The organism is Burkholderia sp. L27(2015) (assembly GCF_009765705.1).
Classification (GTDB): Bacteria; Pseudomonadota; Gammaproteobacteria; order Burkholderiales; family Burkholderiaceae; genus LMUX01.
The window spans coordinates 184,837-241,280 of sequence record NZ_LMUX01000016.1; the positions used below are offsets into that span (position 1 = coordinate 184,837).

Genomic DNA, 56,444 nt, shown 5'->3' on the forward strand with positions numbered 1-56,444 from the left:
TGAGCTCTCGGCCTGAACTAGTGCGGCAAACGCCTGCCTAAGGTGTCGATACCCGGAATCGATAACCTGGCTCTTAACTTGGAGCTGCTGTCCAATTCTCTCCTAGGGCTATCATGAAATTCAAGGATTACTACCAGGCCCTGGGGGTGGAACGCACCGCCACGGCGGCTGAGATCAAAAAGGCTTATCGCAAGCTGGCTCACAAATTTCATCCGGACGTGACCAAGGATCCGGAGGGCGAGGAGAAATTCAAGGAAGCGCAGCAGGCTTACGCGGCCTTGAAAGATCCTGAAAAGCGTGCCGCCTACGATAGGTTGGGCAAGCATGCTCCCGGCGAGCAATTCACGCCGCCGCCCGACTGGGAACCACATGTCAACGCAGGCGGCCCCACCGGTTTCGAAGACATCGATTTATCGGATCTATTCGCCGGCTTTGGCCGGGCGAGGCGCGGTGCTCAGTCACGGGACGATTTTCCAATGCCAGGTCAGGATTACGAAGTCGCCGCATCGATTTCGCTCGAGCAGATTCATCGCGGCGGCGAAATCGAGGTGAGCGCCGAGCTGCCCGAGTACGACAAACATGGCCGGCCTCACCGGGTAGCGCGCACGTTTCGCATTACGATCCCGACCGGTGCCGCCGATGGCCAACGTCTGCGGCTCGCGGGCAAAGGCGGCGCGGGGCTCAACGGGGGGCGCAATGGCGACCTCTACGTCGCGTTGGCCTTGCATCCGCATCCGCTGTATCGGGTCGACGGCCGCGATCTTTACATCGATCTGCCGCTCACGCCATGGGAAGCGGTGCTTGGCGCGGCAGTCCAGCTTCCCACCTTGGGCGGCACCGTGGAGCTCAACGTCAAGCCTGGCACCACGGCCGGGCAAAGGCTGCGGCTGGCCAAACGAGGACTTGCGGCGGCAGACGGCACCCTGGGCGCACTCTACGCGGTGGTGAGCGTGGAAGTGCCCAAAACGGTTAGTACGCGCGAACACGAATTGTTCCAGCAACTCGCGGCGGCTTCCGGCTTTAATCCTCGTAAGCATTTTGCGTAAGGAACGAGTCCATGACTATGCAAATAACCGATACGGTGTGGTTGAACGACGCCGCTGTATGCCGGATCGAGCATTTGGTCGAAGTGTCCGGCTTGTCGATGGAAGAAATCGAGGATCTGATCGAAGCCGGTGTGATCGCGCCGCAGCAGCCGGAGGTACAGCCGCGCTCGTTCGAACTCAAGTACGTCATGACTGTGAAGACCGCGCGTCGCCTGCGCGATGATTTTCAGCTCGACCCTCATGGCGTGTCGCTTGCGCTGACGCTGTTGCGGCGTATCGGTGAGCTGGAAGCGCAATTGGCTGCGACGCGGGCCAAGCGCGGACGTTGACACGGATGGCGGATGCCCCGAATAGAGGGCTGCCCGGCGCAACCAAGACGATGTACGCCAAAAAATAGTCCGCGACAGCCGAGCGAATTACGTACACACTCTGAGCATGCGGTCGCGTTCCGCGACGGGCATATCGGAGAAATATGATGGCCAAAGGTCAATTACGCGGTAACCGCGAAACGAAAAAGCCTAAACAACCCAAGAAGCTTCCTTCCCCCACCGACGGGACGACCTGGGCTGCAGCCAAGCCCGCGACTTCGGGCGCTGCGGCAAAGAAGAAATAAAATCGCAATGATGGACGGCGGCAACGCCAGCGACCGTCCATCATGGCTATATCGATCCGATCCGGCTTGCTGCTCTGCACGCCGATCGGATTTTTCATTTCCAAGCGTGCGTACGTCTCGCGTATTCGGCGGTTCGCCCGTAGTGGGTTCGCCCGTTGTACCCAACCGCAATACGAGTGCCAACTAATGGGAGCCTGCGACGGCCGAGCCGACGCTCGCGTGCAGGCTTGCATCCGGCATACGCTTGAGCCGACGCCCGAGGATGTAGGCGACCACGGCAACCACCAGCAGCACGGCGATCACGATCGCGAAGCACGACGTGAGGTTGTGCGTTTTCTCCTGGATATGACCAACCAACGTGGTGATGCCGAAGCCCGCCAGGCTGGCGACGGTGCTGATGATGCCCAGGCCCGCGGCCGTCATATTCTTGGGCAGGAATGACTGGGGGATCGTCCAGAAAACCGCATTGGCTGAGTAAATGCCGATGTTGGCCAGCACGAAGCCCAGGATCGTGAGCGCGAGGCTGGTGGACAAGGCAATCGCGACATACCCGAGTGCCGCGAACAGCAACGCGCCGATCAGATGCCAGACACGTTCGCGATGCCGGTCCGAGTGACGGCTGGTCAGGAACATGCCGATTGCCCCTGCAAACGACGGCAGCGCGGCGAGCGGTCCGATCAGTTTGAGCGGCACGTCGTATCCTCGGATAATGAGCGGCAGCCAGGTGTTCAATGTCGCCAGGCCGCAGAAAATCCCCACCATGACGCTGGCCATCAACAGAACGTTGGGGTTGGCGAACACGCGCAGCGGATGAGCGCGTTGCTCGGACGCGGGCGCCTGCGCCTCGCGATCTAGCGTGCCCTGCAGCCAGAGCCGGTCGGCCGCGCTCAGCCAGTGGGCTTCAGTGGGCTTGTTGGTCAAATACCAAAGACCAAAAAGACCGAGCAGAATCGCCGGCAGGCCTTCGAGAAGAAACAGCCATTTCCAGCCGGGCAGGCCGAGCGCCCCGTCGAGCTGCATGATCCATCCGGAGACAACCGACGCGACCGCATACGCGACCGGCACGGCATAGATGAACACCGCGTTGTAACGTGCGCGGTAGGCCGTGGGAAACCAGTAGCTGATGAACAGGAATACCCCGGGCGCGATGCCGGCTTCCGCAGCGCCCAATAGCGCGCGCATGCCGTAGAAGCTATTGGGGCCGCTGACGAACGCCATCAGCATGGTCGCCAAACCCCACAGAATGGCGATGCGCGTGAGCGTGGCGCGTGCGCCGAAGCGCGCCAGCGCAAGATTGCTCGGGAGCTCGAACAGCGCGAACGTCAAAAAGAAGATCCCCACGCCGAAGCCGAACATTTCACGCGTGAGGTGGAGTTCGCTATTCATGGCCAAGGCCGCAAAGCCCAGATTGCCGCGATCGACGATAGACATGAAATAGAGCGCAAAGACGTATGGCATCAGACGACGCCCGACACGCTTGACGACCTGCGCGGGATCGACGCCGGCAGCGGGTGTTTCCAGCGGTGCGGTGCCTGCCTGGGTCGCGGCACTCTGCTTATCGGACACTGTGATCTCCCGGTTCAATTCGTCGCGCTCGCTCAATACGAGCCGCGTTCCAGATACGCCCAAGGCCGCTTTGCGCGATCGGTGGCGCGAAAACGCGCGATGCTGTCGTCGAGCTGCATGGTCAGATCGATTTCGTCAAGCCCGTTCAACAGCATGTCCCTGAGCTTTTTAGGTGTGACGAACGCAAACGTCAGCCCATCGGGCGCCGTGACACGCTCGTGTTCGAGGTCGACCTCGATCGGTGCGGTACCGTGCGAGCTTGCAACCTGTTGCACCAGAGCGTTGACGGTCTCGATCGGCAAGATCACGGGTAGCACCCCGTTTCGAAAGCAATTGCCGAAAAAGATGTCACCGAAACTCGGCGCGATCACCGCGCGAAAACCCGACTGTCGCAATGCCCTCGGTGCTGCCTCGCGGGATGAGCCGCAACCGAAGTTCCGGTCGGTGAGGATGATCTCGGCCCGGTCGTAAGGCGCTCGATTCAATATGAACTCTGGGTCCGGCGTGCCGTCGGCGAGGCTGCGCCAATTTGCGAACAAGCCCTCGTTGAGGCCTTCCTCCGACGTGCGCAATAGAAAACGTGTCGGGATGATTTGATCCGTGTCGATATTGATCCGCATCATCGGCGCGGCGGTCGCGCGAATACGAGTGAACGATTCCACTTTCTCTCCTTAATCGTACTAAGCGTACCTAAGCGTACCTAAGCGTACCTAAGCGTACCTAAGCGTACCTAAGCGTGCGTCGAAAAGGTTCGCGCGTCGGCGAAGTGTCCGAGTATGGCCGAGGCCGCCACGGTTGCCGGACTGGCGAGGTGGGTGCGTGTTTTCGGGCCTTGGCGGTTTTCGAAATTTCGATTGGTGGTGCTGATCACGCGGCGGTTGGCGAGTCGATCGGCACCGCCGGTGGCGCACATCGCGCAACCGGGCTCCAGCCATTCGAAACCCGCGTCGCGAAACACCTGGTCCAATCCCGCAGCTTCCGCCGCGCGCTTCACCTGCGTCGAGCCTGGAACGCAAATCGCGAGGACATTTGCGGCGACCTTGCGCCCTCTGAGCACATCGGCGGCAACGCGCAGATCCGACAAGCGAGCGTTCGTGCACGAGCCGATATAGGCGACGTCGATCGGGATTTGATCGACACGCGTACCGGGCGAAAGGCGTTGATAATCGAGCGCAGTACGCACCAGCTCCCGCGTGCCGGGATCGTCATAGTCGTCGGGCTCGGGTACCGTGCCATCGATGCCGACCGATTGCTGCGGGCTTGTTCCCCATGTCACTTGCGGTGCGATCGTGGTGCTGTCGATTTTGACTTCCCGGTCGAACTGCGCACCCTCATCGGAGGGCAGCGTGCGCCAGTAGGCCACCGCTGCATCCCATGCTGCGCCCTTGGGGACATATTCGCGATCTTTCAGGAACGCGTAGGTGAGTTCGTCCGGAGCGACGAATGCGTACCGCGCGGAGAATTCGATCCCCATATTGCATAAGGTGAGTCGCCCCTCGATGGGCAGCGAGCGCACGGTGGATCCCGCAAATTCGACCGCGTAGCCGATTCCGCCATTGGCCCCGATCGAGCCGATTAAGTGCAGTGCCATGTCCTTGGCTGACACGCCCGGACGCAGCGCCCCTTCAAACGAAATCCGCATGGTCTTGGGCTTGGCCTGGCGCAAGGTCTGGGTCGCCAGTACATGGACGCCCTCGCTGGATCCAACACCCCAGCCCAGCGTACCCAGCGCGCCCACCGTGCAGGTGTGGCTGTCGCCGCACACCAGTGTGGTGCCTGGCAATGTCAGGCCCAACTCCGGCGAGATCACATGGACGATGCCTTGGCGCGGATCGCCGATATTGAAGACCTGCAGCCCTTCTCGTGCCGAGGCGACCAGCGTTTCCTCGATCATCGCGGTGGCCGTTTCGTTGCGTCCTTCCCCTGGGCGGCGGTCGGGGCGGATACTGACCACATGGTCGATCGCCGTGAACACTTGACCCGGACTCGATGTTGCACGCCCAGCTTGCTTGAGTTCGCGCAGCGAGACCCCGCCTGTCACTTCATGCAGGAACAGGCGGTCGATCTGTAATAGCGCAGTGCGTTGAGTGGTGCCTTCTGTAGTGCCTTCCGTGGTGCACTCGGCTGGGTCTTCATCCAGCTCGGCAATGACGTGATCGCTCCAGACTTTTTCGAAGAAAGTGCGTGGTGCGTCCGTTTTGGTATCGGGCATACCTGTCTCCCGTTTTTATCTGTGCAAAAGAATATAGACTTGTTCTAATGTTAATACAAGAGCGCTAATCCGCCCGTCGATTGCGAACCGCTGATCCCCCGCGCGATCAAGCGCTCGCTTGCCCCGTAGCGCGAGGCCGCTCGATTACAATGCCTAGCGCGGGGCTAGATGGCATCAGCGAGTCAATGCGAGCTAGGGAGTAGGGATGAGTAAGGACGATGCCGGGGCGATTCAGCGCGGTGGCGGAACACCATTGCACCATCAGGTTTTTCTGGTGGTACGCAGCGCGATTTTGTCGGGCCGGTACGCTGAAGGACAGATGCTGCCGAGCGAAGACGATTTCGCGAAGACGTTCGGCGTTTCGCGCGTGACGGTACGAAATGCGCTCGCGACGCTGCGCGCGCAATCGCTGGTCGAAAAGCGTCGCGGTGTCGGAACCTTTGTCTGCACGGGCAGAATGCGGGAAAAGCTGCGCGTGCCTAATGCCGATCTGATGGAGCATGTGCGCTCGGTGGGCGCGAGTACCCAGGTGAAGGTGCTTGATGTGAGCCGGGTCGCGGCGCCTGCGCATTTACAGGAATTCTTTCAATGCGAACCGGACGCGCAATTGCACCGCATCGTGCGCTTGCGGTCGATCGGCGCGCGGCCTGTATTTCATGTCGTCACTTACTTGTCGGATGCCGTGGGCAGTTTGTCGCGTAGCGACTTCCACCGACAATCGCTGTACACGTTGCTGGCCGAGCGTGGTGTGGAACTGTCTTCGGGTCGACAGATCGTCAGCGCGGCACTTGCGGATCCGAGCCTGGCGCGGCATCTGCAAACCATGGTCGGTGCGGCGCTGCTTTATATTCGTCGCTTCCACTATGACCAACATGGCGCGCCGGCCGAATACATCGAATTTCATGCGACACCTCAGTCGTTCGAAATCGAAATGACGCTGGGTTCGGATGAGATAGGTACGCATCGCGCCGCTGGTTGACCAGAAGCCGAAGTACTCTGAAAAAACACAAAATTCGCCCTGCGTAATCAGCGGTGCTAAGATGCGTCGGCGTCTACGGATTTTATAGCGCATACGTTAATGATGACGGTTTTCATGGCAAATCGGACTGCCAAACCCGCAATTCAGGGGCTTGAGGCGGTCGCAACGGCGGAGACCCAGCGTGTTGCACTTTCCAGAACGAATTACCGTCGTCGACGTATCGGCGCGCGATGGTCTGCAGAGCTTTCATCGCTGGGTCGACACCGACACCAAGGTGAAGATGGTCGATCGGCTTTCCGATGCTGGTTTTCCCGTCGTCGAAGTGACCAATTTCGCCCATCCCCGCGTGATCCCGCATCTGAAGGATGCCGAAGAGGTGATGGCGCGCATCACGCGTCGCCCCGGCACGGTCTATCGTGCCCAAGCGCCAAATCCGCGCGGCGCCGAACGTGCAGTTGCCGCACGCGCCGACGAGATTCTCGGTCTGATTACGGCGAGCGAAATCTATAATCTGAAAAATCAGAATATGACGCTTGAGCAGGGTGTTGAAGCCGCGCTCAAAACGTTTCGCGTCGCCGATGCTGCGCATACGCCGTTCTTGATGGCGATCGGCACGGCTTGGTGGTGCGCGTACGAAGGACGCATCGCGCCCGAGCGTGTGCTTGGCCTGATGGATCAATTGCGCAACGGCGGTATCAAGCGCTTTTACCTGGCCGATTCGATGGGATTGGAAGATCCGCGTCGAATCAACCAGTTGATCCGGATGACGCTGGATCGGTTTCCCGATATCGACGTCGGCTTCCACGTCCACAATACCGGGGGCAACGGTGCGGCCAATATGGTCGCGGCGCTCGATGCCGGGGCGAGTTTTATCGAGGGCAGTATTTGCGGCATAGGCGGGGGCATCATGACGCCAACCAGTGTTGCCGCGGTGGGCAACCTAGCTACCGAGGACATCGTCCATATACTCAATGAGATGGAGGTGGAGACGGGGATATCGACCGAAGCTGCCGTCTCGGCCGCGCGCGATATCGCGGCCCTGCTCGATATACGATGTCTAAGCTACGTGAGCGCCGTGGGCACTCACAGCGAAGTGATGGCACAGGCTAAAACGCACGCGCGGTCTCACCCTGCATGAGGCTGCGGCCTCACCCCGTGAGGTGGCAAGCTCATTGCGCATGAGGCAGCGACATCATTCAATATGAGGCAGCGACCTCATCCTACATAAGGCAGTGGGAGTTCAAGGATCAGACGATGAAAACGACCAAGCCGCCGGTGGCACGGCGCAATAGCCGCATTGAAGAGATGCAGGCACCTGCTGCCGCTGCGGATTTCGCAGAGGTCGCTACGACCGTGAGTGCGGCCGCGAGCGCTGTGGGTGCCAACGCGGTAGTGCCCGAGCCGCCAAGTTGGACGGCGGCCAAACGCGTCTTGCCCACCAAGCGTGCCAACAACGCGACCGACGCGGCATACGAAATCCTGCGCCAGAAGATCATGGACAGTGAGCTGGCGCCGGGTTCCCAATTGCTGGAGCAGGAGATCGCGCTGCTGCTCGGACTGAGCCGTACGCCGATACGCGAGGCCTTGATACGTTTGCAGCTCGAAGGACTGGTGCAGGTGATTCCGCGTCACGGCATACGGATCGTGCCGACGTCGATTTCCGACATCAAGGAGATCTACGAAGTGCTGATCAGCCTTGAACCGACGGCCGCATCGCTGATTGCAAGCGCCCAGCCGCCGGTCGACGTCGCGCCGCTCGAATCCGCCTGCAATGACATGACCGAGGCGCTCGAACGAGGCGACATGCAAGCGTGGGCATTGGCCGATGAAGCATTTCATTTGCAACTGGTCGTGCTCAGCGGCAACAAGCGCTTGAGCGATATCGTGATGACGTGCTGGGATCAGGTGCATCGGGTCCGCCAATTCACGCAACGGCTACGCCCACATCCGCAGCCTCGCGAGTCTATCGCGGAGCACCGCGCGATCATCGAGGCAATTCGCGGCGGCGACGCCAAATTGGCCGCCGATCTGTATCGCCGCCACCGCGAACGCGGCTGGCGCGACCAGACCAGCGTGTTGAAGCAATACCGGATCCACCAAGCCTGAGGGAGAGTCTGGGGTCTGTGCCTGGGGGCGTACGTAGGGTTGGGGGGCAGGGGCCACGCTTAGGGCCCGCGTTTAGTCCGCCGCGTTTAGTCCGCGTTTGAGCTCGCGCTCAGGCCCGCGTATACCCACCCTCGAAAAGGTTAGACAACGCTCTTTTCTACGTATACATTAAATCATCGATTAATGAACGTCGAACAGGAGCTTGTCCCCATGACCTCCGAGCAGATCGAATCCGAGCAAGCATCGCATGTCCGCTTGCCCCTCGAAGGCGTACGGGTGATCGATATCGCGTCCTTTCTTGCGGCGCCGATCGGCGCCATGTTCATGGCGGATTTCGGCGCCGAGGTCATCAAGGTCGAGCGACCCGGCACGGGCGATGAATCGCGGTTCTGGGGCAACAACAAGAACGGCATAGGTTTGTACGCCAAGGTTCTCAACCGCAACAAGAAATCCGTCACAGCCGATCTGCGTACGCCGTTGGGTGCCGAGATCCTCAAGCGGCTGGTCAAGGACGCCGACGTGCTGGTGGAGAACTTCCGTCCGGGTACGCTGGAGCGTTGGGGCTTAGGCTGGGATGTCCTCTGCGCCATCAATCCACGGCTGGTGATGCTGCGCATTACGGGTTTCGGTCAAACCGGCCCGAACGCCGCGAGGCCCGGTTTCGGAACGCTGGCCGAAGCCTACAGCGGCTTCGCCCACATCAACGGCAATGCGGGCCAGCCGCCGATCCTGCCCGCGTTCGGGTTGGCGGATTCTACCGCGGGGCTGATGGGTGCGTTTCTCGCGATGGTCGCGCTCAAGGGGCGCGACGTTAACGGCGGCAAAGGTCAATTCATCGATCTCGCCTTGTACGAACCGCTGTTTATGCTGCTCGGCCCGCAAGCGATCGATTTTGATCAACTCGGACTGGTCCAGGAGCGTAACGGCAGCCTGCACTCCTTCACCGCGCCGCGCAATTGCTATTGCACCAAAGACGGCAAATATGTCGCGATCGCGGGTGCCTCGCAGTCGACCTTCGAGCGCATGTGCGTGGCGCTCGAAGTGCCCGATATACCGAACGATCCACGCTTTCGCGACAATCGGCTGCGCATGAAGAACAATCGCGAACTCGATCCGGCGCTCGGCGCGGCCGCGGCGCGCTTTACGCTGGACGAGCTGATGGAGCGCTTCATCGCGTGTGAAGCGGCCGCGGCGCCGGTCAACACGATAGCCCAGGTGTTCGAGGATCCACATTTCGCCGCGCGAGAAAATCTCGTGTCGATCTTCGACGAAGAAATCGGCGCTTCGCTGCGCTTTCAGAATATCGTCGGCAAGCTTTCAGCGACCCCGGGCCGCGTACGCCATACCGCGCAAAAATTGGGCGCCAGCAATCGCGCGATTTTGATCGATGAGTTGGGATTTACGGAAGAGCAGTTGGAAGCCGGCGAAGCACGCAGTGAAGCACGTAGCGAAACCCGCGGCAAAAATCTAGCTATTTAGCCTAGGCGGCGTATGCCGTGCGTGGGTGTAGGATCTGTATTGACGAGTTGCGACCATAACGTGACCGTAGGAGTGTGTAGGCCAACTTCGCTAACGATAAAAAAATCAGGAGACCGCACCATGAAAGCATTTCGTGCTGTAGCACGCATCGCCGGCGTCGCCGCCATTTCGGCCGCTGCCTCGTTGGCTCAGGCCAGCTCGCTAACCGTTACGCACTGGGCCGATGGCATGTACGGCGTGCCGTTCGCGGTGGCGTACGAGAAGGGCTATTTCAAGGAGGCCGGCATCGATGTGACTGGGTTCATTACTTCGGAAGGCGGCGGCACCACGGTGCGCAATGCGATGGCATCCGAAATACCCTATGGCGAAGTGGCGTTGCCCGCGGCAATTGCCGCGTCTCAGCAAGGCGTGCCGCTAACCATTGTGCATGGCGGCGTGCTGAGCCTGGCCGATCTGGTGTGGGTCGAACTCAAGGATTCGGATATCAACGGTATCGCCCAGATGAAGGGTAAGAAGCTGGGCTATAGCAGCCCGAAGTCCACCACCGACATGGTCTCCACGATAGGTCTGTCGAACGCGGGGCTGCTCGGCCAGGTTGAACGCAAGCCGGTGGGCTCGTCAAGCGGTGCAATGACTGCGCTGCAGCAGCATGCGGTCGACGCGGCGTACATGACGGAGCCCTCGTATAGCGAGAAAAAAGCAGCGCTGAAGATCGCCTTTCGCGCCGTCGATATCGTGCCCAAGGAGACCCAGACGGTCGGCGTGGTGCGCACCGATTACCTCAAGCAACACCCCGATGTGATCCGCGGCATCATCAATGCGCGCCGCAAAGGTGTCGAATTCATCAAGGCGCATCCCGATGAAGCGGGAAAAATTCTCGCTAAGGAATACAAAATGGACCCAGCGGTTGCGACCGCTGCGATCAAGAATGTCCTGGCGAGCGACCCCAACTATTGGAGCACCGGTGGGTTCGACTATAACGGCATGAACGAACTGCTCAAGGGTCTGGTGTTGGTCAAGGCAATCGAGCCGGGCCCGTTCGACTGGTCGAAGATCGTCGACGACTCGCTGCTGCCGGCGAGCGAACGCTCCAAATAAGGAGAAGGGTGATGGGCCCATTACGCAAACCCGGTACACCGCTGTCGGTGGTGTCGGCCAATCCGACTTCACCAGCGGGGCCGCAGATTCACGCAACGCTGACCGACGTGACGCGCATTTACGCGGGCAGTAAAGGCCGGCCGCCGTTTCATGCGTTGGGTCCGGTCAGCCTGAACTTGCGTGCCGGTGAATTTTTTTCGGTAGTCGGGCCTTCGGGATGCGGCAAATCGACCTTGCTCGATGTGATGGCCGGGCTTAATCCGGCCAGCAGCGGCAGCGTGATCTTTGAAGGCGCGCCGGTGCACGCCAAGGTGCCCGACGGTGTGGCGGTGGTGTTCCAGGAGGACGCTACCTTTCCCTGGCTGACGGTGTATGACAACGCCGCATTCGGGGCACGTCGCGCGGGGCTGCCCGAGCCGGAGATTCGTGAACGGGTCGAGCATGCTCTGGCGTTTATGGGCCTGAAGGCGTTTACGCAGGCGTACCCGGCACAGCTCTCGGGCGGCATGCGTCAGCGCGTGTGCATCGCGCGTGCGATGGTGGTGCGCCCGCGCCTGATGCTGCTCGACGAGCCGTTCGGAGCGCTGGATCAGCAAACGCGCCTGCTGATGGGCGACGAGATGCTCAAGCTATGGCGTGACACGGGCGCCACCGTGATGTTGATCACCCACTCGATCGACGAAGCCGTGCTGCTGTCGGATCGCATCGGTGTGATGTCGGCCTGCCCGGGGCGCTTTATCGAAACGATAGAGACCAACTGGCCGCGCGAGCGCGACAGCAATACCGCACTCGATGCGCGCTTTGGCGAGCTGACGGCGCGCGTCTGGGGCCTGTTGCGTGGCGAGGCCATGAAAGCGCTCGGGAGCCAGACATGAACCTTGCCGCGCGCTGGCGCGTCGCGCTTGTGGTCGCATTTGTCCTCACGCTGGAACTGGCGAGCCGACTCGCGTGGATCGACCCGGTCTCGTTCATCCCGCCCTCGCGCATGGTCGTGGGCGCGTGGCAACTGCTGCGCTCGGGCGACTACACCGATGACATCCTGCTTACGCTGAGCAGTGCCGCACTCGCGGTGGTGTTGGCGGTGGTCGCCGGGTTCGCTTTTGGCGTGGCGCTATATAAACTGCCGCGCGTACGTCGGGTGCTGGATCCCTTGCTGATGTCGTACTACGCCGTGCCGATCTTCGTGATCTATCCGATCTTGATCGTGTTGATGGGGCTGAACCGTTGGCCGTTGATCGCGTTGGGCGTGCTGTTCGCCGTCGTGGCGATGGCGGTCAACACCTTGAATGGCCTGGAGCGCGTGCCGCGCGTCATGTTGCGCACGGCACGGGCATTGCGCATGAGCCCGCTCGCCGAGATTCGCTTGATCACCTTGCCGGCCAGCCTGCCTTTTGTGTTCACGGGCATCAAGCTCTCGGTGGTGTATGCCTTTATTGCGATCGTTGCCGGAGAATTCGTGTTGTCGGGTTCGGGCTTTGGCTACCGGATCGCGTTCGCCTATAACAACTTCGACAATCCGAGCATGTATGGCTTGATGCTGTTGCTGCTGCTGTTTGTCGGCACGCTCAATATGCTGTTGCATATGGCCGAGGCTCGACTCTATCGGCGTATGAGCCGGGCGGCGACATGAGCACCGTCACCTCGACTACGGCGCGCGAACTCGGTACGCCGCGCGCGTCGCGCTCCTGGAGCGATGCCGTGATTCTGGTGCTGGCGTTGCTGGTGCTGTGGCAACTGTGCAGCTGGCTGGCCGGCCCGGAGATTTTGCCTACGCCCTGGCGCACCGCGGTGAAGGCGTTGAAGATCGTGCGTGACGAAGATTTCCCGCAAAGCCTGGAAGCGACGGGCATTGCATTCATCGCGGCCCTCGTCATCTCCGCAATCGGCGGCGTCTCGCTCGGCCTGGTGCTTGGTGCGCGCCGGCTCGCGGGCGACGTGATGGAGCCGCTGTTGATGGCGTTTTACGCGCTGCCCAAGATCACGCTGTATCCCGTGGTGTTGCTGATGTTCGGGCTCGGACTCTCGGCCAAGATCACCTTTGGCGTCATCCACGGGATTATTCCGATCACCGTCTTCACCATGGGCGCCGTGCGCAACATGCCTATCGTCTATGCACGCACCGCCTTGGCGTACCGGCTCACGCCACTCGATTTCGCGCGCTATGTGATGTTGCCGGCGGCGATTCCGGAGGTGGTGGCGGGCCTGCGCATCGGCTTTTCGCTGACCTTGCTCGGTACGCTGATCGGCGAGATGTTCGCCTCGCAAAGCGGCATCGGCCACATGCTGATGATCGCGATGGCCCGCAACGATACCGAGACCATCATGGCGCTCGCGCTCATGCTGTTCCTGTTCGCCACGGGGGTTAATTTACTGTTGCTGCGCTGGCATCACCGGCTTGCAAAAACGGGCTGACTGAGGTGGCTGACTGAGTGGGCCGACTGAGTGGGCCGACTGAGTGGGCCGATTCTGTGGGCCGACGCGGGGACTATCCTCGGGCTGACCTCAGGCCGGTGAGCTGTCAACTTGCATGGAGACATCATGGCTGCTGTTCGAAATCCTGTCGCGCCTGTGCCAGGCGTACATAGTTCAATGGCCTATTCGGGCCCACGCACGCTGTTCGAAAAACTCTGGGAGCCGCACACGATCGCGCAACTGCCAGGCAAGGTCGACCTGCTGCAAGTAGATCGGCATCTGATGCATGAGCTGACCGGTGTCGAGGCCGTGCGCGTTCTGGAGCGGCGCGGTTTGCCGGTGCGCAATCCGGATCTGACTTTCGCTACGCTCGATCACGTGATCTCGACCGAACCCGGTCGTACCGCCGGCGACGAGCCCTGGAGCAGCGAGATGGTCGACGCGATGCGCGCCCAGATGGGACGCCTGGGCATCCCCATATTCGATATCGGCGATGGGCGTCAGGGCATCGTGCACGTGATCGGCCCCGAGTTGGGACTCTCTTTGCCGGGGACGCTGATTGTCTGCGGCGACAGCCACACTTGTACGCACGGTGCGTTCGGCGCGCTGGCTTGGGGTATAGGCTCAAGCGAACTCGTGCACGTGCTGGGCACCCAGACGATCCGCCAAGTGCGGCCCAAGACAATGCGGGTGCGCTTCGAAGGGGCTGTGCCTCCCGGCGTCACCGCCAAGGACATGATCCTGTACTTGATCGGCCAGTTGGGGGCGGCTGCCGGTACCGGTTATGCGGTCGAATACGCCGGCCCGGCCGTCGAGGCGCTCTCGATGGAAGGGCGGATGACCTTATGCAATTTGACCATCGAGCTGGGCGCCAAATTCGGCCTGGTAGCGCCCGACGACACGACCTTCGCGTATTTGCGCGGGCGCGAGTACGCGCCGCAGGGCGCGGCATTCGATGCGGCGGTAGCGCAATGGCGTACGCTCTACAGCGACGCCGGCGCGAATTTCGACCGCGACGTGCAGATCGATGCGGCAGCCATTTCGCCTCAGGTGACGTGGGGCACCAGCCCGGAGCATGTGATTGCGCTGGATGCCGCCGTGCCGGACCCTGCCCGTGAACCCGATCTCGCGCGACGTGTGGCGCTGCAGACCGCGCTCGAATACATGGACGTGCACGCTGGGCAGCGGCTAGGTGAGCTTGATGTCGACCGGGTGTTCATCGGTTCGTGCACCAACAGCCGAATCGAAGACCTGCGCGCCGCGGCCGAAGTGGTCAACGGCTTGCACGTGGCGCAGGGCGTGAGAGCCTGGGTCGTGCCGGGCTCGTTGAGCGTGGCGCGGCAAGCGGCCGAGGAGGGCCTGGATCAGATATTTCGGGCCGCGGGGTTCGAATGGCGCGAGCCGGGCTGTTCGATGTGCGTGGGCGCCAATGGCGATGTGGTTGGTCCCGGCGAGCGCTGCGTCTCGACGTCGAACCGCAATTTTGCCGGCCGCCAGGGACCGGGCGCCCGGACGCATTTGGCCAGCCCGGCCGTCGCCGCCGCCAGCGCGTTGGCCGGTCACATTGCAGCGCCTTGCGTGCGCGGCGCGCGAGGTGTCGCATGAAACCGTTCACGATATGCCGCGGCCCCGCGGCCCCGCTGCTGCGCAACAACGTCGATACCGACCTGATCATCCGGATCGAACGCATATCGCAATTGCGACGCGGCCAATTTGCGACATGGACATTCGAAACCTTGCGCTATTTGGGCGAGGGACCGCAGAGTGGCGAGCGAGCCGATTTCATCCTCAACCAGCCGGCGTTTCGGCAGGCATGCATCCTCCTTGCGGGCGACAACTTCGGCTGCGGTAGCTCGCGCGAAATGGCGGTATGGGCGCTCGAGGAATTCGGCTTGCGTTGCGTGATCGCGCCGAGTTTTGGCGATATCTTCCGCAGCAATTGTCTGCAGAACGGACTGCTGCCGGTTGTTCTGCCGGCGCCGGCGATCGCTGCGCTTGCAGCAGTGGCGAGTGACGGCACGCCGCTCGAAGTGGATTTGACAGAACTGGAAGTGCGCGCGCCGGGGCTGGCGCCGATGCGATTCGAATTCGATTCGGTGCAACAGACCGCGTTGCTCGAAGGGCTGGATGAAATCGATCAGACGCTGCTGTTGATGAACGAGATCGAGGCGTTTCAGCGCACGGACCGGCAACAACGAAAGTGGATTTATGGGCAACCGCGCGGCTAACAGCGCGGCCAAGATCACGACGCGCCCCCCTCGGCGGGGTAGGGACGTGGCCTAGGGTGACTGGACTAGGTTACGAGACCAGGTCTGGGGGCTAGGTCAAGGCGCTAAGTCAAGGCGCTAAGGTCAGGGGTTTGCGTCCGCGCGCCGGCTCAGGTGAGTGACCAATAACTTCCCGGCTGCGGGCAAGGCGTCGAACGAGCGCACGCAGATTCTCAGTTCGCGTTGCGCCCAAGCGTCGCTGAGCGCCACAGTGTGCAGGTCCAGCCGCGTGGCATGCTGCGCCGCCACTGCGTGCGGCAGGATGCCGATGCCGAGTCCGGCCGCAACCATCAGGCATAGCGCGTCATAGCTGGTCACCTGGATGCGCAGATTCACCGCGCGCCCCTGTTCGTTAGCGGCCCGCGAGAGTTGTAAATTGATCGCGCTATCCGAATGCAGGCCGACGTAATCGTAGGCGAGTGTCTGGGCGAACGAAATCTCGCTTGGCGTGCCCAGCGGATGATCGCGCGGGGTAATCACCACCAGGCGATCGACGTGGTACGGGAAGGTCTCGAGTGGGTAGCCGTGCGGCACGACGGTGAAGATGCCGACGTCGGCTGAATTCTCGGCGACCGCCTTGGTGACCAGGGGGCTCACTTTCTCTTCGAGACGCACCTGTATATGAGGATGAGCGGACAGGAACGATTTGATTTCGGCGGGTAGGAATTGCACGATGGACGACACGTTGGCAACCACCCTGACCAGGCCGCTTGCGCCGGTTGCGTAGCGGGCCATTTGCACGCCAATGTCGTCGAGCTCATGCAGGGCGCGGCGTGCCAGCGCCAATAATGCGTCCCCTGCAGCGGTGGGTTCAACGCCTTTATTGGTGCGACGCAACAGCGGCACGCCCAGGCTCGCTTCCAGTTCACTGACGCGTTTGCTGATTGCTGCCGCCACGATGTGCTCGCGCTCGGCTGCTGCTGCAATCGTGCCTTCCTCGACAACGCGGATAAAAAGCTTAAGCGAGGTGGGGTCTAGCTGCGCCATGGGATGTCCCTTCCGATTCAATGTCGGCCATCTACGGACCGAGTGTAATGGAAGAAGACCCGGGCCGAATACCCAGGATACATAGGAATAGTACCCGTACTACCCGGCTGCCGATGCCCTCCATCATTTTCGGTGATGACGGCATCGCCAACCATTGCTTTGCATCTCCAGGCGCGAGCCGCAAGAATAGCGATGGAGTCAATACGAATACTCAAGGAGATCGAAATGGAGCAAGCGACCACTGGTGCACGCATCAAGGTGTTCTGGCAACCGGGATGTTCGTCGTGCCTGCGCACCAAAGAATTCCTCACCAAGCAAGGAGTCTCGTTCGAATCGATCGACGTGCATAACGACCCCGACGGGCGCGCGCAGTTGGACGCGCTGGGCGCACGCAGTGTGCCGGTCGTCTCGATCGGCGCGCGCTACACGTTCTGTCAATCGATCAACGATGTCATCAAGTTTCTCGACTTGAAGACCAAGGTGATGGAACCGTTACCCCCGGCGCAATTGGTGGAGAAGATCGATCTCGTGTTGACCGCTGCTGCGCGCTATGCACGCCAGTTCAAACCCGAGGAATTGCACGTGCCGTTTCGCGATCGTAACCGCACGCCCGCTGGCCTGTGCTTTCACGTGTTTCGCGTGGCCGAAATGGGCATGCAGGCGGCGCATCAGATCGAGCTTTTATTCGAAGGTTTCGACGAAGTGCCGCCGCCGACATGGACTGGCGAGGTTATCGCCGCGTGGGGCGAGGACGTACGCACACGGATTCTGGCCTGGTGGGAAACCGAGCCCGACCGGTCACTGAGCTACGATGTGCCAACCTACTACGGCAGACGTCCGATGGACGAAGTGTTGGAGCGTACGGCGTGGCATGCGGCGCAGCACACGCGTCAGGTCATGCTGATGCTGGAGTCTTATGGAACGCAGCCCAACGGGCCGCTGACGGCGGCGGATCTCGCTGGCTTGCCGTTGCCCGACGAAGTGTGGGATCGCTGAGGGTTGCATCCCGTCAGGGGCAGAGCTACCGCCAGGAGCCGACGCGCGCGACGCTACTGCGTCAGTGCGCCGGCCACCCGGCCGTATCTTCTCAACCCTCAGCCGACAAAAATCAGCGAGATATAAACGAAGAACACCATCAGGTGCATCGCGCCTTCGAGCAAGGTCGTGCGCGGTCCCGAGAACGTCAGCATGCTCAAGCTCAACGTAAGCACTAGCAACACCAAATTGGTGGGCGACAAGCCCAGCACCAGATTTTGCCCGGTGATCAGGCTGATGAATAATACGGCGGGCACGGTCAACCCGATGGTGGAGGCCGATGCGCCCAGGCATAGATTGACGGCGCGCTGCAACTGATTGGCCGACACCGCACGTATCGCCGAAATGGCCTCGGGCGCCAACACGATCACGGCGATCAGCAAACCGCCCAGCGCCGATGGGGCGCCCAGCCGAGCGAGTCCGACGTCCACGTATTTGGCGAGAAATTTCGACAGCAGCACCACCGGCCCGATCGCCACCAGCAGCCAGAATATTTGCCGCATCAGTGTGCCGCTGCCGTTTTGCGCGTCGGCGTGGTCATGGTGCACGTACGCGGGTTCCTCGACGGCAATAAAGAAGTCGCGATGGCGGCCGGTCTGGATTGCCAGGAATACCCCATAGAGGATCAGCGTGAAGATCGAGAATGCGACCGCCTGTACCGGATGCAGCGTGCCGACCGAGGTTGATACCGTGAAATCCGGCAGTACGAAGGAAATGACCGCCAACGGGATAATGACCGCCAGATAGGCGCTGGCGCCCTGCGTGTTGTAGCGCTGCTCGCCGTGCTTGAGGCCGCCGAGCAGCAAGCCCAGCCCGACCACCCCGTTGAGCACGATCATCAGCACCGCAAACATGGTGTCGCGGCCCAACGTGGGCTGATCCGAACTGAAGGTCGCGGCACTGATCAATGCCACTTCGATCAACACGATCGACAAGGTCAACACCAGCGTGCCTAGCGGCTCGCCCAGCGAAACGGCCAGATGATCGGCTTCTGCGACGACGCCGAACGCCGACCACAGAATGACGCCGAATAGCAGCGCGCTGGGTATGGCAAGCCAAGCGGAGGAGGTGGTGAGTGCCGTAATCTGCGAGCCGAAGGCGAAGAACACGGCAACCATGGCCCAGCCTGCGGCGAGTCGTAAAGTGCGCGATAGATTCATTGAGAGTCCCAAGCGTAAATGGAGGGTAGGCAGGTGCCCTGCAAGGAATGCATTGCTATCGAGCTCGGCGTTGGATAGCCAGATCGGTTCGCCACATTTAACCACGGAAATTGTGAACGGTCGCACCGTTGACTATTTTTATCCACGACGCAGCCCCGCCCACGATAGGTCGAATGGCGATATAATGTATATACCATAACGTATATACAGTGGGGCGAGCGATGGATCTGCAAATAGCTAAGTGGGGTAATAGTCTGGCACTGCGTATCCCGGTAGATTATGTACGTCGCATCGGCATCAAAGAGGGGGATCACGTGCAAGTGAATTTGACGGCAGACGGTGGTATCTATATTCGTCCGATCAAGCGGGACCGGAAAGCATTTGCGCTTGAATTGGAGAAATCCCGTCAGGCTATGCCGATGGGAGAGTCGGTGATCGACGAATTGAGGCAAGGGGCGCGGTACTGATGGTGTACGTCGATACCAGCGTATTGGTGGCGCTGTGCGTGAACGAACCCCACAGTGCGATCGTTGGGCGGTGGTACGCCGCGTGCCGCGACGAACTGATCTCCGCGGCGTGGTGCGTGACCGAATTTGCCAGTGCGCTGGGCATCAAGCGGCGCACCGCGCAAATCGACGGCGAACAAAGCGCTCGCGCATGGCAGTCTTTCGAACGCTTGTGCGCAGGGGATGTGCAGTTGCTGCCGATCGAGCAGAGCACATTTCACCGCGCGGCCGTACTCACCTTGGACGCTAAAATGGGCTTTCGTGCGGGCGACGCCCTGCATTTGGCCGCCGCGTTGAGTGCCAAGGCCAAGAGCATGGCGACGCTGGATGAAGTGCTGGCGTGCAACGCCAAGCAGATGAAAATGAAGCGGGTCTCGTTTTAGCGGGTGCGTCGCGCCAAGGTCCCGCGTTTGCCTCGGCCCGGGTTAGCCCGCGTTGGCCCCATTTGACGCGGAGTGGCGGCAAACGGGGCGGGGGAGGCAGCGGTCATTTCTTCCGTAGCGTGTTTCTTCAGCAGCCTATTTCTTGTTGAAACGCGCGGCTTCCTCGGAGCCTTTGGTCGCGTTGCCCGCGCTATATGAATGCGCGCCGACGCCCGCGAGCTTGCCGCTCTGAACGATCAGGTACTCATCGCGGATCGGGCGTTTTTCGAAGTAGCATTCGAGGATTTCGCGCGTGCCGGCAGCATAGCGAGCCTGTGCCGACAGGCTGGTGCCCGAGATATGCGGTGTCATGCCATGGTGTGGCATGGTGCGCCACGGGTGGTCGGCCGGCGCGGGCTGTGGGAACCACACATCGCCGCCGTAACCAGCGAGCTGGCCGCTCTCAAGCGCGGCGACGATCGCATCGCGGTCGCATAGCTTGCCGCGCGCCGTGTTGATCAGGTACGCACCGCGCTTGAAGTTGGCGAGCGTCTTTGCGTTGATCATATGCTCCGTCTCGGGGTGCAGCGGGCAATTCAGCGTGACCACGTCGCAGACCTTCGTCAGGCTTTCCAGGCTCGTGTGATGAGTCAGATTGAGCTCCTTCTCAACCGACGCGGACAAGCGGTGGCGATCCAGGTAGTGCAGCTTCACGTCGAAGGGCTTGAGCAGTCGCAGCACGCGCAGACCGATACGCCCGGCTGCAACGGTACCGACGTTCATCGATTCCAGGTCGTAGGAGCGCGAGACGCAGTCAGCGATGTTCCAGCCGCCGTTAATCACCTGTTTGTACGACGGTATGTAGTTACGCACCAGCGCCAACGTGGTCATCACGACATGCTCGGCCACGCTGTTGCTGTTGCAATAAGTGACTTCGGCCACGGTGACGTTGTGTTCCATCGCCGCTTGCAAATCGGTGTGGTCCGAGCCGATTCCGGCCGTGACGATCATTTTCAGCTTGCGCGCTTTCGCGATGCGCTCGGCTGTCATGTAAGCCGGCCAGAACGGTTGTGAAATCACGATTTCAGCGTCGTGCAGTTCGCGGTCCAGCACGCTATCGGCGCCGTCCTTGCTGGAGGTGACGATCAACTGATGGCCGTTCGCTTCGAGATATTTGCGCAGCCCCAATTCTCCCGAGACGCTGCCCAGCAACGTTCCAGGTTTGAAGTCGATGGCTTTGGGAGTGGGCAGCGTCTGGCCGTCCGGATAACGTTCGGGTTGGGGCAGGTCGTCGCGGGCATAAGTCTTGGGGTAGCCGCTTACCGGGTCGTCGTACAGTACGCAAATAATCTTGGCCATGATGTCTCTGGGTCTCCTAGGGGCGCTGGAGAGAGCGCCACTGTCGCGTCGGGCGGCGCGCTCGCTTGAGCAGTAGGCTTACTGCTTGAGCTAGAAGATAGACAGGTGGTCGTGCGCAGGCTAATCGTTTGTGCTGATCTGGCGATCAGCCGGACTTATCATGTCGTGCTTATCAGGATGCGGCCGCGCAATGTCGTGCCGCAGTTGTGCCTTGGTGTCGTGCCTTAATGTCGTCCATTAAGGCCTGCGCTCCACGTTCACCATCGGCTCGCCGCGTGCCGCTCACGTGAGCATTGATCGATGGGGATCCGTATTGTCTGAGATGCCGCCGTAGCGTCTGCACGAAGCTGGAAAACAAAAAGCCCAATCCGAAGATTGGGCTTATGCTTGATTCTTTTGGCTCCCCGACCTGGACTCGAACCAGGGACCTGCGGATTAACAGTCCGTCGCTCTACCAACTGAGCTATCAGGGAACAGCAGAGAACGTAATTTTAGGGTGGCCTGAGCATCTTGTCAACAGGCATGCACGAAGAGATTGCCTGTTACGTCCTGTCCACCCCTATATAAACACACGCCATTGAGAAAAAACGATGTAGATCAATGCTCAAGCAAATTGAGTTTTTCCTTCACGTCTTTCCACTCGTCAGCTTCGGGTAGCGGTGCTTTGGTTTTGGTGATGCTCGGCCATGCTTTCGCGAGATCGGCATTCAATGGAATGAAGGCTTGTTGATCGCTGGGCACGTCTTCTTCGGCATAAATTGCGTTGACCGGGCATTCAGCCACGCACACGGCGCAGTCGATACATTCGTCCGGGTCGATCGTCAGGAAATTCGGGCCTTCGCGGAAGCAATCCACCGGGCATACATCGACGCAATCGGTATAGCGGCATTTAATGCAGCTTTCGGTCACAACGTGGGTCATTCGGGCTCCTGCAAACGGTGAGCGGTAGTGCGTTCGGTTAAACCCGTATTGTAGCGTAATGTCGCTTTCAGATAGGGGCTGCGGCGTGGGTCTTTAGATCGAATCATGATTTGCATATGATATTTTTCCGTAGCCGGGAATCGCCCACGCAACTGTCCTCGATCGAGCATGGGTCCGAAAACACGAGTCCAGGCGCTATCCCACGGTGTTTTCGTTTAAGATTCCGACGCTGACCGTTCGTTTTTTGCGCTCGTTTTTTCGTGTCGGTTTCGTGTTTGTACTTTCGCATTGGGCGGCGCGCGGCATACAGAGGTTCGCGCGCGGCCCCGGCCCCCCCGTAACGTTAGGCCTCGCAGGCACATGACGATCATCCACTCGCTGCTCGATACCGACCTCTACAAATTCACGATGATGCAAGTGGTTCTGCATCATTTCCCAGCTGCACAGGTCGAATATCGGTTTCGTTGCCGAACGGCCGATGTCGATCTGGTGCCGTATGTCGATGAAATCAAGGCCGAAATCAAGGCGCTCTGTACCTTGCGATTTCGCACGGATGAACTCGACTATTTGCGCCGTCTGCGTTTTATCAAAAGCGATTTCGTCGATTTTCTTGACCTGTTTCACCTCAACGAGAAATACATCTCGGTGAGCCCTTCGCCCAAGGGCAACGGCGAAATCGATATCGTCATTACCGGGCCGTGGCTGCACACGATCTTGTTCGAAATTCCGGTGCTGGCCATCGTCAATGAAGTGTATTTCCGCAATACGCAGGCGTCGCCCGACTACGACGAAGGGCGCGAACGCTTGATCGAAAAAATCGCCCTGCTGGCGGTGCCACCCGATTACGCCGATTGCGCGATTGCCGATTACGGCACCCGGCGGCGTTTTTCCAAGCAATGGCATGAGGAAGTGATCCTCACGCTCAAGCAAAGTCTGGGCACGCAGTTCGCCGGCACCAGCAATGTCCACTACGCGATGAAACACGGGCTGCTGCCGCTGGGCACGATGGCTCATGAGTATCTACAGGCTTGCCAGGCGCTCGGCCCACGGCTGCGCGATTCGCAGGTCTACGGCTTCGAAGTCTGGGCCAAGGAGTATCGCGGCGATCTGGGTATTGCGCTGTCGGACGTGTACGGCATGAAGGCGTTCTTGCGCGACTACGACATGTATTTTTGCAAGCTGTTCGATGGGGCACGCCACGATTCCGGCGATCCGTTCGAATGGGGCGAGCAGTTGATCAGCCACTACCAGGCCAACCGCACCGATCCGCGTACCAAGGTGATGATATTCAGCGATGCGCTGGATATTCCTAAGGTCCTGCAGCTCTACGAGCGGTTTCACGGGCGCTCGCGGCTGGCCTTCGGCGTGGGCACCAACTTGACCAACGACCTGGGCTACACGCCGCTGCAGATCGTGATCAAGATGGTGCGCTGTAACGGGCAGCCCGTGGCCAAATTGTCAGATTCGCCGGGCAAGAACATGTGCGATGACGTGGCTTACCTTGCGTATCTGCGGCAGGTGTTCGAGATCGAACACGATGGCTAGGCGGCACGGAATTTTGGGCTTGTGTGATCGAGCGGCATGGTTCACAGGGTTGCTATCGTCCGCGTCGCCCCTATAATCGTCCATGCTAAAAAGATACGCATTGCTGGCCTTGCTGCTCCCCGCGGTGGCGCAGGCTGCCGACCTCGACGGCGGCTCTTTATCCGCGTGGTGGGGGCTGCCGTTTGCCGGTTTGCTGCTGTCGATCGCATTGTTGCCGCTATGCGCGCCGGCTTTCTGGCACGCGCATTTCGGCAAGGTTGCGGCGCTGTGGGCAGTGTTGCTGCTGGTGCCGCTTGCCGTGAACCTGGGCGCGGGCGTTGCATGGACCAGCTTCGTGCATGCGGTGATCGAGGAATACATCCCGTTCATTGTCTTGCTCACCGCGCTCTACACGGTTGCCGGCGGTATCTGCCTGCATGGCCACTTGCGCGCAACGCCGCGGCTGAACATCGGCATTCTGGCGCTGGGCACCTGTCTGGCTAGCGTGATGGGCACGACCGGCGCGGCAATGCTGCTGATCCGGCCATTGATCCGTGCGAACGAACACCGCCGCAGCGTGGTTCATATCGTGGTGTTTTTTATTTTTCTGGTGGCCAATGCGGGTGGGGCTTTGTCTCCGTTGGGTGACCCGCCGCTATTCCTGGGTTTCCTGCAAGGGGTCGATTTTTTCTGGACCACGCAACACCTGTTTTTACCGACCTTGTTTGTCTGCGGCGTGCTGTTGTTGCTGTTCTATGTGATAGACAGGCGCGAGTTTTCGCGCCATCCGCCGGCGGCTCGCGCGAAAGCGGTACCGCGAGTGCATTTGTCGCTAGACGGCCAAATCAACTTATTGTTGCTGGCGGCGATCGTGGCGATCGTGCTTGCCACCGGTATATGGCGATCCGGAGTGGCGTTCGCGATCGCGGGTTCGCAACTGCCGCTGGAACATGCGGTGCGCGACTTGCTGCTAGTTGCCGTGATTGCGCTTTCCCTTAAATACACGCCGCATTCGGCACGGTTGGGCAACGCATTCAATTGGGCGCCTATCGTCGAGGTGGCAAAATTATTTGCCGCGATCTTTATCACGATCGGCCCAGTGATTGCCATCCTGCGCGCGGGCGAGGCAGGCGCGTTTTCGGTTATTGTGAAGTTGGTTCAGGATCCCCACGGACAGCCCTTGGTGCCCATGTACTTCTGGGCGACCGGACTGCTTTCCTCGTTTTTGGACAATGCGCCGACTTATCTGGTGTTTTTCAATTCCGCAGGGGGCAACGCGGATCAATTGATGAGCGTCGGCGCCAGTACGCTGGCGGCGATTTCGGCCGGCGCCGTTTTTATGGGCGCCAACAGCTATATCGGCAATGCGCCGAATTTCATGGTCAAATCGATCGCTGAAGCGCGCGGCGTACCGATGCCCAGCTTCTTCGGTTATCTGCTGTGGTCGGCGGCCATCCTGGTGCCGTTATTTTTGCTGACCACAGTGCTTTTCTTTCGTGGCTAGGATTGCGCTAGCTATCTAAGTCACATATTTATTGGAGACTGGCAGTGAAACCTAAAATTCTGGTGACCCGCGCGATTTTTCCCGAAGTGGTCGAGCGGCTCAGGACCTATTTTGAGGTCGAAGATAATCCGGACGATGTGTTGTACAGCGCAGAGGAAATGGCGCGCAGGGTGTCTGATAAAGACGGCGTGATGGTGGTCGCCAGCCGCATCGGAGCGGATACGATAGCCGGCGCGCCCCGATTGCGTGTGGTCTCCAATATGGCGGTGGGCTACAACAACCTCGATATCGAGGCGATGACACGCGCGAAAATTCTTGCGACCAATACGCCCGATGTATTGAACGAAACCACCGCCGATTTTGGCTGGGCCCTGATGATGGCCACCGCGCGCCGGATCACCGAATCGGAGCACTATCTGCGCGCCGGCCAGTGGCGGTACTGGGGTTACACGCTTTTCGCGGGTTCCGACATCTATGGCTCGACCTTGGGCGTGATCGGCATGGGCCGTATCGGTCAAGCCATTGCGCGGCGCGCTCAGGGCTTCGGCATGCGCGTCGTGTACCACAACCGTTCGCGAGTAGCCGCCGACATCGAACGTGAACTGAACGCCGAATATCTGAGCCGCGAAGAGTTGATGAAACAGGCCGATCACGTGATGGTGGTGGTGCCCTATAGCCCGGCCACGCATGGCTTGATCGGCGCCGCCGAGATCGCGTTGATGAAACCGACGGCAACGCTCACCAATATCGCGCGCGGCGGTGTGGTCGACGAGATCGCATTGATCGCGGCCTTGCGCGATCACAGGATTGCAGCCGCAGGCATCGATGTCTTCGAGAACGAACCGGCATTCAAGCCTGAGTTCCTGGAGCTGAGCAACGTGGTACTCACGCCGCATATCGCCAGTGCCACGCTGGCGACGCGGTTGGCCATGGCCAACCTGGCGGCCGATAACTTGATCGCCGGGCTGGGTCTGGGGCCGCGCGCGGGCGATGCGCCCAATCCGATCAATCCGGAAGTGCTGGCGAAAAAGCAGGATAAGGGCGCTTGATGACGAACCTGGAACTGTTGTTCGGGGCCGTCGCTGTACTCGCGCTGCTGTTGGCGCTGGCCGTGTTGCTGCTTCGTGGCCAGAGCGGTGCGCGCGTGAGCGCGTTGTTGGCCGCACTGCCGGAATTGGCGAAGAGCCAGCACGACGAGCAGTTGCGCGCCGGCGAGCGGCTGGAGCGCGAGCTGCGCGGTGAAATGGCGGAAAGCGGGCGCGCGGCGCGGGCGGAAGCCACCAGCGGCCTCGCGCAATTTCAGCAGACGCTCGCGCATCAACTCACGGGCATCGCCACGCTGCAGAACGCCAAGATCGATGGCTTCGGCCACTCGCTGGGCAAGCTGACCGAAAGCAATACCACCCAGCTCGAAGCAATGCGCCACAACCTGCAACTTCAAGCCCAGACCGCGCGTGAAGAACAGGGCGGCGCGCTCAAGCGGTTTGGCGATACGCTGAACCAGCAGCTCTCGCAACTCTCCGAAAGTATCGATCGGCGCTTTAGCGAAGTGCGTGCCACGCTCGAACAAAAGCTCAAGGATATTGAAACCAACAACGCCACCAAGCTCGAAGAAATGCGGCGCACGGTCGACGAGAAGTTGCATGCGACGCTGGAGCAACGGCTGGGCGAATCTTTCAAGCTCGTGTCAGACCGGCTGGAGCAGGTGCATCGCGGCCTGGGCGAAATGCAGACGCTGGCCGCGGGTGTGGGCGATCTGAAAAAAGTGCTGACCAACGTGAAGACGCGCGGCACGTGGGGAGAGGTCCAGCTCGAAGCGCTGCTCGACCAGATGCTGACTGTCGATCAGTACGCGAAGAATGTGGCCACGGTGCCTGGCAGTAGCGAACGAGTCGAGTTCGCGATCCGTCTGCCAGGGCGGGGCAATGATCCGGTTTCGGGAGAAAGCCGGCCCGTGTGGCTACCGATCGACGCGAAATTTCCGCGTGAAGATTACGAGCGCCTGATCGTCGCGCAGGAGAACGCCGATCCCATCGCCGTTGAGGAAGCATCGCGTGCACTGGAGACGCGCATCAAGAACGAGGCGCGAACCATCCGCGACAAATATATCGCGCCACCCCATACGACCGATTTTGCGTTGCTGTACTTGCCTACCGAGGGGCTGTACGCCGAGGTGTTGCGTCGACCTGGCTTGACCGATATTTTGCAGCGCGATTACCGCGTGACGATCGCGGGACCGACCACGCTGAGCGCGTTGCTCAACAGTTTGCAGATGGGCTTCCGTACGCTCGCCATCGAACAACGTTCGAGCGAAGTATGGCAAGTGCTGGGCGCGGTTAAAACCGAATTCGGCAAGTTTGGCGATGTGCTGGCAAAAACCAAGGCCCAGCTTGAAACCGTAACGCGATCGATCGAGTTGGCGGAAACGCGTACTCGCGTGATGAATAAAAAACTGCGCGACGTGGAGGCGTTGCCCGACGAGCGAGCCACAGGCGTACTCGAGCAGCTGCTGCCAGGGGAGGAGGGCGAGTTACTGTAGCGCGAGCGCCGTGGATGCAAATTTGCTCAGCGCGTCGCCTGTCATGCGCACGATGCGCCAATCGGGCAACACGGTGGCGCCCATGCTTTGATAAAAATCGATGGCGGGCTGGTTCCAGTCGAGTACGGTCCATTCGAAACGCGCGCAGCCGCGTTCATGAGCCAGGCCTGCGAGCCGCTGTAGCAGTGCTTTGCCCACCCCCAGCCCGCGCTGGCTGGGCTGTACGTAAAGATCCTCCAGATACAGGCCGCGCTTGCCCAGGAAGGTCGAATAGTTGTGAAAAAACAGTGCATAACCCACGACCGTGCCCGAAGCGTTGTCGGCCACCAGGCATTCGGCAGCCGGGTGGGCACCGAATAAAGCCTCATGCAGGTCATGCGGGGTGGCAACAAACAGGTGGGTCAGCTTTTCGTATTCGGCCAGTTCGTGCATCAGTGCGTGAATTGCCGGCACGTCGGCGGCCGTCGCAGCGCGCAAACTGTGGGCCATCAGATTTCCTCGGGGATGTCGGACAGCGTGACCTCGATGCCGCCAAAGCGAGACGCGACCAGGTTGTAGACATGGCAAATAAACCAGAACAAGCCGAACCCCAACAGGGCATTGATCATCAGCGCACTGGGAAAGGTCAGCACGTCAACCCGGCCGTTGGCGAAATAGACGTACACGATGCCCGCCAGGATAATGGGCATGCTCACCGCCAGGTAAATCAGGATCAGTGCTTTGGCAGTCTGCAGCGGAGCGATATAGGAAATCTGTTTTTGCATAGTAGGCTCCGAAGAGCAGTGTATTGAATTCTCAAGCAGATATTGCATCGCCGATGCGATGGGGGCGTACCTGCTAGATCAGCCCGCTGAACAACATGATACTGACGGCCTCGCCGGCGGCGACGTCGCCTTGATCGTGGTCCATGACGATCAGGCAATTCGCGCGGCTCATCGAGCTGAGCATGCCTGAACCTTGGGCGCCGGTCGCATTCACCTGCCAGTGCCCCAGCGCATCGCACTGCGCGTGGGCACGCACAAATTCGCTGCGACCGGGCCGTTTGCGCAACGCTGTGACCATGCTGGCTCTCAGTAGCGGCGCGGGGTTGGGCGACGCTCCCGACATGGCGAGCAGCGCATCGCGTACGAATACGTAAAACGAAACCATGACCGCAACCGGGTTCCCGGGCAAACCAAAAAACAGCGCGCCAGGGCCCGCTTGCGGATCGGCTTCGGCGCCGCTGCCGCCAACGCCACTGCCACCGATGCGCCCGAAAGCGAACGGCCGGCCGGGCCGCATTGCCACTTTCCAGAATACTACCTCGCCCAAGCGCGCCATCAGCTCGCGCGTGTAATCGGCATCGCCCACAGAAACGCCACCCGAGGTGATCACGGCATCGGCGCATTCGGCGGCGCTGCGCAGTGCGGCTTCGAGCGCAGCGCGGTCGTCGCGCACCACGCCAAGGTCGATGACGTCGACGCCCAGGCGTTGCAACATCCCATACATCGTGTAGCGGTTGCTGTCATAAACGCAGCCGGGCGGTAACGGTTCGCCAACCGAACGCAGTTCATCCCCGGTCGAAAAAAACGCAACCCGCAGGCGCCGCCGTACCGCCACCTCGGCGTAACTGAGCGATGCCAGCAAGCCCAGGTCCGCAGGCGTCACGAGCCGTCCGGCCGGCAATGCCACGCAGCCGAGGGCGAGATCCTCGCCCGCATGACGTACGTTGCTACCAGGTTTGACGACAGCCGCGCCAAAGCGGATCAGTGCTGCGTTTGCATTACCACCCTTATCGTCGCTGCCTGCGCCGCTGTCCGCGCCGTCGTCAGCTTCGACGTATTCCTGGGCAATGACGGTATCGCACTGCGCAGGCAGCAATGCGCCTGTCATGATCCGGATGCACGTTCCAGGCGCGACGGGTGCATCGTGCGGGATACCCGCGTACGCTTGCCCCGCCACCTTGAGCGTCACGGTTTCTTTGCCGGCGAGTTCCGCTCCCGCAAACGCATAACCGTCCATCGCCGAATTTTCATGTCCCGGCACATTGAAAGGCGCAAGGACGTCATGCGCGAGCACGCGGCCCAGCGCCGCGCGCAGGGCGACCTTTTCGATGGCAGCGACCGGTGTGGCCAAATCGTTGATGATGGTCCGGGCAAGCGCGACCGGCAGCGCGTGCGGATCGTAGTCGCTCAGACAACTGGTGACAGATTGAAGCGTTTTCATCGCAAAGCGGGTAGTCGCGGAAAATGGTCGCGGCCATTCTTCCTCGTTCCGTGTACGGCATCGCGGCCGAGTCGGATCTCAAGGGAAAAAGTGCCAAGGGGAGGAAGTGACGCTCGCACAGCTAGCGTTCACCGCGCTCAAGGCCGTTCAATTCCTGCAACGAGTTGACATTGTAAAACGCGTGCTCGTCCGGGAAGCAGGCATTGACAGCGTTGTGGCGTGCGTACCACGCGCTTACCTTGCGCTCACCGCCGGCCAGGTATGCGGCGAGATCGTCGGCCAGCGCACATGCGACCAGCGCGCACGCCGGGTGCTGGCGCCGGGTTCCATCGGCGGTTTCGGTTACCGCGTAAGCCAGCAGCGCTCCGCTCGCGCTACACGCGTCTTGCAGGGCGCTGGCGAGGTTCAGCGGCACGCCGGGCACGTCGCATGGGCTGCACAGCACATAGCGAGTCGGCGCCGCCTGCAAGCCAGCCAGCAGGCCTGCGAGCGGCCCCAGCGAGGCGGCGCTGCGGTCGGTGACGACGGTCGCGCCCAACTGCCCGTATTCTTCCAGATTGCGGTTGGCACTGATCAGTAGCCCGGAGACTTGCGGGCGCAAGCGCTGCAGTACGTGGGCGGCAAGCGGCACGCCGTGCAGCAGTTGCAAGCCTTTGTCCAGGCCGCCCATGCGTGTGCCTTGGCCACCGGCGAGCACCAGGCCGGTTAGATCGCTGCGAGTCGGTGGCGCGGCGGGGACGGTCGGCATGCGCAACGCTTCAGCCACCGATGTAGGACATCTCGACGCGTTGATTGCCCGAATTTTCCGCGCCATCGTGGTCGTTATGTTCGTTGCCCGCGTCCAGCTCATCGAGCTTAAACGCGCGCAGTTCCGAATAGCGGTCGTCTCGCGCCCCCCAGATATGGGCGAGTGCGGTTTCTATGCGCGCGTCTGCGCACGACGGGGTCAGCTTGTCGTTGCGCAACAATGCGCGCAGGTCATAGCCGGAACTGGCAAACAGGCAGAGATAAAGCTTGCCCTCGGTCGACAGGCGCGCGCGTGTACAACTACCGCAAAATGACTCGGTTACGCTCGAAATCACGCCGATCTCGCCGCTACCGTCGGCGTATCGCCAGCGCCGCGCGGTTTCGCCGGGCACCTCGCTGTCGCGCCGCATGAGCGGAAATTCGGCGTGGATACGTGCGAGAACCTGCGCGGATGGCAGTACTTCGGCCATGTTCCAACCGTTTGAGGCGCCAACATCCATGTATTCGATAAAACGCAGCACCGCGCCGCTGCCTTTGAAGTAGCGTGCCATCGGCAAAATCTCGCGGTCGTTGGTGCCGTCTTTGACGACCATGTTGACTTTGAGTGGCGCCAACCCAACCGCATGGGCTGCCTCGATTCCAGCAAGCACGTCGGCAACCGGGAAATCAGCGTCGTTCATCCTCTTGAACAACGCTTCATCAAGCGCGTCCAGGCTCACCGTCACGCGTGTCAGTCCTGCATCCTTGAGCGTGCGCGCCTTGCGCGCCAGCAGCGAGCCGTTGGTGGTCAGCGTGATATCCAGGCCGCGCCCGGATGCCGTGGTCAGCCGGGCGAGCTTTTCAATCAGATGTTCGATGCTTTTACGCAATAGCGGTTCGCCGCCGGTCAGTCGAATTTTTTCGACGCCATGCGCAACGAAGATACGCGCGAGTCGCTCGATTTCTTCGAAACTCAGCAGCGACGAGTGCGGCAGAAAAACATAGTCCTTGTCGAACACTTCGCGCGGCATGCAATACACGCAGCGAAAATTGCAGCGATCGGTGACCGAGATGCGGAGATCTTTGAGCGCGCGGCCACGCACGTCGGTCAGCCTGCCTGTAGGGACGATCAACGGCCCGGAGACGTCGGGGACGACGCTACCGTATCGTAAATCGGCGACAGGAATGACTTTGGCTGACATGAGGGCTTTATCGAGCTTAGCCTGTCATTGTAACGGATAGGAGGCCAGAGGGTTTGCGCGAAAGGCTAGAACTGAGCCCATGCGCGCCCGTGCACGGGGCAAAAAAAACGGAGGAGCATAGAGCTCCTCCGTCTTGATGAGCGAAAGAATAACCTTCCGCTCAGCCGGTATTACTGCGCCGGCGTGTCGTGGTGTGCCGTTTCAACCTGCTGCATTGGCGCCGCGTCGACCGGCGGCAGTACCTTGCGCGCTCGTGGCGCACGCGGTGCGTCGGCGTGGCGTGCCGCGTCATCGGCTGCGGCCTGGAACTTGGCAGAGTCGGTGTTGACCCAAACCAGGCCAGCCGATTCCAGCATGGGCTGCAAAGCTTCGACCGAAACTTTCGCTGCCGGTACCGAGGGAGCCGGCGCGGGAACCGGCGCCGACGCTGGGGCTGTAACGACCGGAGCAGTGGCTACCGGCGCGGTAGCGACGGGTGCAGTGACGACCGGGGCAGCAGCAGTCGGGACCGGCTCGAATGTAGCGGCAGGCGCTGGTTCAGGCGTAGCCACGGGAGCGGGCGCTTGCGGCACTGCAACTGCAACGGGAGCCGGCTCCGTCACAACGGGTGCGGGCTCGGTGACCACCGGCTGTGCTGGCTTTGCCGTCACGTCTGCAGTCGGAGCAACACTGGCTTCGGCTGTCGGTGTCGGCACAACTGGCGCAAAGGCGGCGCTAGTGGCAACTTCTTCGAACTTTGCCGCTTCGGGTTGCGCAACGGTTTCGCGCTGCACTGGGGCAATAGCGTGTTCCGCATGCGTTTCCACCGGAGCGGTCGCAGCGATGCGCTCTTCTGCGACGGGTGCGGCAGGAGCTGCCGCCGGTGCCGTCGGAATTGCCGGCGTTACGGCGATCGGCTCATTTGCCACATGGTCTGCCACATTAACGGCCGGGGCCGAATGCAACAAGGGGCTGATCGCGCTGGCCGACACACTTTCGCTAACGGGCGCCGGGCTTTCGGTCTGCGAGATCGCTTCATCGCCTTCGGATTGAATCGAGCCTTCTGCACCGGCTACTGCGCTTTCTTCACGATCGCGACGGCCACCACGGCGGCCACGCCGACGCCGACGACGCTCATCGCCTTCACGCTGTCCGGCTTCGTCCGCACTCAACCCCGCGGTACCGCCAATAACGGCGCGTTCCGGGTCCGTGAGCTTCGGTTCCACGCCTTCGGGCGCGCTTTCCACCGACAGATTGACGGTTTCGGCTACGACTTCCGCAGGTTTGCGCTCGCGGCGTTCGCCACGCTCGCCGCGTTCAGCGCGCTGACGCGGCTCTGGACGCTCGGCGCGCACCTCGTTGCCCGATTCGACACGCTCGGCTTGCCGGTCACGACCGCCGCGGGTTTCGTTGCGACCTTCTGCGCGTGCGCCGTCGCGGGTGGTGTCACGGCTAGGCTCGCGGCTAACGTCGCGGCCGGCTTCGCGTTCTTGACGCGGTTGGCCATTGGCCGCGCGCGGGGCCGAGCCCTCGCGCGGACCAGACCCACCGCGATTGCCGTTACGACCACCGCGGCCGCCGCGTTCGGAGCGTTCACCACGCTCGCTCGTGCGTTCACGTGCGGGGGCAGCCGGAGCGACCACTTTCGCGGGCGCGGCTTCCTCGGTAACCGGTGCGCCGCCAAACAGACTCTTGAGCCAGCCGAAAAAGCCGCCGGAGGCCACAGCAACGGCGGGCGCCGCGGGCGCAACCGGACGCGGAGTGGCGGTGGGTGCCGGGCGGTCCGGCGTAATGCCTTTCACCGCAGCTTCCTGCTTGGGCTTCACTTCTTCGGTACGCTTACTGTAACCGGAGTCCGCTTCCAATTCCTGAGCCGCTTCCTGCGCCATTTTCCAGCTGGCGGTCGGTTCGTCCAGGCGGGGATCGTCGTGGCGCAGACGCTCCAGCTTGTAGTGCGGTGTTTCGAGGTGCTTGTTCGGGATCAGCAGGACGTTGACCTTGAAACGCGTCTCGATCTTGTTGATTTCCTGGCGTTTTTCATTGAGCAGGAAGGCGGCCACTTCGACCGGCACCTGGCAATGAATCGCCGCGGTGTGTTCCTTCATCGCTTCTTCCTGGATGATGCGCAGGACTTGCAATGCGGACGATTCGGTATCGCGGATGTGGCCGGTGCCGTTACAGCGCGGGCAGGTGATATGGCTGCCTTCGGAGAGCGACGGACGCAGACGCTGGCGCGACAGTTCCATCAAGCCGAAGCGCGAGATCTTGCCCATCTGCACGCGAGCGCGGTCGTACTTGAGCGCGTCTTTCAGGCGCTGTTCGACTTCACGCTGGCTCTTCGGCGATTCCATATCGATGAAGTCGATGACGATCAGGCCGCCCAAGTCGCGCAGGCGCAACTGGCGAGCCACTTCGTCGGCGGCTTCCAGGTTGGTGCGAGTGGCGGTTTCCTCGATGTCGGCGCCTTTGGTCGAGCGCGCCGAGTTGACGTCGATCGAAACCAGCGCTTCGGTATGGTCGATCACGATGGCGCCGCCCGACGGCAGCGGCACGGTGCGCGAATAAGCGGTTTCAATCTGGTGCTCGATCTGGAAGCGCGAAAACAGCGGCACATCGTCGTGGTACCGCTTGACCTTGTGCATGTTGTCCGGCATCACCACGCTCATGAACGCGCGTGCCTGCTCTTCGATTTCCTCGGTATCGATCAGGATTTCGCCGATATCGGGCTGGAAGTAGTCGCGTATCGCGCGGATCACCAGGCTCGACTCGAGATAAATCAGCAGCGGGCCGCGCGTAGAGCCGGAGGCTTCTTCGATGGCGCGCCACAATTGCATCAGGTAATTCAAGTCCCATTGCAATTCCTCGGCACTACGTCCGATTCCGGCGGTGCGGGCGATGATGCTCATGCCGTCCGGCAATTCGAGCTGTGCCATGGTTTCGCGCAGTTCCTGACGCTCGTCGCCCTCAATGCGGCGCGAAACGCCGCCGCCGCGAGGATTGTTGGGCATCAGTACCAGGTAGCGGCCAGCCAGCGAAATAAAGGTAGTGAGTGCAGCGCCTTTATTGCCGCGTTCTTCTTTCTCGACCTGGACGATCAGCTCCTGGCCTTCGCGCAGCGCATCCTGGATGCGTGCCGAACGTGCGTCGACGCCGTCCTTGAAATACTGGCGGGCGACTTCCTTGAACGGCAGAAATCCATGGCGATCTTCGCCATAGTTGACGAAACAGGCTTCGAGCGAGGGCTCGATGCGCGTTACGACGCCTTTGTAAATGTTGCCTTTACGCTGTTCGCGACCGGCGGTTTCAATATCGATGTCGATTAGCTTTTGGCCATCGACGATGGCGACGCGCAGTTCTTCCTGCTGCGTCGCATTAAATAACATGCGTTTCATTAAACGGCTCCAGAGCGGCTGGGCCGGCCCGAAATCAGCAGCGCCGCAAGGCGCAGGCAAGCATCGGGACGACGGCACGCCACGCTTTTGTTGTCACAAAAGTTGTCACAAAACACGCTGGGCTGGAATTCGGGCGGGAGAATTGCCTGGGGCGCTCGCTTCACGATGTGACCGTGAAAACGATGCCAGGGCACATGCAAAGGGCGCGCGGCATATCACACCGGGGACAGGCGGAAACCGCCCCTGATTGACGGGTTGCGTATCAACGCAAGCCGCGCCCCTCCGGGAGTGTCAATGGAACCGGGCCGCTATGTGCGTGGGGTTTTCCGTGACGTGTCTCAATCTGTTGTGGTGCTGCCAGCTTTCAATCTTGACAGGTAGCGCGCTTCTCGCGGCTCGTCTGTAAAGATATCTGGCTCGATACCGGTCGTCTTTGCAATTGAGCCAGCCGGATGGAAACGGCCCAGTGCGCAAAGCGTGCCGTGGGCTATTACCAATATTGAGGGCTGGCCGTAAAAAATTCTTTTTAGCCTGAATCCCGTCGCCTTTTCGAGACCCTGTCTCAGCCGAACGCGCCTCTGGGCGTCGTCCCTGCCTGCATGAATCTCGTGCGTGCAACGTGTTGCTCTAATTCTCCGGTGAGCAACTGACCCGGGGCGCAAGTAGAATAGCGGTTTGTCGCTCGCGCCAGACATGCGCGTACCGCGCGCCTGATTCAGGCTCTGCGGAACACACTGCTGGGGCAAATTATATGCAGAATGAATGAGTTAGGCAAAATATCCCCACAACGTACGTCCGCGGACCAGGTTTCCATGGTTGAGATCGGCGACGAATCGGCGGGGCAGAGAATCGATAATTTCCTCTTGCGCGCCTGTAAAGGCGTGCCGAAGAGCCATATCTACCGCATCCTGCGTAGCGGCGAGGTGCGTGTCAACAAAGGCCGGATCGGCGCGGACTATCGTTTACAACTAGGCGATCAGGTGCGCATACCGCCGATCCGGGTGGCGCAAAAAGACGAGACGGCGCGCGGTACGATTGTGCCGCCGGCGTCTTTTCCAGTGTTGTTTGAAGACGACCATTTGCTGGTGATCGACAAGCCGGCCGGCGTGGCTGTGCACGGAGGAAGTGGGGTCAGCTTCGGCGTTATCGAACAATTGCGTCAGGCGCGTCCCGAGGCGAAATTCCTCGAATTGGTGCATCGGCTTGATCGCGAAACCTCAGGCGTGCTGATGCTGGCGAAAAAACGGGCCGCGTTGGTCGGGCTGCATGAGCAAATTCGCGAAAACCGGATGGACAAGCGCTATCAGGCTTGTGTGTCCGGGACATGGACCGATCAGCGGCGTATCGTCAAGGCACCGCTGTTCAAATACCTGACTGGCGACGGCGAGCGCCGGGTGCGGGTGCAGGAAGAGGGGCAAGCCGCCCATACGGTGTTCAATTTATTGGAACGCTATGACGGTTACGCCCTGGTGGAAGCCGAACTCAAGACGGGCCGAACTCACCAGATCCGGGTCCACCTGGCGCATTTGGGCACGCCGATTATCGGTGACGACAAATATGGCGATTTCGCCTTCAACCGCGAACTTGCCCGCCCCGGCGCCAATCCGCAGTTCAAGCGGATGTTTCTACACGCTTACCGGCTCACGTTGGCGCACCCGGCGACGGGTGCGCCGCTGACGGTGCACGCGCCTTTGCCGGCCGACTGCGAGCGATTTCTGCAGCAGCTCCGTATGCGAACTCCGCAAAATCCGAAAAAAGGCTAAGGCTACATGGCTCAACAAAATTTTGATTTGATCGTATTCGACTGGGATGGCACGTTGATGAATTCGACGGTGCACATCACGCGCAGCATCCAGGCCGCTTGCCGAGACCTCGGCTTGCCGGTGCCGGACGATATTTCCGCCAGCTACGTAATCGGTCTGGGCCTGCGCGACGCGCTGGAGATTGCGGTGCCGACGCTCAAGCCGGAGGATTATCCGAAGCTCACCGAACGCTATCGTGTTCATTACTTGGCGGGCGACCGCACGACCGAGCTGTTCGTCGGAGTGCGCGAAATGCTGACCGATCTGCGCGAGTCGGGCTATTTTCTCGCCGTGGCGACCGGTAAAAGCCGCGTAGGCCTGAATCGGGCGCTGGACGCAGTACGATTGACGGGCATGTTCGATGCGACGCGTTGCGCCGATGAAACATTTTCGAAGCCGAATCCGGCGATGCTGCATGAGTTGACTCGCGAGCTGGGGCAGGATCTGCGCCGTACGGTGATGATCGGCGATACCACGCATGACCTGCAAATGGCGGTGAACGCGGGTGCGGCTGCGGTTGCGGTCACTTATGGCGCTCATCCGGTCGATGCGTTGCTCGCGCTCGAACCGCGCTTTTGCGCGAACAACGTGGGCGAGCTGGCGGCTTGGTTGCGGCAAAACGCCTGAGGTTGCCCGAGATAGCCGGACGGGCGGCACAAAGCAGGCACAACTTCGATACTGACTCAAGCTGGAGCTGGAATGGATGCAGTACCGGTATGTGCATCGGAAACACTGCTCGACGGCGGCCTTGCTGTTCGTTTGAAAGCGCGGTGCTATGGTCGCGACGCCAGCGTATTTTTTGTGCGCTTTCGTGGCGTGGCCTATGGCTACCTGAACCAGTGCGCGCACGTACCCACCGAACTCGATTGGAACGAAGGGCAGTTTTTCGAACCGTCGGGCCTATACTTGATGTGCGCCATGCATGGCGCGATTTATGCTCCCGATACCGGCTATTGCGTGCAGGGGCCGTGCCGCGGCGGTCGACTACGGGCTTTGCAAGTGGAAGAGCGCGACACGCCCGACGGGCGGCGAGTGTTCTGGCTACCGCAAGCCCCAGTGCTGCCGCCCGAGCCTGACGCAATGCCTTTGGACTCTCCCTCTTCTTTGTGAAAAATAAGCGATGTCAGATCAATTGACCCCCGAAACGCCTCCTAAAGCCGAGCGTGCGCCAGTTGCCGCCGCTGGCGAGCCTGGCTGGGAACGTGCTGCGCTCGAACGCATTGCGCTTGCGTCCATCAACGAACAGCGTGCTGGACGGCGCTGGAGAATCTTCTTTCGCTTCGCCTTTTTGGCTGCGCTCGCTGTGATCGCCTGGGGCATCTTCAATCTTGGCGGCGCCGGCACTGCCGCTACCAGTGGGCGCCACACCGCAGTGGTGACGCTCAATGGCGAGATTTCCTCGGGCGGCCAGGCAAGTGCCGATAATATCAACACCGCACTCGATGCCGCGTTCGAAGATACCGATACCGTGGGTGTGGTGCTCGAGATCAACAGCCCCGGCGGCAGTCCCGTGCAGGCTGGCATGATCTACAACGAGATCAAGCGCTTGCGTGCCAAATACCCGGCTAAACCGCTTTACGTCGTGGTTGACGATATGTGCGCGTCGGGTGGGTATTACGTAGCGGCGGCCGCCGACAAGATTTACGTCGACCATGCCAGCATCGTCGGCTCGATCGGCGTGCTGATGGACGGTTTCGGGTTTACCGGCCTGATGGATAAGCTCGGCATCGAGCGGCGTTTGTATACGGCAGGCGAGAATAAGGGTTTGTTCGATCCGTTTTCACCGGAAACCGATGCAGCCAAGCAACATGCCAACGACATGCTGGCTCAGATTCACGCTCAGTTCATCGATGCGGTCAAGCGGGGTCGTGGCGCACGCCTGAAGGAAACGCCGGATATTTTCTCGGGCCTGTTCTGGACCGGCCAGCAAAGTGTCGAGCTCGGTTTGGCGGATGGTTTTGGCGACACGGCCTATGTGGCGCGCGATGTGATCAAGGCGGAAGACTTGGTTGACTACACGGTGAAAGAGAATTTCGCCGACCGCGTGGCGCATAAGTTCGGCGCATCGATTGGTGAGGCTGCAGTTCACACGTTGCTGCTTGGCGGTTTCAAACTGCAGTAAAAAACGATATGGCGGCGCGCTCGTAACCGGGCGCGACTAGCCCGAGTAGGGCATATCGTGGCCGACGCTATGTCCGGCCTTTTTTTTGCGCGTTGAGCTTCGCGTTATTGCGCCAGTATCGAAAAAATCGCGGGGCGCTTGTGCAGATCGAGCGCGTCGAGGCGCCAGTCGGCGAGCACGCGCGTGACGATTTGCTCGGTTGCCAGGGTCAGGTCGACGGCAACCGATAGCAGTGTCGTCGGCGCGCAACTGGCGATCAGTGCTTGGAGCATCGCCCGGTTGCGATACGGCGTCTCGATAAAAAGCTGCGTCTGTTTTGCGCGACGCGATTGCTGTTCGAGTTCACGTAGGCGTGTGCCCCGTTGCGCCGCATCCACCGGCAAGTAGCCGTGAAAGGTGAAACTTTGTCCGTTCAGGCCGGACGCCATGAGGGCCAGCAAGATGGAGCTTGGCCCAACCAGAGGCACGACTTTGACGCCATGGCTATGCGCCTGGCGCACCAGCAGCGCGCCAGGGTCGGCCACGGCCGGGCAACCCGCTTCGGAAACCAGCCCGGCGTCCGTCCCGGCCAGGATAGGCGCGAGCAGCCCGTCGATGGCTGAGCTTGGCGTTTGCACGTTCAGCTCGCGAATCTCGATCTCCTGGATGGGCCGTTCGGCGCCGATGCGCTTGAGGAAGGCCCGCGTGGTCTTGGCATTCTCGCCGACGAAATAAGTGAGCCGGGCGGCTTGCGCGCGTACCGGATCGGGCAGCACGCTGGCGAGCGCGGCCGCGTCGCCGTCGCCCAGGGTGTTGGGAATCAGATAGAGAACGCCGCTCATGATGGTGCAAATAGTGGGTAACCGGCCTCAATCAGCATTCCGGTCAGCGCAATTAGAGGCAGGCCGACCAGTGCGGTCGGATCGTCGGAGTGTACGGCTTCGAGCAGGGCGATGCCTAGTCCTTCCGATTTGGCGCTGCCGGCTACGTCGTAAGGCTGTTCGGCATGCAAATAGGTTTGTAGCGCTGCGTCGGGCAGGTTGCGAAAGCGCACCTGAGTGATGACGTCCGTGCTGCGCGCGATCCCCGTGCGAGCATCGAACAGGCACAAGGCGCTATGAAATTCCACGGTTCGGCCGCGCATGGTCTGAAGTTGCAGAAGTGCCGCCGCGTGATTGCCCGGTTTGCCCAACTGTTGTCCATCTATCGTGGCAACCTGGTCCGAACCGATGATTAGCGCATCGGGCGCGTTGCGTGCGACGTCGCGCGCCTTGGTTTGCGCGAGACGCTCGGCGGTCCGGGCCGGCGTTTCTCCCGCTAGCGGGGTCTCGTCGCTACCCGGAACGACGACCTCGAACGGTACGCGCAAGCGCTCGAGCAATTCGCGTCGGTAGCGCGAACTCGATGCAAGAATCAAGCGGCGTGGGGGGAGGGCATCTGCCATGGCATAGAGGAAAGTCAGGTCGCGGGTTGCCGAGATTAGCAGAATTTCGGGCAAGCGATTCAGGCCCGTTCCTCGAAATGCCTGAAGCAATCCATAAGCTCGATTTCAGGCCGGACCCCAGCCGGGCCGCCGTGTTTTCGCTCGTCTACTTAAGTGTTTGACCTTAAAAGATAAAGCCGATAAAATCATGGGCTTTTCGCGGTCTTGGTGTCAATGCGCGCTTGTGGGTACGTAGCGCGGCGGCTCTGTATGAGCCCCAGTCCCATCCAGGGTCTGGGGGACAAGCCCAGCGAGCATCGCCCGAGCACATGGAATTTTCCGGCGGCCTTTTTCGTGGCCGTTTCAAAGCCCTTTTTTGCCCTGGAGCTTATATGGTCCGAGATTCGGGCAAGACGGCGCAGCCGGATGTGTTGGGACCCGATGCTGCATGCAGCATCGATATATTCGAATTTGTCCGTCACCAGCGCAGCGCTGTCGGGACGATCGGTCTGGGTCGCTTGCCGCGGCTGCTGGCCGAGGTGCCGCCGGACGCGGCCGATTTGCCCGCACCGTTGAATTGGCAGGCAAGCGGATCCACGACATCGCAAGCGGATGAAAGCGGGCAGCATGACGAGCGTTGGCTCGATGTGAAGGTGGAAGGTGCGGTGTGGCTGGAGTGCCAGCGTTGTCTCGCACCGCTCATGCAGCCGCTCGACGTTCAGGCTCGTTATCGCGTTGTCGAAACAGAGGCTGAGGCCGATGCAGCGCCACTGGACGACGACGATGCCGATGTGATCGTCGGTTCGCGTCAGTTCGATTTGATCGAATTGATCGAAGAGGAAGTATTGCTTTCGCTGCCACTTGTACCGAAGCACGACGTCTGTCCTTCGGTGCACGATAGTTTATTGACGGGTGCTGATGGCGGCGAGCTGTCATCCGACGCAGCGCCGGTAGACGAAGCGCCGCAAGTGCAGGAAAAACCCAATCCGTTTGCGGCGCTTGCCGTGCTTAAGCGGGGTGAACGGGGGCCTTCCGGCGCTGACGGTAAATCATAAGGCGTGCCGTCCGAAGGATATTTCGGTCTGCGCGCACTAAGCAGTCTGGTGGTCAGACTGTGCTAAAATTCAGAAAATTTTGAGGAGTTATCATGGCAGTCCAGCAGAATAAGAAATCGCCGTCCAAACGCGGCATGCACCGTGCACACGACTTCCTGCAAGGCGCGACGCTTGCTGTTGAACCGACTTCGGGTGAAACCCATCTGCGTCACCATATCAGCCCGAACGGCTTTTATCGTGGTCGCAAAGTCGTCAAGACCAAGAACGACTGATCTGCGCAACTGGCACGAAGCAGTGATCCGGGCTAGTTTCGGTTCGCGTAGGCATGCCCGGTTCGAAGAAAAAGCGGCATTCGACGGCCGCTTTTTTGCATTTGAACTTTGTCGCGACGCATGACGATAAAAATCACTATAGATTGCATGGGAGGCGATCACGGCCCTGTCGTGACCGTTCCGGCTGCCGTGCATTTCATCCGCGCTCACGAAGACGCTGAGCTTGTGCTCGTGGGTTTGGCCGAGCCTATCCACGCACAATTGAAAAAATTGCGGGCTCAAAACGAGTCGCGCTTGTCGGTCGTGGCCGCCAGCGAAGTGGTCGAAATGGACGACTCGCTCGAAATCGCCCTGCGCAAGAAAAAAGATTCTTCGATGCGGGTGGCGCTCAATCTGGTCAAAGATGACGCGGCTCAGGCATGCGTCTCGGCCGGCAATACCGGTGCGTTGATGGCGGTGTCCCGCTATGTGCTCAAGACGCTGGCCGGCATCGAGCGACCGGCCATTGCTACCGTGATGCCCAACTTGCACGGCTGGACGACGGTGCTCGATCTCGGGGCCAACGTCGATTGCGAGCCACAGCATTTGCTGCAATTCGCCGAAATGGGCAACGCGCTGGTGGCTGCCATCGACGGCAAGGAGCGCCCGACGATCGGCCTGCTCAACATCGGCGAAGAAATCATCAAGGGCAATGAAACGATCAAGCGCGCCGGCGAACTGCTGCGCGCCAGCTCGCTGAATTTCTACGGTAACGTCGAAGGTAACGATATCTATAAAGGCACCACCGATGTCGTGGTGTGCGACGGCTTTGTCGGCAACGTAGCGCTCAAGACTTCCGAGGGTCTCGCGCATATGCTGGGCGAAATCATCAAGGAAGAATACAACCGCTCGTTCCTGACGAAAATGATGGCATTGCTGTCGTGGCCGGTGCTGGCGCGCTTCAAGCACCGGGTCGACCATCGGCGCTATAACGGCGCGGCCTTGCTCGGTTTGCGCGGGTTGGTGTTCAAGAGCCATGGTTCCGCCGACGCCTACTCGTTCGAATTTGCGATTAAGCGGGCTTACGATGCAGTTAAAAATGGCGTTCAGGCGCGCCTGACCCAGCGGCTCGCGCAAGCACTCGAACAATCGCTGCTCGCGGTGGCCGCTGCACAGCCGTTGAGCGAGCTGTCCGACCCGCAATCCATTTCCCAGTCAATTATCGACAGTCCGCCAGCGAGTGCAGCCAGTAAGGCTGCGCCTCTCGCGGCGCTTTCCTCGAAGGCATGATGGCTCAGACCCCACTCTTTTCCCGCGTGATCGGGACCGGCAGCTATCTGCCGCCGGAACGCATTACCAATCAAGTTCTGGCCGAGCGGCTTGCTGCTACCGGCGTCGAGACCAGCGACGAATGGATTTTTGCCCGCACCGGCATTCGTGCGCGGCACTTTGCAGCGTCCGATGTCACCACCAGCGATCTAGCGCAGTTCGCCAGCGAGCGTGCGATCGAAGCCGCCGGTATCGATCCTCAGTCGATCGACTTGATCATTGTTGCGACGTCAACGCCCGATTATGTTTTTCCGAGTACCGCCTGCCTGTTGCAAAACAAGCTCGGCATACGCAACAACGGAGCGGCATTCGACGTCCAGGCTGTGTGTTCGGGCTTCGTTTATGCGATGGCGACTGCCGATAATTTCATCCGCAGCGGTGCCCATCGCACGGCGTTGGTGGTCGGCGCGGAAACGTTCTCGCGCATTCTCGACTTCAATGACCGTACCACTTGCGTGCTGTTCGGCGATGGGGCAGGCGCTGTCGTGATGACGGCGTCCGATGAGCCCGGCATCCTTGCCACCGCCTTGCATGCCGATGGTAGCCACGCGCCGATCTTGTGCGTGCCAGGCAATGTCCATGGCGGGGCAATTGCCGGTAATGCGTTCCTGCATATGGACGGACAGGCGGTGTTCAAGCTGGCCGTCAATGTGCTCGAAAAAGTCGCGCTCGAAGCGCTCGACAAGGCCCAGTTAAGCGCCGACGCCATCGATTGGCTGATCCCTCACCAAGCCAATATCCGGATCATGCAAAGCACTTGCCGCAAGCTGCGTATGCCGCAGGAGCGCATGATCGTGACGGTCGACGAGCATGGCAATACGTCGGCCGCTTCGATTCCGCTGGCGCTCGACGTTGCCGTGCGCGACGGTCGTATCCAGAAGGGGCAGCGGGTGCTGCTCGAAGGCGTCGGTGGTGGCTTCACGTGGGGCGCGGCGGTTCTGGCGCTGTAGGATTCCCCGCCGTAGGACGGCGGGCGGTGTCAAGACCACGACATAAAGATCACGACATAAAGACCACACATGCTAGGGGCCGGGCGGCGCATCGCCGCGGTGGATGCAGCGAGAGGCATGTACGGCCACCGCCCCTTGCTTACACTTTGGCAGGTAACTCATGAAATTTGCATTTGTTTTCCCGGGGCAGGGTTCGCAGGCGGTCGGCATGCTCAACGCATTTGCCGAGGTGGCAGTGGTGCGTGAAACCGTGCAGGAAGCCTCGGATGCGCTGGGCCAGGATCTGGCCAAGCTGATCGCCGAAGGTCCGCTCGAAGAGTTGAATCTCACGACCAATACGCAACCCGTCATGCTGACTGCGGCCTACGCGACCTATCGCGCCTGGCAGGCGGCGGGTGGTCCTGCGCCGGCGATCGCGGCTGGTCACAGCTTGGGCGAATACACTGCCTTGGTCGCCGCCGGTGCGCTGGCGTTTCGCGATGCGGTGCCGCTCGTGCGTTTTCGCGCACAAGCCATGCAGGAAGCCGTGCCGGTTGGGGCGGGCGGCATGGCGGCCATCCTCGGGTTAAGCGATGAGGACGTGCGTGCGGTGTGCGTGGAGGCGAGCGCGGTGGGTGTGGTCGAGGCGGTGAACTTCAATGCACCTGCGCAGGTAGTGATCGCAGGCCATAAAGCGGCGGTCGAGCGCGCTTGTGAACTTGCCAAGGCGAAGGGTGCGAAACGCGCTTTGACGCTGCCGGTTTCTGCGCCATTTCATTCATCGCTGCTCAAGCCGGCTTCGGATCGCCTGCGCGAATATTTGACGGGTGTCGAGATCAGCGCGCCAGGCTTTCCAGTCATCAACAATATTGATGTTGCCGTGGTGTCCGATCCCGCAGCCATTAAGGATGCGTTGGTACGGCAAGCTGCGGGTCCGGTGCGTTGGGTGGAATCGGTGCAGGCGATGGCGCGCGACGGTGTCACCCATCTGTTTGAATGCGGCCCAGGCAAGGTTTTGGCGGGGTTGACCCGGCGTATCGACAGTACGTTGACCGGCAGCGCCGTCTTCGATCCGGCTTCGCTTGCCGAAGCACTGGCCGCGGTTCGCTAACCGACAGCCCATTTTTGACTAAGAGAGCATGATGGAAAAAAATTTGGATCAGCAGATCGCCGTGGTTACCGGCGCATCGCGCGGTATCGGACGTGCGATCGCATTGACGCTAGCCGGTGCCGGCGCGACGGTGATCGGCACCGCGACCACCGAGGCCGGGGCGCAGGGCATTAGCGAAGCGTTTGCTGCGGCTGGGGTGAAAGGGCGTGGCGTGGTACTGAACGTGAACGATGCAGCGGCTTCGGAAGGGTTGATCGAAGCCACGGTAAAGGAATTCGGCGGTTTGCACATTCTCGTCAATAATGCGGGTATTACCCAGGATCAACTGGCAATGCGCATGAAGGACGATGATTTCGATGCTGTGATCGATACGAATCTGCGCGCCGTATTCCGTTTGTCGCGCGCCGTTTTACGGCCCATGATGAAAGCGCGCGGCGGTCGTATCATCAACATTACGTCGGTCGTGGGCTCGACCGGCAATCCTGGCCAAGCGAATTACGCGGCCGCGAAGGCCGGCGTGGCGGGGATGGCACGGGCCTTGGCGCGTGAAATCGGCAGCCGCGGCATCACGGTCAACTGCGTGGCACCCGGATTTATCGACACCGATATGACGAAAGCACTCGGCGCCGATCAGCATACCGCGCTGTTGGCGCAGATTCCGCTGGGGCGACTGGGAAGCGCCGACGATGTGGCGCAGGCCGTGGCATTTCTTGCTTCGCCCCATGCAGCCTACATCACAGGCACGACGCTTCATGTCAACGGCGGCATGTATATGGCATAAGATGGTTGATTCTGTCTGGGCAAACGCCAGATAAAATCACCAATATGGGCCGGTGAGCGAGGTCGAAACGAGCGTCAAAGCGAACGTCGCGCCGTGCCCAGCGTTTTTTAAGGTTTAAACCTGATAAAATGCGCACACTTTGTTTTGAGTGAACCTATTTCCCTGGAGGGGTCGATGGACAATATTGAACAGCGCGTCAAGAAGATCGTTGCGGAACAACTCGGCGTCGCCGAAGCGGAAATCAAAACGGAAGCCTCATTCGTGAACGATCTCGGTGCCGACTCGCTGGACACCGTTGAACTCGTGATGGCGCTCGAAGACGAATTCGGCATGGAAATTCCTGACGAAGAAGCCGAGAAAATCACGACGGTTCAGCAGGCTATCGACTACGCTCGCGCGAACGTCAAGGCCTGAGGTTTTCCGATCGCATTTGGCTTGACAGCCACAGAGCTCACAGGGGGTTCCTCTGTGATCGCTGTGGCTTTTGTTTTTGTTTCGTTTTAGAGAGGGATTATCGTGAGCCGCCGTCGTGTCGTTGTTACGGGTCTTGGACATATCTCGCCAGTCGGTAATACGGTTACCGAAGGCTGGGCTAACCTGGTGGCCGGCAAGTCCGGTATCGCCAATGTCACCAAATTCGATGCAGCCAATCTATCGACCCGCTTCGCCGGGGAGGTGAAGGGTTTCAACGTCGAGGATTACATGCCGGCCAAGGAAGCCCGCCATATGGATACGTTTATCCATTACGGCGTTGCGGCTGGCATTCAGGCGATGCAGGACAGCGGCCTGGTCGTGACCGAGGAAAACGCCGAAAACATCGGGGTGATCGTGGGTTCCGGCATCGGTGGTTTGCCGATGATCGAACAGACGCAGACCGAATTGCTCAATCGCGGTCCGCGCCGGATTTCGCCGTTTTTCGTGCCCGCATCGATCATCAATATGATTTCCGGCCACTTGTCGATCCGCTTCGGGCTCAAAGGCCCTAATCTCGCGATTGTCACGGCGTGTACCACGGGCGCCCATTCGATCGGCGAAGCAATGCGCATCATCGAGTACGGCGATGCCGACGTGATGGTGGCAGGCGGCTCCGAAGCCACGGTTTCGCCGCTCGGTCTGGGCGGCTTCGCGGCTGCGCGTGCCCTGTCGCAACGTAACGACGACCCCGCGACGGCGAGCCGTCCATGGGACAAAGATCGCGATGGTTTCGTGCTGGGCGAAGGCGCCGGTGTGATGGTGCTCGAAGAGTACGAGCACGCCAAGGCGCGTGGCGCAAAGATTTATTGCGAACTGATCGGCTATGGCCGCAGCGGCGACGCCTACCATATGACGGCGCCCAGTGAGGATGGCGATGGCGCGCGCCGTAGCATGAAGAATGCGATGAAGAACGCACAGATCAACCCGGACGCGATCGATTACATCAACGCGCATGGCACCTCGACGCCGTTGGGCGACTTGGCTGAAACCACGGCGATCAAGCGCGCCCTGGGAGACCACGCGAAGCGTACCGTCGTGAATTCGACGAAATCGATGACGGGCCATCTGTTGGGTGGCGCGGGCGGGGTCGAGGCGGTGTTTTCGGTGCTGGCGCTCAGAGACCAGGTGTCGCCGCCGACCATCAATATTTTCAACCAGGATCCGGAGTGCGATCTGGATTACTGCGCCAATACGGCTCGCGATATGAAGATTGAATACGCGATGTCGAATTCGTTCGGTTTTGGCGGTACCAACGGTACGCTGATTTTCAAGCGTATCTGAGAGGGCGTGGCGACGTGAGGCCGGCATTGCGCTTGACGTTGTCGCGGTCGCTGGCGTTACAGCGAATGACGGGCGGCTGTGTCGCCGCGGTGGGCGTCGCTCTGTATTTGTGGAGTTCCGCCTATCTCGCAGCGCCGGTCGCCGCGATACTGGCGATGACGGCTTGCTCAGGTTTGTTCTGGCAGGCGCGGCGTGTCAAGTTGCACGCGCCATGCGCGCTGGAACTGGATGAGCAGGGGAGCATCGCGCTGTTTTACCCGACCGACAATGCCGGAGTTAGCGTGGCAGCCGGTGATTTGGTCCATGTGCTGCATTGGCCGGGCGTGATGCAACATTTGGAGTTTCGCGGCGGCGGCCGAGGTGACTGTTCCGTGCTGGTGATGGTTGACGCAATGCCGGCGGAGTCGTTTCGCGTTTTGGCGGCTTGGTCGCGTCGCGCATTGCACAGAAAAAATCAATTTGCTTGGTCTGCCCCCGAAAATTCGGTATAAATCGAATATAAGGGCTTGGCGGGCCGGCGTAGTCCACGTCACGCGGGTGTAGACCGGCTGTAGACCCTGGCGCGGCGCGGATGTAACGACTGTAACGGTGTAAAACGCATTGAGGGTTGCTCCACTTAAGACGTTACAATTGTGGGCTGGATTCATCAATTTATCTTTAAAGCTGCAACCGTCAACGGAACATCAGGTGAGTGAAAAAGAAATCGACCAAGTTTTGGTTGAACGCGTGCAAAGAGGTGATAAAGCCGCGTTTGAGCTACTGGTTGCGAAATATCACCGCAAGATCATCCGCCTGATTTCGCGTCTGGTGCGTGATGCGGCGGAGGTCGAAGACGTGGCCCAGGACGCCTTTATCAAGGCGTATCGTGCTTTGCCGCAATTTCGCGGCGAGTCGGCGTTTTACACCTGGCTTTATCGCATTGCCGTGAATACGGCGAAGAATTACCTGGCGACCCAAGGACGGCGCGCGCCCACATCAACTGAAACGAATGCAGAAGACGCGGAAACTTTTGCCGACGCGGACCAACTAAGGGATATCAACACGCCGGAATCGATGCTGATGACCAAGCAAATTGCGCAAACGGTCAATGCAGCGATGGCGGTGTTACCCGAGGAGTTGCGCACCGCTATTACGTTGCGCGAGATCGAGGGGTTGAGCTACGAGGAAATCGCTGAAATGATGGGCTGCCCAATAGGCACCGTCCGTTCACGCATTTTTCGCGCACGCGAGGCGATCGCAACCAAATTACGTCCACTATTGGATACACCAGAAGGTAAGCGCTGGTAGTTACCGGTTAGGGATAGTAGGTATCCTTCGGGAACTTGCGATTTTTAATAAGTTAAAGTGTTTAACGGGTGGTCAGTAAGATGGGGAGCATCATGGGTTCTGTCTCGATGCAGTCGCTCGCGCCTTCGCGCGCTGAGCGTTTGTCGGCTTTTGTCGATGGTAACGCGCCGGTGGGTGTCGATCTCGATCAGGAGGTCAAGCAATTTCTGAGCGAATTCAGCGACAGTGATCGTACGCTGTGGTCGGAATATCACCTCGTTGGTGATGTTTTGAAATCTGACGACCTGGCTGCAGATCCTGCGGCCGACTCGGCGTTTCTGAAGCGGTTTTCGGCCGTTTTCGAGTCTGAGCCGCCGTTGCTCTCCCCGGCGGCGCATGTTCCTGTCGCGCAGGCACCTGGCCGGCTGGCTGCCTTGACGCGCCGTTTTCTACCGCCTCTGGCGGTGGCTGCGGCGGCGGCAACGTTGACCTGGGTACTGGTCCCCCAGATACAGGGCAATAGCGCGGCCTCCGCGCCCGTAGCCGCGATGCAAACCGCGTCGGTCGATGTGCGTGCGACCAATGCCGCGAACACGGGCGTGCAGCGCGTTGCGATGGCGGCATCGTCCGGCGCCGGTGCCGATCTGAGTAATACCGCTCTCGCTAATCCGGCAGCGGCCACCTCGGCTCCCGATGTCAACATGATTCGCGATGCACGGCTTGACCAATACCTGGATGCTCACCAAGAATTTGCGCAACGTCCGGTACCGCCTAGCGCACCTTTTGTCAGGAATGTGTCGGCGCAAGAAGGGCATTAATTAGATGTCGATCAAGAGGTTTGCAGTAATTTCTACGTGGCGGCAGCGTTGGCTGGCCGCCGCGCTTATTTTTGCGGCCAGTTCCGTATGGGCGCAATCGACTGATCCCTTGGTCGTCAGGCGAGAAGCCGATGCTTGGCTGACCCGGATCCATCGCGCGGCGAGCAACGAGAATTATCAAGGTACTTTTGTGTTCCAGCGTGGCGCTACGGTTCAGGCGTCGCGGATCGAGCACGTAGCCGATCGTAGCGGCGAATACGAACGTCTTGAAAGTCTGGACGGTCAGCCGCGGACCATGCTGCGGCACAATGAAGCGGTGTACACGTTCATTCCCGAGCGCAAGCTGTGTATCGTCGACCAACGGCAAAGCAAGGATTCCTTCCCCGGATTGGTGGGCAAGGATACCGACTCGGTGCTCGACGTCTACACCGCCAAATTGCTCGGTGAAGACCGCGTGGCCGGACGCGATAGTGCCGTGATCGAACTCGATCCTATCGATCATTTTCGTTTTGGCTATAAATTGTGGGCGGACAAGGCCACCGGCCTTTTGCTGCGAGCGCAGACGCTCGATACCGATGGCCGCGTACTCGAGCAGATCGCATTTACCCAAATTGAGATCGGGGGTGCGGGCGACCGTAATTCGATCGCGGCGGGCATCCGAAATCTGGCCGGCTGGCGCGTGGTTCATGCCGATACGACGACGGTGGACATGAACGCGCAAGGTTGGACCATCAAACCCAACGTCGCCGGCTTCCGCGAGATACGTGAGTTGCGTCGCCCCATGGGTTCGCATGACGCCAGCAATCGCACCACGCTGGTCGACCAGGCTGTTTTCTCCGACGGGCTGGCGGCCATTTCCGTATTTATCGAGCCGCTTGAAAAGAGCGGCAGAGAGGGCAGCGGCAGCAACGGTGCAACGCATATACTGATCAAGCGACAAGGTGCGTTCTGGATCACTTTGTTGGGAGAGGTTCCCACCGAGACGCTCAAAGAATTTGCGTCCGCCATAGAATATAAAGCACCTCAATAAAGACTGACGGCCCTCCTTATGACTTCGATTTCAGTACGCAACCTGGTGTTGGTGGCCGCGACCGCACTGTTGCTACCGCTTGCGCCGCAAGTCGCCATTGCGGCGCCGTCTGCTGCCAGCTTGCCGGATTTTACGGATCTGGTGGACAAGGTCGGCCCGTCGGTCGTGAATATCCGTACTACGGAACGCGTGCGCCCGGATGTCCCCAGCATGCCGCCAGGCATGGACGAGGGCGACATGGCGGAGTTCTTCCATCGCTTTTTTGGTATTCCGCTGCCGCAACAATCGCCTCGCGGCGGTGGTGGCGGTGGCCAAAGCCAGCAGGACAAACCCAACCAACCCAATCAGTCCGATCAAGGTCAGGACATGGGGCAGGACCAAGACCCGGGGATAGGTTCGGACAATGGCGAACGTAGCAGCGGCGTCGGTTCGGGCTTCATCATTTCGGCAGACGGCTATGTGATGACCAACGCGCATGTGATCGACAGTGCGGACACCATTTATGTGACGCTGACCGACAAGCGCGAATTCCGCGCCAAGTTGATCGGTGAGGACGATCGTACCGATGTCGCGCTGCTGAAAATCCAAGCGACCAATCTGCCGGCTATTACGATCGGCGACTCGACCAAGGTTCGGGTCGGCGAATGGGTGGTCGCGATCGGCTCGCCATTCGGCCTCGACAATACCGTCACGGCCGGCATCGTGAGCGCCAAAGGGCGCGATACTGGCGACTACTTGCCGTTTATCCAGACCGACGTTGCCGTCAATCCGGGCAATTCGGGTGGACCGCTGATCAACATGCAAGGCGAAGTGATCGGTATCAACTCGCAGATTTATAGCCGCACCGGCGGTTTCATGGGCATTTCGTTCGCGATACCGATCGACGAAGCGATGCGCGTTGCCGACGAGATCAAAACGACCGGCAAGGTGGTTCGCGGGCGTATCGCGGTTGCCATTGGCGAAGTCACGAAGGACGTAGCGGAATCGCTGGGGCTGCCCAACGCATCGGGGGCCATGGTCAGCAGTGTCGAGCCGGGCGGCCCGGCCGACAAGGCAGGGGTCCAGCCGGGCGATATCATCGAGAAATTTGCCGGGCGCAATGTCGAGAGCGCCACGGACCTGCCTCGCATGGTGGGCGAGACCAAGCCCGGTACGCGTACGAGCTTGACGATTTGGCGCAAGGGCCAGTTGCGTGAGCTGCAGGTGACGGTCGGCGAAATGCAACCGGACAAACAGGTCAAGGCGCCGGGCAAGAAGGCGCCTGCGCCCAGCCCACGGCCGTCCAATGCATTGGGTATTGCGGTGAGCAACCTGACCTCCGACCAGTTGCAGTCGCAAAAGCTGCAAAACGGGGTGCAGGTCGACATGGTGGAAGGGCCGGCTCAGCGCGCCGGATTGCAGAAGGGCGACGTGATATTGCGTCTGGGCGATACGGATATCGTCAGCGCAGCGCAGTTCGACGCGATGGTGCGCAAGCTCGATCCGCAAAAATCGGTGGCGCTGCTGGTGCGTCGTGGTGATACCACGCAATTCGTGCCGCTGCGCCCGCGCGCTCAAGCAGACAAGTAAATCAGCGGCACGTCATGGTTGGGTTGCGGATGGGTTGCCCGCGGCATTCTCAGCAGCGGCGGGCGCGCACCCTAAAGGCGCCCCGACAGGGGCGTTTTCCGCTAAAATACGGGCTTGCTGCTTCCACCGAAAGGCGTGCTTCGCGATAACGAGCGCGCCTTTTTTGCATTATTAGGTTGTATGGATCATATTCGTAACTTTTCGATTATTGCGCACATCGACCACGGTAAATCGACGCTGGCCGACCGGATTATTCAATTATGCGGGGGCTTGTCCGATCGCGAAATGGAATCGCAGGTGCTCGATTCGATGGATATCGAGCGCGAGCGCGGCATCACGATCAAGGCCCAGACTGCGGCACTGAGCTACCGTGCCCGGGACGGCCAGGTCTATAACCTGAACCTGATCGATACGCCGGGTCACGTCGACTTTTCCTACGAGGTGAGTCGCTCGTTGTCCGCTTGCGAGGGCGCTTTGCTGGTGGTGGATGCGAGCCAGGGCGTCGAAGCGCAGACGGTCGCCAACTGCTACACAGCCATCGAGCTCGGCGTGGAGGTGGTGCCGGTCTTGAACAAGATCGATTTGCCTGCCGCCGATCCGGAAAATGCGATTGAAGAGATCGAGGAAGTGATCGGCATCGACGCGACGGACGCGGTCCGTTGCTCGGCCAAGACCGGCCTCGGCGTCCAGGACGTGCTCGAGTCGCTGATCGCCAAGGTGCCGCCGCCCAAGGGCGATGCGAGCGCGCCGCTGCAGGCGCTGATCATCGATTCATGGTTCGATAACTATGTGGGCGTCGTGATGCTGGTGCGCATCGTCAACGGCACCCTCAAGCCGAAAGAGCGCATCGAATTGATGGCGACGGGTGCGCAATTTCCGGTCGAGCACATCGGTGTGTTCACGCCGAAATCGCAGGATCGCGATTCGTTGTCGGCCGGGCAGGTCGGTTTCATCATTGCCGGCATCAAGGAACTGGGGGCGGCCAAGGTTGGCGATACCGTGACCCATATGGGCCGCAAGGCCGCGACTGCATTGCCCGGCTTCAAGGAAGTCAAGCCGCAGGTGTTCGCCGGGCTCTACCCGATCGAAGCCAACCAGTACGACGCGTTGCGCGAGTCGCTTGAAAAACTGAAGCTCAACGACGCATCGTTGCAATATGAGCCCGAAGTTTCGCAAGCGTTGGGGTTCGGATTCCGCTGCGGTTTTCTCGGTTTGCTGCACATGGAAATCGTGCAGGAGCGCCTCGAGCGTGAGTTCGACATGGATCTCATCACGACCGCACCGACGGTGGTGTACGAGGTGCTGATGGCGGACGGCACGGTGATCAACGTCGAAAACCCGTCCAAGATGCCCGATCCGTCCAAGATCGCGGAAATTCGCGAGCCTATCGTCACGGTCAACCTGTATATGCCGCAGGAGTATGTCGGATCGGTGATCACGCTGTGTACCCAGAAGCGCGGCAGTCAGATCAACATGTCGTACCACGGCCGGCAGGTACAACTGACTTACGAAATTCCGATGGCCGAGATCGTCCTGGACTTTTTCGATCGCTTGAAATCGGTCTCGCGCGGCTACGCGTCGATGGATTACGATTTCAAGGAATATCGTGCCGCCGATGTGGTGAAGGTGGACATGCTGATCAACGCCGAGAAGGTCGATGCCTTGTCGGTCATCGTGCACCGTTCGCAAAGTACGCATCGAGGCCGTGAAGTGGCGTCCAAGATGCGCGAACTCATTCCGCGCCAGATGTTCGACGTGGCGATCCAGGCTGCGATCGGCGCGCATATCATTTCGCGCGAGAATATCAAGGCGCTGCGCAAGAACGTGCTGGCGAAATGCTATGGCGGCGATATTTCCCGTAAGAAGAAATTGCTCGAAAAGCAGAAAGCCGGCAAGAAGCGCATGAAGCAGGTTGGCAGCGTTGAAATTCCGCAGGAGGCGTTCCTCGCCATCCTGCAGGTCGAAGACAAATAAGCTGGCCGCCGCGTTCGAGAATCGGGTTGCTCATGCTCATGTTCGTGCTTAAGCTACCGACTCCCTCGAATGCGACCGGACTATGAGACCGATTAACTGACTGACGGATAGCCCATGAATTTCGCATTGATCCTGTTTGCTCTAGTGGTTATTACCGGCATCGCCTGGGTGAGCGACAAGGCGCTGTTTCTGCCGCGTCGCCGTACCGCGGCGGCCGCCGCAGTGGCCGAATTCAATCGGCAGCAAGAACGTATCGGCGAACGGTTTGCCGACGAGAATGGCGACTCCACGCGAGCACGCCTGCGTGACAATCAATTGCGCCAGCCATGGTGGCTGGAATATACGGCGGGATTCTTCCCGGTGATTTTGCTGGTGTTTGTGCTGCGTTCGTTTGTCGTCGAACCGTTCAAGATTCCGTCGGGTTCGATGATTCCGACGCTGCTGGTCGGCGACTTCATCCTGGTCAACAAATTCGATTACGGCATTCGTTCGCCGATCAGCGATCAGAAATTATTTGGCGGCGGCAGTCCGAAACGCGGCGACGTCGTGGTATTCCGCTATCCGGAAGACGAGTCGGTCGACTACATCAAGCGCGTCATCGGCGTGCCCGGCGACGTGGTGGTTTACAAGGACAAACATCTGACCATCAACGGCGTCGATGTGCCGGAAACGCCGTTGCCCGATTTTCTCGACGAAGATCGGATGGGTTATGCCAAGCAATATGAAGAGACGATCGACGGCCGCAAGAACGCGATTCTCAATATTCCATCGCAGCCGCCTTTCGTCGTAGGGGTGCATGATTTTCCGCACAAGGAAAATTGCTCGTACGACAGCGCGGGCGTCACATGCAAAGTACCGCCGGGCAATTACTTCATGATGGGCGACAATCGCGATAACAGCGAAGATAGTCGTTACTGGGGTTTTGTTCCGGATAAAAACCTGGTCGGTCGAGCCTTTTTCATCTGGATGAATTTCAGTGATTTGAAGCGGATCGGCGGTTTTCACTAAGCAAGGTCGTGAGTCGAATGCAAAGCGTGAATCGTGAGCCGACTCTACGCCCGACCTTATGCTCCACCTTAAGCCCGCTTTTAGCTCGACTGTTAGGCCCACATCGTAAGAAATCGTAGGCCAGAGGAGTCGGGATCAGTATCTTCATGACGGGCATGCCCCTGCGGCATGCCCGTCGTATTTTTTGCAGGGCAGATGCAGGCGTACGATAGGCGCATTCGACGATCGCGCTGTTTGGCCGCCTACCTCCGCCGTGTATCCATAGGCCTGCGCAGGTCGCGTTATACTTGCACCCATGTCCCTATCCCAGTTGGAAAGCCGGCTGCATTACCAATTTCGCAATGCGGAATTGCTGCGGCAGGCGATGACCCATCGAAGTCATAGCGCCACGCATAACGAACGGCTCGAGTTTCTTGGCGATTCCGTCCTAAATTGCGTGGTGGCCGCCTTGTTGTTCAAGCGTTTTGCGGATCTGGATGAAGGCGACCTGTCGCGAGTACGTGCCAATCTGGTTAAGCAACAATCGCTGTATGAAATCGCCCAGGCCCTGTCGATCGCCGATTTCCTGCGATTGGGGGAGGGGGAGCTGAAAAGTGGCGGTTTTCGCCGTCCATCTATCCTTGCGGACACCTTGGAGGCGATTTTCGGCGCGGTGCATGTCGATGGCGGTTTTGAGCTCGCGGCACAGGTAATCGAGCGCCTCTACATTCCGATACTCGACCACATCGATCCACGCACACTAGGCAAGGACGCTAAAACCTTATTGCAGGAATATCTGCAGGGGCACAAACTGGCATTGCCGCAGTATGCCGTTGTCGCCACGCTTGGTGCGGCGCACAATCAACAATTCGAAGTCGAATGTACGGTGCCCAAGCTGGAGATCAAGGTCTCGGGCACGGGTGCCAGCCGCCGGGCGGCCGAGCAGGCGGCGGCCAAAAAAGCACTCGACGAGGTGGTGGCGGTGGCTCCGGCACTGTTAGGCAAACCGAAGCGCTCGAAAAATGCACGCGGCGCCAAGACGCCCGCTGAAACAGCGGCGCAAGGCGCGCTCGATTTACGTACC

At 60.3% G+C, this 56,444-nt stretch carries 55 protein-coding genes, 1 tRNA gene and 1 pseudogene (1 of these 57 running past the window's edge); 39 read left to right on the forward strand and 18 right to left on the reverse strand.

The genetic code is table 11. From position 1 onward, the window contains the following. The first annotated feature begins 113 nt into the window (after positions 1-113). Complete coding sequence (locus tag GSQ77_RS08770) at positions 114-1,046, forward strand: DnaJ C-terminal domain-containing protein (RefSeq protein ID WP_158901126.1); 933 nt, start codon at positions 114-116, stop codon at positions 1,044-1,046. 11 nt (positions 1,047-1,057) lie between these two features. Then, a complete protein-coding gene (locus GSQ77_RS08775) occupies positions 1,058-1,375 on the forward strand; it encodes a chaperone modulator CbpM (protein ID WP_158901128.1) in 318 nt (105 codons plus the stop codon). A 157-nt stretch (positions 1,376-1,532) separates the two neighbouring features. On the opposite strand, the gene GSQ77_RS08780 is transcribed toward GSQ77_RS08775, so the two are convergent. The 4 genes from GSQ77_RS08780 to GSQ77_RS08795 all read right to left on the reverse strand — a co-directional run bounded on the left by GSQ77_RS08780 (position 1,533) and on the right by GSQ77_RS08795 (position 5,437). Further along, positions 1,533-1,757 (reverse strand): hypothetical protein, encoded by a 225-nt coding sequence (locus tag GSQ77_RS08780; protein WP_158901130.1) that lies wholly within the window; start codon positions 1,755-1,757, stop codon positions 1,533-1,535. 85 nt (positions 1,758-1,842) lie between these two features. Further along, on the reverse strand, positions 1,843-3,225 hold the full coding sequence (locus GSQ77_RS08785; RefSeq protein WP_158901132.1) for an MFS transporter: 1,383 nt from the start codon (positions 3,223-3,225) through the stop codon (positions 1,843-1,845). A 32-nt stretch (positions 3,226-3,257) separates the two neighbouring features. Then, entirely contained in the window at positions 3,258-3,887 is a 630-nt protein-coding gene (gene leuD / locus GSQ77_RS08790; RefSeq protein WP_158901134.1) for a 3-isopropylmalate dehydratase small subunit, read from the reverse strand. A gap of 68 nt (positions 3,888-3,955) precedes the next feature. Next, positions 3,956-5,437, reverse strand: coding sequence for a 3-isopropylmalate dehydratase large subunit (locus GSQ77_RS08795; protein ID WP_158901136.1), 1,482 nt, complete (start codon positions 5,435-5,437; stop codon positions 3,956-3,958). 205 nt (positions 5,438-5,642) lie between these two features. On the opposite strand from GSQ77_RS08795, the gene GSQ77_RS08800 reads away from it, so the two are divergent. The 10 genes from GSQ77_RS08800 to leuD (GSQ77_RS08845) all read left to right on the forward strand — a co-directional run bounded on the left by GSQ77_RS08800 (position 5,643) and on the right by leuD (GSQ77_RS08845) (position 15,739). Further along, positions 5,643-6,416 carry a GntR family transcriptional regulator gene (locus GSQ77_RS08800; RefSeq protein ID WP_158901138.1) on the forward strand — a complete coding sequence of 258 codons (774 nt, stop codon included), beginning with the start codon at positions 5,643-5,645 and terminating at the stop codon, positions 6,414-6,416. A gap of 181 nt (positions 6,417-6,597) precedes the next feature. Beyond that, on the forward strand, positions 6,598-7,554 hold the full coding sequence (locus GSQ77_RS08805) for a hypothetical protein (protein ID WP_158901140.1): 957 nt from the start codon (positions 6,598-6,600) through the stop codon (positions 7,552-7,554). A gap of 116 nt (positions 7,555-7,670) precedes the next feature. Continuing rightward, positions 7,671-8,522, forward strand: a complete 852-nt coding sequence (locus tag GSQ77_RS08810) for a GntR family transcriptional regulator (RefSeq protein ID WP_254067529.1) — start codon at positions 7,671-7,673, stop codon at positions 8,520-8,522. Positions 8,523-8,732: 210 nt separating this feature from the next. After that, positions 8,733-10,001 carry a CaiB/BaiF CoA-transferase family protein gene (locus GSQ77_RS08815; RefSeq protein WP_158901142.1) on the forward strand — a complete coding sequence of 423 codons (1,269 nt, stop codon included), beginning with the start codon at positions 8,733-8,735 and terminating at the stop codon, positions 9,999-10,001. Positions 10,002-10,121: 120 nt separating this feature from the next. Next, positions 10,122-11,099, forward strand: coding sequence for an ABC transporter substrate-binding protein (locus GSQ77_RS08820; RefSeq protein ID WP_158901144.1), 978 nt, complete (start codon positions 10,122-10,124; stop codon positions 11,097-11,099). An 11-nt stretch (positions 11,100-11,110) separates the two neighbouring features. Then, the gene (locus tag GSQ77_RS08825; RefSeq protein WP_158901146.1) at positions 11,111-11,974 is read left to right on the forward strand and encodes an ABC transporter ATP-binding protein; all 864 of its coding nucleotides are present in this window, start codon (positions 11,111-11,113) and stop codon (positions 11,972-11,974) included. After that, entirely contained in the window at positions 11,971-12,729 is a 759-nt protein-coding gene (locus tag GSQ77_RS08830; RefSeq protein WP_158901148.1) for an ABC transporter permease, read from the forward strand. Before GSQ77_RS08825 ends, GSQ77_RS08830 begins: the two co-directional genes overlap by 4 nt. Continuing rightward, positions 12,726-13,511: an ABC transporter permease gene (locus GSQ77_RS08835; RefSeq protein WP_158901150.1), complete on the forward strand. Its 786-nt coding sequence runs from the start codon at positions 12,726-12,728 to the stop codon at positions 13,509-13,511. Before GSQ77_RS08830 ends, GSQ77_RS08835 begins: the two co-directional genes overlap by 4 nt. 177 nt (positions 13,512-13,688) lie before the next feature. Beyond that, complete coding sequence (leuC, locus tag GSQ77_RS08840) at positions 13,689-15,116, forward strand: 3-isopropylmalate dehydratase large subunit (RefSeq protein ID WP_158902875.1); 1,428 nt, start codon at positions 13,689-13,691, stop codon at positions 15,114-15,116. Continuing rightward, positions 15,113-15,739 carry a 3-isopropylmalate dehydratase small subunit gene (leuD, locus tag GSQ77_RS08845; protein WP_158901152.1) on the forward strand — a complete coding sequence of 209 codons (627 nt, stop codon included), beginning with the start codon at positions 15,113-15,115 and terminating at the stop codon, positions 15,737-15,739. The genes leuC and leuD (GSQ77_RS08845) overlap by 4 nt, the downstream gene beginning before the upstream one ends. Before the next feature lie 123 nt (positions 15,740-15,862). On the opposite strand, the gene GSQ77_RS08850 is transcribed toward leuD (GSQ77_RS08845), so the two are convergent. After that, the gene (locus tag GSQ77_RS08850; RefSeq protein WP_158901154.1) at positions 15,863-16,765 is read right to left on the reverse strand and encodes a LysR family transcriptional regulator; all 903 of its coding nucleotides are present in this window, start codon (positions 16,763-16,765) and stop codon (positions 15,863-15,865) included. A 225-nt stretch (positions 16,766-16,990) separates the two neighbouring features. On the opposite strand from GSQ77_RS08850, the gene GSQ77_RS08855 reads away from it, so the two are divergent. Continuing rightward, positions 16,991-17,761, forward strand: coding sequence for a glutaredoxin domain-containing protein (locus tag GSQ77_RS08855; protein WP_158901156.1), 771 nt, complete (start codon positions 16,991-16,993; stop codon positions 17,759-17,761). 98 nt (positions 17,762-17,859) lie between these two features. Here GSQ77_RS08855 and GSQ77_RS08860 read toward each other — a convergent pair whose 3' ends face one another. After that, the gene (locus GSQ77_RS08860; RefSeq protein WP_216854872.1) at positions 17,860-18,960 is read right to left on the reverse strand and encodes a calcium:proton antiporter; all 1,101 of its coding nucleotides are present in this window, start codon (positions 18,958-18,960) and stop codon (positions 17,860-17,862) included. 221 nt (positions 18,961-19,181) lie between these two features. On the opposite strand from GSQ77_RS08860, the gene GSQ77_RS08865 reads away from it, so the two are divergent. Both GSQ77_RS08865 and GSQ77_RS08870 read left to right on the forward strand, forming a co-directional pair. Then, positions 19,182-19,427, forward strand: a complete 246-nt coding sequence (locus GSQ77_RS08865; protein ID WP_158901158.1) for an AbrB/MazE/SpoVT family DNA-binding domain-containing protein — start codon at positions 19,182-19,184, stop codon at positions 19,425-19,427. Continuing rightward, positions 19,427-19,849, forward strand: a complete 423-nt coding sequence (locus GSQ77_RS08870; RefSeq protein WP_158901160.1) for a type II toxin-antitoxin system VapC family toxin — start codon at positions 19,427-19,429, stop codon at positions 19,847-19,849. Before GSQ77_RS08865 ends, GSQ77_RS08870 begins: the two co-directional genes overlap by 1 nt. 135 nt (positions 19,850-19,984) lie before the next feature. On the opposite strand, the gene GSQ77_RS08875 is transcribed toward GSQ77_RS08870, so the two are convergent. From GSQ77_RS08875 to fdxA, 3 genes are all read right to left on the reverse strand, one after another. Beyond that, entirely contained in the window at positions 19,985-21,187 is a 1,203-nt protein-coding gene (locus tag GSQ77_RS08875; RefSeq protein ID WP_158901162.1) for an NAD-dependent formate dehydrogenase, read from the reverse strand. 397 nt (positions 21,188-21,584) lie between these two features. After that, positions 21,585-21,660, reverse strand: a tRNA-Asn gene (locus GSQ77_RS08880). Between the two features lie 124 nt (positions 21,661-21,784). After that, on the reverse strand, positions 21,785-22,108 hold the full coding sequence (fdxA, locus tag GSQ77_RS08885) for a ferredoxin FdxA (protein ID WP_158901164.1): 324 nt from the start codon (positions 22,106-22,108) through the stop codon (positions 21,785-21,787). A gap of 360 nt (positions 22,109-22,468) precedes the next feature. Here fdxA and pncB point away from each other — a divergent pair, with 360 nt between their 5' ends. The 4 genes from pncB (at position 22,469) to GSQ77_RS08905 (ending at position 27,675) form a co-directional block, all read left to right on the forward strand. Continuing rightward, on the forward strand, positions 22,469-23,653 hold the full coding sequence (pncB, locus tag GSQ77_RS08890) for a nicotinate phosphoribosyltransferase (RefSeq protein WP_158901166.1): 1,185 nt from the start codon (positions 22,469-22,471) through the stop codon (positions 23,651-23,653). Positions 23,654-23,735: 82 nt separating this feature from the next. Then, positions 23,736-25,136 carry a sodium:proton antiporter gene (locus tag GSQ77_RS08895; protein WP_158901168.1) on the forward strand — a complete coding sequence of 467 codons (1,401 nt, stop codon included), beginning with the start codon at positions 23,736-23,738 and terminating at the stop codon, positions 25,134-25,136. A 44-nt stretch (positions 25,137-25,180) separates the two neighbouring features. Further along, a complete protein-coding gene (locus GSQ77_RS08900; RefSeq protein WP_158901183.1) occupies positions 25,181-26,185 on the forward strand; it encodes a D-glycerate dehydrogenase in 1,005 nt (334 codons plus the stop codon). Beyond that, positions 26,185-27,675: a DNA recombination protein RmuC gene (locus tag GSQ77_RS08905; RefSeq protein WP_158901185.1), complete on the forward strand. Its 1,491-nt coding sequence runs from the start codon at positions 26,185-26,187 to the stop codon at positions 27,673-27,675. The genes GSQ77_RS08900 and GSQ77_RS08905 overlap by 1 nt, the downstream gene beginning before the upstream one ends. Here GSQ77_RS08905 and GSQ77_RS08910 read toward each other — a convergent pair. The 7 genes from GSQ77_RS08910 to GSQ77_RS08935 form a co-directional block, all read right to left on the reverse strand. After that, a complete protein-coding gene (locus tag GSQ77_RS08910; protein WP_158901187.1) occupies positions 27,667-28,164 on the reverse strand; it encodes a GNAT family N-acetyltransferase in 498 nt (165 codons plus the stop codon). The genes GSQ77_RS08905 and GSQ77_RS08910 overlap by 9 nt on opposite strands. Beyond that, positions 28,164-28,439, reverse strand: a complete 276-nt coding sequence (locus tag GSQ77_RS08915; RefSeq protein WP_158901189.1) for a hypothetical protein — start codon at positions 28,437-28,439, stop codon at positions 28,164-28,166. Before GSQ77_RS08915 ends, GSQ77_RS08910 begins: the two co-directional genes overlap by 1 nt. 73 nt (positions 28,440-28,512) lie before the next feature. Beyond that, positions 28,513-29,880, reverse strand: coding sequence for a gephyrin-like molybdotransferase Glp (glp, locus tag GSQ77_RS08920; RefSeq protein ID WP_158901191.1), 1,368 nt, complete (start codon positions 29,878-29,880; stop codon positions 28,513-28,515). Positions 29,881-30,001: 121 nt separating this feature from the next. After that, on the reverse strand, positions 30,002-30,550 hold the full coding sequence (gene mobA / locus GSQ77_RS08925; protein ID WP_367889664.1) for a molybdenum cofactor guanylyltransferase MobA: 549 nt from the start codon (positions 30,548-30,550) through the stop codon (positions 30,002-30,004). Positions 30,551-30,585: 35 nt separating this feature from the next. Next, a complete protein-coding gene (locus GSQ77_RS29935) occupies positions 30,586-30,642 on the reverse strand; it encodes a hypothetical protein (RefSeq protein WP_367889665.1) in 57 nt (18 codons plus the stop codon). After that, positions 30,639-31,808: a GTP 3',8-cyclase MoaA gene (moaA, locus tag GSQ77_RS08930; RefSeq protein ID WP_158901195.1), complete on the reverse strand. Its 1,170-nt coding sequence runs from the start codon at positions 31,806-31,808 to the stop codon at positions 30,639-30,641. Before moaA ends, GSQ77_RS29935 begins: the two co-directional genes overlap by 4 nt. A gap of 170 nt (positions 31,809-31,978) precedes the next feature. After that, the gene (locus GSQ77_RS08935; protein ID WP_158901197.1) at positions 31,979-35,179 is read right to left on the reverse strand and encodes an Rne/Rng family ribonuclease; all 3,201 of its coding nucleotides are present in this window, start codon (positions 35,177-35,179) and stop codon (positions 31,979-31,981) included. Positions 35,180-35,937: 758 nt separating this feature from the next. On the opposite strand from GSQ77_RS08935, the gene rluC reads away from it, so the two are divergent. The 4 genes from rluC (at position 35,938) to GSQ77_RS08955 (ending at position 39,103) form a co-directional block, all read left to right on the forward strand. Continuing rightward, positions 35,938-36,942, forward strand: a complete 1,005-nt coding sequence (rluC, locus tag GSQ77_RS08940; RefSeq protein WP_158901199.1) for a 23S rRNA pseudouridine(955/2504/2580) synthase RluC — start codon at positions 35,938-35,940, stop codon at positions 36,940-36,942. A 6-nt stretch (positions 36,943-36,948) separates the two neighbouring features. Next, positions 36,949-37,608, forward strand: coding sequence for an HAD-IA family hydrolase (locus GSQ77_RS08945; protein WP_158901201.1), 660 nt, complete (start codon positions 36,949-36,951; stop codon positions 37,606-37,608). 72 nt (positions 37,609-37,680) lie between these two features. After that, on the forward strand, positions 37,681-38,091 hold the full coding sequence (locus GSQ77_RS08950) for a Rieske 2Fe-2S domain-containing protein (RefSeq protein WP_158901203.1): 411 nt from the start codon (positions 37,681-37,683) through the stop codon (positions 38,089-38,091). 10 nt (positions 38,092-38,101) lie between these two features. After that, positions 38,102-39,103 carry a S49 family peptidase gene (locus GSQ77_RS08955; protein ID WP_158901205.1) on the forward strand — a complete coding sequence of 334 codons (1,002 nt, stop codon included), beginning with the start codon at positions 38,102-38,104 and terminating at the stop codon, positions 39,101-39,103. 104 nt (positions 39,104-39,207) lie between these two features. Here GSQ77_RS08955 and GSQ77_RS08960 read toward each other — a convergent pair whose 3' ends face one another. Both GSQ77_RS08960 and GSQ77_RS08965 read right to left on the reverse strand, forming a co-directional pair. Next, positions 39,208-39,924: an SAM-dependent methyltransferase gene (locus GSQ77_RS08960; protein WP_174246417.1), complete on the reverse strand. Its 717-nt coding sequence runs from the start codon at positions 39,922-39,924 to the stop codon at positions 39,208-39,210. After that, complete coding sequence (locus GSQ77_RS08965) at positions 39,921-40,526, reverse strand: Maf-like protein (protein WP_158902879.1); 606 nt, start codon at positions 40,524-40,526, stop codon at positions 39,921-39,923. The genes GSQ77_RS08960 and GSQ77_RS08965 overlap by 4 nt, the downstream gene beginning before the upstream one ends. Before the next feature lie 371 nt (positions 40,527-40,897). Here GSQ77_RS08965 and GSQ77_RS08970 point away from each other — a divergent pair, with 371 nt between their 5' ends. The 16 genes and pseudogenes from GSQ77_RS08970 to rnc form a co-directional block, all read left to right on the forward strand. Beyond that, positions 40,898-41,560 carry a DUF177 domain-containing protein gene (locus GSQ77_RS08970; RefSeq protein WP_158901207.1) on the forward strand — a complete coding sequence of 221 codons (663 nt, stop codon included), beginning with the start codon at positions 40,898-40,900 and terminating at the stop codon, positions 41,558-41,560. Between the two features lie 92 nt (positions 41,561-41,652). Beyond that, on the forward strand, positions 41,653-41,832 hold the full coding sequence (gene rpmF / locus GSQ77_RS08975) for a 50S ribosomal protein L32 (RefSeq protein ID WP_158901209.1): 180 nt from the start codon (positions 41,653-41,655) through the stop codon (positions 41,830-41,832). Positions 41,833-41,952: 120 nt separating this feature from the next. Then, positions 41,953-43,101, forward strand: coding sequence for a phosphate acyltransferase PlsX (plsX, locus tag GSQ77_RS08980; protein WP_158901211.1), 1,149 nt, complete (start codon positions 41,953-41,955; stop codon positions 43,099-43,101). Beyond that, on the forward strand, positions 43,101-44,090 hold the full coding sequence (locus GSQ77_RS08985) for a beta-ketoacyl-ACP synthase III (protein WP_158901213.1): 990 nt from the start codon (positions 43,101-43,103) through the stop codon (positions 44,088-44,090). The genes plsX and GSQ77_RS08985 overlap by 1 nt, the downstream gene beginning before the upstream one ends. A gap of 160 nt (positions 44,091-44,250) precedes the next feature. Further along, positions 44,251-45,180 carry an ACP S-malonyltransferase gene (fabD, locus tag GSQ77_RS08990; protein WP_158901215.1) on the forward strand — a complete coding sequence of 310 codons (930 nt, stop codon included), beginning with the start codon at positions 44,251-44,253 and terminating at the stop codon, positions 45,178-45,180. Positions 45,181-45,211: 31 nt separating this feature from the next. Further along, positions 45,212-45,961 carry a 3-oxoacyl-ACP reductase FabG gene (gene fabG, locus GSQ77_RS08995; protein ID WP_158901217.1) on the forward strand — a complete coding sequence of 250 codons (750 nt, stop codon included), beginning with the start codon at positions 45,212-45,214 and terminating at the stop codon, positions 45,959-45,961. Positions 45,962-46,135: 174 nt separating this feature from the next. Then, on the forward strand, positions 46,136-46,375 hold the full coding sequence (gene acpP, locus GSQ77_RS09000) for an acyl carrier protein (RefSeq protein WP_014897657.1): 240 nt from the start codon (positions 46,136-46,138) through the stop codon (positions 46,373-46,375). 102 nt (positions 46,376-46,477) lie between these two features. Further along, positions 46,478-47,716, forward strand: a complete 1,239-nt coding sequence (fabF, locus tag GSQ77_RS09005; RefSeq protein WP_158901219.1) for a beta-ketoacyl-ACP synthase II — start codon at positions 46,478-46,480, stop codon at positions 47,714-47,716. A gap of 65 nt (positions 47,717-47,781) precedes the next feature. After that, complete coding sequence (locus GSQ77_RS09010; protein ID WP_158901221.1) at positions 47,782-48,207, forward strand: hypothetical protein; 426 nt, start codon at positions 47,782-47,784, stop codon at positions 48,205-48,207. Positions 48,208-48,403: 196 nt separating this feature from the next. After that, a complete protein-coding gene (gene rpoE, locus GSQ77_RS09015) occupies positions 48,404-49,003 on the forward strand; it encodes an RNA polymerase sigma factor RpoE (RefSeq protein ID WP_158901223.1) in 600 nt (199 codons plus the stop codon). Between the two features lie 92 nt (positions 49,004-49,095). Beyond that, positions 49,096-49,800, forward strand: a complete 705-nt coding sequence (locus tag GSQ77_RS09020) for an RseA family anti-sigma factor (protein WP_158901225.1) — start codon at positions 49,096-49,098, stop codon at positions 49,798-49,800. A 4-nt stretch (positions 49,801-49,804) separates the two neighbouring features. Beyond that, positions 49,805-50,830: a MucB/RseB C-terminal domain-containing protein gene (locus GSQ77_RS09025; RefSeq protein ID WP_158901227.1), complete on the forward strand. Its 1,026-nt coding sequence runs from the start codon at positions 49,805-49,807 to the stop codon at positions 50,828-50,830. An 18-nt stretch (positions 50,831-50,848) separates the two neighbouring features. Next, the gene (locus GSQ77_RS09030; RefSeq protein WP_158901229.1) at positions 50,849-52,399 is read left to right on the forward strand and encodes a DegQ family serine endoprotease; all 1,551 of its coding nucleotides are present in this window, start codon (positions 50,849-50,851) and stop codon (positions 52,397-52,399) included. A gap of 180 nt (positions 52,400-52,579) precedes the next feature. Then, entirely contained in the window at positions 52,580-54,373 is a 1,794-nt protein-coding gene (lepA, locus tag GSQ77_RS09035) for a translation elongation factor 4 (RefSeq protein WP_158901231.1), read from the forward strand. 114 nt (positions 54,374-54,487) lie between these two features. Next, positions 54,488-55,381 (forward strand): signal peptidase I, encoded by an 894-nt coding sequence (gene lepB / locus GSQ77_RS09040; protein WP_158901233.1) that lies wholly within the window; start codon positions 54,488-54,490, stop codon positions 55,379-55,381. Between the two features lie 295 nt (positions 55,382-55,676). Beyond that, positions 55,677-56,444 (forward strand): annotated as a pseudogene (gene rnc / locus GSQ77_RS09045) (ribonuclease III) (its annotated part continues 39 nt past the right edge of the window); the annotation flags it as partial.

Bases quoted from the DNA above. Each gene is read 5' to 3' on its own strand.
- GSQ77_RS08770 (WP_158901126.1), top strand. From the start codon at position 114: ATGAAATTCAAGGATTACTACCAGGCCCTGGGGGTGGAACGCACCGCC.
- GSQ77_RS08775 (WP_158901128.1), top strand. From the start codon at position 1,058: ATGACTATGCAAATAACCGATACGGTGTGGTTGAACGACGCCGCTGTA.
- GSQ77_RS08780 (WP_158901130.1), bottom strand. From the start codon at position 1,757: ATGAAAAATCCGATCGGCGTGCAGAGCAGCAAGCCGGATCGGATCGAT.
- GSQ77_RS08795 (WP_158901136.1), bottom strand. From the start codon at position 5,437: ATGCCCGATACCAAAACGGACGCACCACGCACTTTCTTCGAAAAAGTC.
- GSQ77_RS08800 (WP_158901138.1), top strand. From the start codon at position 5,643: ATGAGTAAGGACGATGCCGGGGCGATTCAGCGCGGTGGCGGAACACCA.
- GSQ77_RS08810 (WP_254067529.1), top strand. From the start codon at position 7,671: ATGAAAACGACCAAGCCGCCGGTGGCACGGCGCAATAGCCGCATTGAA.
- GSQ77_RS08815 (WP_158901142.1), top strand. From the start codon at position 8,733: ATGACCTCCGAGCAGATCGAATCCGAGCAAGCATCGCATGTCCGCTTG.
- GSQ77_RS08820 (WP_158901144.1), top strand. From the start codon at position 10,122: ATGAAAGCATTTCGTGCTGTAGCACGCATCGCCGGCGTCGCCGCCATT.
- GSQ77_RS08825 (WP_158901146.1), top strand. From the start codon at position 11,111: ATGGGCCCATTACGCAAACCCGGTACACCGCTGTCGGTGGTGTCGGCC.
- GSQ77_RS08830 (WP_158901148.1), top strand. From the start codon at position 11,971: ATGAACCTTGCCGCGCGCTGGCGCGTCGCGCTTGTGGTCGCATTTGTC.
- GSQ77_RS08835 (WP_158901150.1), top strand. From the start codon at position 12,726: ATGAGCACCGTCACCTCGACTACGGCGCGCGAACTCGGTACGCCGCGC.
- leuC (WP_158902875.1), top strand. From the start codon at position 13,689: ATGGCCTATTCGGGCCCACGCACGCTGTTCGAAAAACTCTGGGAGCCG.
- leuD (WP_158901152.1), top strand. From the start codon at position 15,113: ATGAAACCGTTCACGATATGCCGCGGCCCCGCGGCCCCGCTGCTGCGC.
- GSQ77_RS08850 (WP_158901154.1), bottom strand. From the start codon at position 16,765: ATGGCGCAGCTAGACCCCACCTCGCTTAAGCTTTTTATCCGCGTTGTC.
- GSQ77_RS08855 (WP_158901156.1), top strand. From the start codon at position 16,991: ATGGAGCAAGCGACCACTGGTGCACGCATCAAGGTGTTCTGGCAACCG.
- GSQ77_RS08860 (WP_216854872.1), bottom strand. From the start codon at position 18,960: ATGAATCTATCGCGCACTTTACGACTCGCCGCAGGCTGGGCCATGGTT.
- GSQ77_RS08865 (WP_158901158.1), top strand. From the start codon at position 19,182: ATGGATCTGCAAATAGCTAAGTGGGGTAATAGTCTGGCACTGCGTATC.
- GSQ77_RS08870 (WP_158901160.1), top strand. From the start codon at position 19,427: ATGGTGTACGTCGATACCAGCGTATTGGTGGCGCTGTGCGTGAACGAA.
- GSQ77_RS08875 (WP_158901162.1), bottom strand. From the start codon at position 21,187: ATGGCCAAGATTATTTGCGTACTGTACGACGACCCGGTAAGCGGCTAC.
- fdxA (WP_158901164.1), bottom strand. From the start codon at position 22,108: ATGACCCACGTTGTGACCGAAAGCTGCATTAAATGCCGCTATACCGAT.
- pncB (WP_158901166.1), top strand. From the start codon at position 22,469: ATGACGATCATCCACTCGCTGCTCGATACCGACCTCTACAAATTCACG.
- GSQ77_RS08895 (WP_158901168.1), top strand. From the start codon at position 23,736: ATGCTAAAAAGATACGCATTGCTGGCCTTGCTGCTCCCCGCGGTGGCG.
- GSQ77_RS08905 (WP_158901185.1), top strand. From the start codon at position 26,185: ATGACGAACCTGGAACTGTTGTTCGGGGCCGTCGCTGTACTCGCGCTG.
- GSQ77_RS08910 (WP_158901187.1), bottom strand. From the start codon at position 28,164: ATGGCCCACAGTTTGCGCGCTGCGACGGCCGCCGACGTGCCGGCAATT.
- GSQ77_RS08915 (WP_158901189.1), bottom strand. From the start codon at position 28,439: ATGCAAAAACAGATTTCCTATATCGCTCCGCTGCAGACTGCCAAAGCA.
- glp (WP_158901191.1), bottom strand. From the start codon at position 29,880: ATGAAAACGCTTCAATCTGTCACCAGTTGTCTGAGCGACTACGATCCG.
- mobA (WP_367889664.1), bottom strand. From the start codon at position 30,550: ATGGGCGGCCTGGACAAAGGCTTGCAACTGCTGCACGGCGTGCCGCTT.
- moaA (WP_158901195.1), bottom strand. From the start codon at position 31,808: ATGTCAGCCAAAGTCATTCCTGTCGCCGATTTACGATACGGTAGCGTC.
- GSQ77_RS08935 (WP_158901197.1), bottom strand. From the start codon at position 35,179: ATGAAACGCATGTTATTTAATGCGACGCAGCAGGAAGAACTGCGCGTC.
- rluC (WP_158901199.1), top strand. From the start codon at position 35,938: ATGAATGAGTTAGGCAAAATATCCCCACAACGTACGTCCGCGGACCAG.
- GSQ77_RS08945 (WP_158901201.1), top strand. From the start codon at position 36,949: ATGGCTCAACAAAATTTTGATTTGATCGTATTCGACTGGGATGGCACG.
- GSQ77_RS08950 (WP_158901203.1), top strand. From the start codon at position 37,681: ATGGATGCAGTACCGGTATGTGCATCGGAAACACTGCTCGACGGCGGC.
- GSQ77_RS08955 (WP_158901205.1), top strand. From the start codon at position 38,102: ATGTCAGATCAATTGACCCCCGAAACGCCTCCTAAAGCCGAGCGTGCG.
- GSQ77_RS08960 (WP_174246417.1), bottom strand. From the start codon at position 39,924: ATGAGCGGCGTTCTCTATCTGATTCCCAACACCCTGGGCGACGGCGAC.
- GSQ77_RS08965 (WP_158902879.1), bottom strand. From the start codon at position 40,526: ATGGCAGATGCCCTCCCCCCACGCCGCTTGATTCTTGCATCGAGTTCG.
- GSQ77_RS08970 (WP_158901207.1), top strand. From the start codon at position 40,898: ATGGTCCGAGATTCGGGCAAGACGGCGCAGCCGGATGTGTTGGGACCC.
- rpmF (WP_158901209.1), top strand. From the start codon at position 41,653: ATGGCAGTCCAGCAGAATAAGAAATCGCCGTCCAAACGCGGCATGCAC.
- plsX (WP_158901211.1), top strand. From the start codon at position 41,953: ATGACGATAAAAATCACTATAGATTGCATGGGAGGCGATCACGGCCCT.
- GSQ77_RS08985 (WP_158901213.1), top strand. From the start codon at position 43,101: ATGGCTCAGACCCCACTCTTTTCCCGCGTGATCGGGACCGGCAGCTAT.
- fabD (WP_158901215.1), top strand. From the start codon at position 44,251: ATGAAATTTGCATTTGTTTTCCCGGGGCAGGGTTCGCAGGCGGTCGGC.
- fabG (WP_158901217.1), top strand. From the start codon at position 45,212: ATGGAAAAAAATTTGGATCAGCAGATCGCCGTGGTTACCGGCGCATCG.
- acpP (WP_014897657.1), top strand. From the start codon at position 46,136: ATGGACAATATTGAACAGCGCGTCAAGAAGATCGTTGCGGAACAACTC.
- GSQ77_RS09010 (WP_158901221.1), top strand. From the start codon at position 47,782: ATGACGGGCGGCTGTGTCGCCGCGGTGGGCGTCGCTCTGTATTTGTGG.
- GSQ77_RS09020 (WP_158901225.1), top strand. From the start codon at position 49,096: ATGGGTTCTGTCTCGATGCAGTCGCTCGCGCCTTCGCGCGCTGAGCGT.
- GSQ77_RS09025 (WP_158901227.1), top strand. From the start codon at position 49,805: ATGTCGATCAAGAGGTTTGCAGTAATTTCTACGTGGCGGCAGCGTTGG.
- GSQ77_RS09030 (WP_158901229.1), top strand. From the start codon at position 50,849: ATGACTTCGATTTCAGTACGCAACCTGGTGTTGGTGGCCGCGACCGCA.
- lepA (WP_158901231.1), top strand. From the start codon at position 52,580: ATGGATCATATTCGTAACTTTTCGATTATTGCGCACATCGACCACGGT.
- lepB (WP_158901233.1), top strand. From the start codon at position 54,488: ATGAATTTCGCATTGATCCTGTTTGCTCTAGTGGTTATTACCGGCATC.